58 protein-coding genes and 6 pseudogenes (1 of these 64 only partly in view) are annotated in these 55,569 nt (G+C 59.9%); 27 read left to right on the top strand and 37 right to left on the bottom strand.

Going from position 1 to position 55,569, the window contains the following annotated elements:
* The 4 genes in view from J2Y48_RS23830 to J2Y48_RS23815 are tightly spaced (at most 24 nt apart) and all read left to right on the top strand, a layout consistent with a single transcriptional unit that may run on beyond the window.
* On the top strand, positions 1-689 hold the 3' portion of the coding sequence (locus J2Y48_RS23830; protein WP_310423609.1) for an inositol-3-phosphate synthase. 415 nt of this gene lie to the left of the window's left edge; 689 of the gene's 1,104 nt are visible here — the last part of the coding sequence; the start codon falls outside the window, past its left edge; its stop codon occupies positions 687-689.
* Positions 686-1,285, top strand: a complete 600-nt coding sequence (locus J2Y48_RS23825) for a histidine phosphatase family protein (RefSeq protein ID WP_310423606.1) — start codon at positions 686-688, stop codon at positions 1,283-1,285. Before J2Y48_RS23830 ends, J2Y48_RS23825 begins: the two co-directional genes overlap by 4 nt.
* Positions 1,286-1,309: 24 nt before the next feature.
* The gene (locus tag J2Y48_RS23820; protein ID WP_310423603.1) at positions 1,310-2,068 is read left to right on the top strand and encodes a TIGR04290 family methyltransferase; all 759 of its coding nucleotides are present in this window, start codon (positions 1,310-1,312) and stop codon (positions 2,066-2,068) included.
* On the top strand, positions 2,065-3,054 hold the full coding sequence (locus J2Y48_RS23815; protein ID WP_310423600.1) for a beta-xylosidase: 990 nt from the start codon (positions 2,065-2,067) through the stop codon (positions 3,052-3,054). The genes J2Y48_RS23820 and J2Y48_RS23815 overlap by 4 nt, the downstream gene beginning before the upstream one ends.
* On the opposite strand, the pseudogene J2Y48_RS23810 reads toward J2Y48_RS23815, so the two are convergent.
* The 6 genes and pseudogenes from J2Y48_RS23810 to J2Y48_RS23785 form a co-directional block, all read right to left on the bottom strand.
* Positions 2,982-4,092 (bottom strand): annotated as a pseudogene (locus J2Y48_RS23810) (Coenzyme F420 hydrogenase/dehydrogenase, beta subunit C-terminal domain). The gene J2Y48_RS23815 and the pseudogene J2Y48_RS23810 sit on opposite strands and share 73 nt — an antisense overlap.
* Positions 4,079-5,143, bottom strand: a complete 1,065-nt coding sequence (locus J2Y48_RS23805) for a polysaccharide pyruvyl transferase family protein (RefSeq protein ID WP_310423597.1) — start codon at positions 5,141-5,143, stop codon at positions 4,079-4,081. The pseudogene J2Y48_RS23810 and the gene J2Y48_RS23805 overlap by 14 nt, the downstream one beginning before the upstream one ends.
* Positions 5,144-5,434: 291 nt before the next feature.
* Positions 5,435-6,442, bottom strand: coding sequence for a DUF3618 domain-containing protein (locus J2Y48_RS23800; protein WP_310423594.1), 1,008 nt, complete (start codon positions 6,440-6,442; stop codon positions 5,435-5,437).
* Positions 6,439-6,858, bottom strand: a complete 420-nt coding sequence (locus J2Y48_RS23795) for a phage holin family protein (RefSeq protein WP_310423591.1) — start codon at positions 6,856-6,858, stop codon at positions 6,439-6,441. The genes J2Y48_RS23800 and J2Y48_RS23795 overlap by 4 nt, the downstream gene beginning before the upstream one ends.
* Positions 6,851-7,450, bottom strand: a complete 600-nt coding sequence (locus J2Y48_RS23790; RefSeq protein ID WP_310423589.1) for a nutrient deprivation-induced protein — start codon at positions 7,448-7,450, stop codon at positions 6,851-6,853. Before J2Y48_RS23790 ends, J2Y48_RS23795 begins: the two co-directional genes overlap by 8 nt.
* A 204-nt stretch (positions 7,451-7,654) precedes the next feature.
* Positions 7,655-8,089 (bottom strand): hypothetical protein, encoded by a 435-nt coding sequence (locus J2Y48_RS23785; protein ID WP_310423586.1) that lies wholly within the window; start codon positions 8,087-8,089, stop codon positions 7,655-7,657.
* Positions 8,090-8,655: 566 nt separating this feature from the next.
* Between J2Y48_RS23785 and J2Y48_RS23780 the strand changes: the two genes are divergently transcribed.
* Positions 8,656-9,132 carry a low affinity iron permease family protein gene (locus J2Y48_RS23780; RefSeq protein ID WP_310423582.1) on the top strand — a complete coding sequence of 159 codons (477 nt, stop codon included), beginning with the start codon at positions 8,656-8,658 and terminating at the stop codon, positions 9,130-9,132.
* Positions 9,133-9,634: 502 nt separating this feature from the next.
* On the opposite strand, the gene J2Y48_RS23775 is transcribed toward J2Y48_RS23780, so the two are convergent.
* The 10 genes and pseudogenes from J2Y48_RS23775 to J2Y48_RS23730 all read right to left on the bottom strand — a co-directional run bounded on the left by J2Y48_RS23775 (position 9,635) and on the right by J2Y48_RS23730 (position 17,511).
* The gene (locus tag J2Y48_RS23775) at positions 9,635-9,781 is read right to left on the bottom strand and encodes a hypothetical protein (RefSeq protein ID WP_310423579.1); all 147 of its coding nucleotides are present in this window, start codon (positions 9,779-9,781) and stop codon (positions 9,635-9,637) included.
* 298 nt (positions 9,782-10,079) lie between these two features.
* Complete coding sequence (locus J2Y48_RS23770; RefSeq protein ID WP_310423576.1) at positions 10,080-10,622, bottom strand: DNA-3-methyladenine glycosylase; 543 nt, start codon at positions 10,620-10,622, stop codon at positions 10,080-10,082.
* Complete coding sequence (locus tag J2Y48_RS23765) at positions 10,622-11,896, bottom strand: DUF763 domain-containing protein (RefSeq protein ID WP_310423573.1); 1,275 nt, start codon at positions 11,894-11,896, stop codon at positions 10,622-10,624. The genes J2Y48_RS23770 and J2Y48_RS23765 overlap by 1 nt, the downstream gene beginning before the upstream one ends.
* A gap of 186 nt (positions 11,897-12,082) precedes the next feature.
* Positions 12,083-12,394 (bottom strand): hypothetical protein, encoded by a 312-nt coding sequence (locus J2Y48_RS23760; RefSeq protein WP_310423659.1) that lies wholly within the window; start codon positions 12,392-12,394, stop codon positions 12,083-12,085.
* Between the two features lie 482 nt (positions 12,395-12,876).
* Positions 12,877-13,203: a PRC-barrel domain containing protein gene (locus J2Y48_RS23755; RefSeq protein WP_310423570.1), complete on the bottom strand. Its 327-nt coding sequence runs from the start codon at positions 13,201-13,203 to the stop codon at positions 12,877-12,879.
* Complete coding sequence (locus J2Y48_RS23750) at positions 13,200-13,544, bottom strand: hypothetical protein (RefSeq protein WP_310423567.1); 345 nt, start codon at positions 13,542-13,544, stop codon at positions 13,200-13,202. The genes J2Y48_RS23755 and J2Y48_RS23750 overlap by 4 nt, the downstream gene beginning before the upstream one ends.
* A 1-nt stretch (position 13,545) precedes the next feature.
* A complete protein-coding gene (locus J2Y48_RS23745; RefSeq protein WP_310423564.1) occupies positions 13,546-14,763 on the bottom strand; it encodes an Nramp family divalent metal transporter in 1,218 nt (405 codons plus the stop codon).
* 111 nt (positions 14,764-14,874) lie between these two features.
* Entirely contained in the window at positions 14,875-15,120 is a 246-nt protein-coding gene (locus tag J2Y48_RS23740; protein ID WP_310423562.1) for a DUF6894 family protein, read from the bottom strand.
* Positions 15,121-15,401: 281 nt separating this feature from the next.
* Positions 15,402-16,588: pseudogene (locus tag J2Y48_RS23735) on the bottom strand (DUF892 family protein); the annotation flags it as partial.
* The gene (locus J2Y48_RS23730; RefSeq protein WP_310423559.1) at positions 16,585-17,511 is read right to left on the bottom strand and encodes a hypothetical protein; all 927 of its coding nucleotides are present in this window, start codon (positions 17,509-17,511) and stop codon (positions 16,585-16,587) included. The gene J2Y48_RS23730 and the pseudogene J2Y48_RS23735, both read right to left, overlap by 4 nt.
* Before the next feature lie 43 nt (positions 17,512-17,554).
* On the opposite strand from J2Y48_RS23730, the gene J2Y48_RS23725 reads away from it, so the two are divergent.
* The 3 genes from J2Y48_RS23725 (at position 17,555) to J2Y48_RS25490 (ending at position 20,312) form a co-directional block, all read left to right on the top strand.
* A complete protein-coding gene (locus J2Y48_RS23725; protein WP_310423556.1) occupies positions 17,555-18,082 on the top strand; it encodes a DUF4142 domain-containing protein in 528 nt (175 codons plus the stop codon).
* A 226-nt stretch (positions 18,083-18,308) separates the two neighbouring features.
* On the top strand, positions 18,309-18,485 hold the full coding sequence (locus J2Y48_RS23720; protein ID WP_310423553.1) for a hypothetical protein: 177 nt from the start codon (positions 18,309-18,311) through the stop codon (positions 18,483-18,485).
* Positions 18,486-19,961: 1,476 nt separating this feature from the next.
* Positions 19,962-20,312, top strand: coding sequence for an SOS response-associated peptidase family protein (locus J2Y48_RS25490; protein WP_405030304.1), 351 nt, complete (start codon positions 19,962-19,964; stop codon positions 20,310-20,312).
* Positions 20,313-20,677: 365 nt separating this feature from the next.
* Here J2Y48_RS25490 and J2Y48_RS23715 read toward each other — a convergent pair whose 3' ends face one another.
* Both J2Y48_RS23715 and J2Y48_RS23710 read right to left on the bottom strand, forming a co-directional pair.
* Positions 20,678-21,583, bottom strand: coding sequence for an NAD(P)/FAD-dependent oxidoreductase (locus J2Y48_RS23715; RefSeq protein ID WP_310423657.1), 906 nt, complete (start codon positions 21,581-21,583; stop codon positions 20,678-20,680).
* An 82-nt stretch (positions 21,584-21,665) separates the two neighbouring features.
* Positions 21,666-22,250: an isochorismatase family cysteine hydrolase gene (locus J2Y48_RS23710; protein WP_310423656.1), complete on the bottom strand. Its 585-nt coding sequence runs from the start codon at positions 22,248-22,250 to the stop codon at positions 21,666-21,668.
* A gap of 143 nt (positions 22,251-22,393) precedes the next feature.
* Between J2Y48_RS23710 and J2Y48_RS23705 the strand changes: the two genes are divergently transcribed.
* A complete protein-coding gene (locus tag J2Y48_RS23705) occupies positions 22,394-22,885 on the top strand; it encodes a ferritin-like domain-containing protein (protein WP_310423551.1) in 492 nt (163 codons plus the stop codon).
* Between the two features lie 701 nt (positions 22,886-23,586).
* On the opposite strand, the gene J2Y48_RS23700 is transcribed toward J2Y48_RS23705, so the two are convergent.
* From J2Y48_RS23700 to J2Y48_RS23695, 3 genes are all read right to left on the bottom strand, one after another.
* Positions 23,587-23,859, bottom strand: coding sequence for a hypothetical protein (locus tag J2Y48_RS23700; RefSeq protein ID WP_310423548.1), 273 nt, complete (start codon positions 23,857-23,859; stop codon positions 23,587-23,589).
* Positions 23,860-24,127: 268 nt separating this feature from the next.
* On the bottom strand, positions 24,128-24,382 hold the full coding sequence (locus tag J2Y48_RS25485; RefSeq protein ID WP_405030303.1) for a DUF982 domain-containing protein: 255 nt from the start codon (positions 24,380-24,382) through the stop codon (positions 24,128-24,130).
* Positions 24,383-24,958: 576 nt separating this feature from the next.
* Complete coding sequence (locus J2Y48_RS23695; RefSeq protein WP_310423545.1) at positions 24,959-25,420, bottom strand: Hsp20 family protein; 462 nt, start codon at positions 25,418-25,420, stop codon at positions 24,959-24,961.
* Between the two features lie 415 nt (positions 25,421-25,835).
* Between J2Y48_RS23695 and J2Y48_RS23690 the strand changes: the two genes are divergently transcribed.
* Positions 25,836-26,135 (top strand): DUF982 domain-containing protein, encoded by a 300-nt coding sequence (locus J2Y48_RS23690; RefSeq protein ID WP_310423543.1) that lies wholly within the window; start codon positions 25,836-25,838, stop codon positions 26,133-26,135.
* 194 nt (positions 26,136-26,329) lie between these two features.
* Here the strand turns inward: J2Y48_RS23690 and J2Y48_RS23685 are convergent, their stop codons facing one another.
* Positions 26,330-26,602 (bottom strand): hypothetical protein, encoded by a 273-nt coding sequence (locus J2Y48_RS23685; RefSeq protein WP_310423540.1) that lies wholly within the window; start codon positions 26,600-26,602, stop codon positions 26,330-26,332.
* A gap of 13 nt (positions 26,603-26,615) precedes the next feature.
* Positions 26,616-26,879 carry a PilZ domain-containing protein gene (locus J2Y48_RS23680; RefSeq protein ID WP_310423537.1) on the bottom strand — a complete coding sequence of 88 codons (264 nt, stop codon included), beginning with the start codon at positions 26,877-26,879 and terminating at the stop codon, positions 26,616-26,618.
* Positions 26,880-27,557: 678 nt separating this feature from the next.
* On the opposite strand from J2Y48_RS23680, the pseudogene J2Y48_RS23675 reads away from it, so the two are divergent.
* Positions 27,558-27,840, top strand: a pseudogene (locus tag J2Y48_RS23675) (hypothetical protein); the annotation flags it as partial.
* 289 nt (positions 27,841-28,129) lie between these two features.
* Here the strand turns inward: J2Y48_RS23675 and rpsU are convergent.
* Together rpsU and J2Y48_RS23665 are read right to left on the bottom strand one after the other, a co-directional pair.
* A pseudogene (gene rpsU / locus J2Y48_RS23670) lies at positions 28,130-28,366 on the bottom strand (30S ribosomal protein S21); the annotation flags it as partial.
* A gap of 108 nt (positions 28,367-28,474) precedes the next feature.
* Positions 28,475-28,684: a cold-shock protein gene (locus J2Y48_RS23665; protein WP_310423534.1), complete on the bottom strand. Its 210-nt coding sequence runs from the start codon at positions 28,682-28,684 to the stop codon at positions 28,475-28,477.
* A gap of 454 nt (positions 28,685-29,138) precedes the next feature.
* Between J2Y48_RS23665 and J2Y48_RS23660 the strand changes: the two genes are divergently transcribed.
* A complete protein-coding gene (locus J2Y48_RS23660) occupies positions 29,139-29,756 on the top strand; it encodes a hypothetical protein (RefSeq protein ID WP_310423531.1) in 618 nt (205 codons plus the stop codon).
* Between the two features lie 21 nt (positions 29,757-29,777).
* The gene (locus tag J2Y48_RS23655; RefSeq protein ID WP_310423529.1) at positions 29,778-31,217 is read left to right on the top strand and encodes a DUF1254 domain-containing protein; all 1,440 of its coding nucleotides are present in this window, start codon (positions 29,778-29,780) and stop codon (positions 31,215-31,217) included.
* A 1,044-nt stretch (positions 31,218-32,261) separates the two neighbouring features.
* On the opposite strand, the gene J2Y48_RS23650 is transcribed toward J2Y48_RS23655, so the two are convergent.
* On the bottom strand, positions 32,262-32,528 hold the full coding sequence (locus tag J2Y48_RS23650) for a hypothetical protein (RefSeq protein ID WP_405030308.1): 267 nt from the start codon (positions 32,526-32,528) through the stop codon (positions 32,262-32,264).
* A gap of 649 nt (positions 32,529-33,177) precedes the next feature.
* Between J2Y48_RS23650 and J2Y48_RS23645 the strand changes: the two genes are divergently transcribed.
* Both J2Y48_RS23645 and J2Y48_RS23640 read left to right on the top strand, forming a co-directional pair.
* A complete protein-coding gene (locus tag J2Y48_RS23645; RefSeq protein ID WP_310423525.1) occupies positions 33,178-33,420 on the top strand; it encodes a hypothetical protein in 243 nt (80 codons plus the stop codon).
* 150 nt (positions 33,421-33,570) lie between these two features.
* A complete protein-coding gene (locus J2Y48_RS23640) occupies positions 33,571-33,876 on the top strand; it encodes a hypothetical protein (protein ID WP_310423522.1) in 306 nt (101 codons plus the stop codon).
* A gap of 293 nt (positions 33,877-34,169) precedes the next feature.
* Here J2Y48_RS23640 and J2Y48_RS23635 read toward each other — a convergent pair whose 3' ends face one another.
* The 8 genes and pseudogenes from J2Y48_RS23635 to J2Y48_RS23600 all read right to left on the bottom strand — a co-directional run bounded on the left by J2Y48_RS23635 (position 34,170) and on the right by J2Y48_RS23600 (position 41,556).
* On the bottom strand, positions 34,170-34,427 hold the full coding sequence (locus tag J2Y48_RS23635; protein WP_310423519.1) for a hypothetical protein: 258 nt from the start codon (positions 34,425-34,427) through the stop codon (positions 34,170-34,172).
* 35 nt (positions 34,428-34,462) lie between these two features.
* Positions 34,463-34,639, bottom strand: a pseudogene (locus tag J2Y48_RS23630) (ATP-binding cassette domain-containing protein); the annotation flags it as partial.
* Positions 34,633-35,952, bottom strand: coding sequence for a D-serine ammonia-lyase (locus tag J2Y48_RS23625; protein ID WP_310423516.1), 1,320 nt, complete (start codon positions 35,950-35,952; stop codon positions 34,633-34,635). The pseudogene J2Y48_RS23630 and the gene J2Y48_RS23625, both read right to left, overlap by 7 nt.
* A gap of 118 nt (positions 35,953-36,070) precedes the next feature.
* A complete protein-coding gene (locus J2Y48_RS23620; protein ID WP_310423513.1) occupies positions 36,071-36,829 on the bottom strand; it encodes an amino acid ABC transporter ATP-binding protein in 759 nt (252 codons plus the stop codon).
* Between the two features lie 24 nt (positions 36,830-36,853).
* Positions 36,854-37,978 carry an amino acid ABC transporter permease gene (locus J2Y48_RS23615; RefSeq protein ID WP_310423510.1) on the bottom strand — a complete coding sequence of 375 codons (1,125 nt, stop codon included), beginning with the start codon at positions 37,976-37,978 and terminating at the stop codon, positions 36,854-36,856.
* On the bottom strand, positions 37,975-39,228 hold the full coding sequence (locus J2Y48_RS23610; RefSeq protein WP_310423506.1) for an ABC transporter permease subunit: 1,254 nt from the start codon (positions 39,226-39,228) through the stop codon (positions 37,975-37,977). Before J2Y48_RS23610 ends, J2Y48_RS23615 begins: the two co-directional genes overlap by 4 nt.
* Before the next feature lie 24 nt (positions 39,229-39,252).
* Positions 39,253-40,284 carry a transporter substrate-binding domain-containing protein gene (locus tag J2Y48_RS23605; RefSeq protein WP_310423504.1) on the bottom strand — a complete coding sequence of 344 codons (1,032 nt, stop codon included), beginning with the start codon at positions 40,282-40,284 and terminating at the stop codon, positions 39,253-39,255.
* A gap of 375 nt (positions 40,285-40,659) precedes the next feature.
* Positions 40,660-41,556 carry a LysR substrate-binding domain-containing protein gene (locus J2Y48_RS23600; protein WP_310423500.1) on the bottom strand — a complete coding sequence of 299 codons (897 nt, stop codon included), beginning with the start codon at positions 41,554-41,556 and terminating at the stop codon, positions 40,660-40,662.
* Between the two features lie 131 nt (positions 41,557-41,687).
* On the opposite strand from J2Y48_RS23600, the gene glyA reads away from it, so the two are divergent.
* From glyA to J2Y48_RS23540, 12 genes and pseudogenes are all read left to right on the top strand, one after another.
* Positions 41,688-42,965, top strand: a complete 1,278-nt coding sequence (glyA, locus tag J2Y48_RS23595) for a serine hydroxymethyltransferase (protein WP_310423497.1) — start codon at positions 41,688-41,690, stop codon at positions 42,963-42,965.
* Between the two features lie 113 nt (positions 42,966-43,078).
* Positions 43,079-43,969 carry a bifunctional methylenetetrahydrofolate dehydrogenase/methenyltetrahydrofolate cyclohydrolase FolD gene (gene folD / locus J2Y48_RS23590; RefSeq protein ID WP_310423495.1) on the top strand — a complete coding sequence of 297 codons (891 nt, stop codon included), beginning with the start codon at positions 43,079-43,081 and terminating at the stop codon, positions 43,967-43,969.
* A gap of 24 nt (positions 43,970-43,993) precedes the next feature.
* Complete coding sequence (purU, locus tag J2Y48_RS23585) at positions 43,994-44,887, top strand: formyltetrahydrofolate deformylase (protein ID WP_310423492.1); 894 nt, start codon at positions 43,994-43,996, stop codon at positions 44,885-44,887.
* 72 nt (positions 44,888-44,959) lie between these two features.
* A complete protein-coding gene (locus J2Y48_RS23580; RefSeq protein WP_310423489.1) occupies positions 44,960-46,210 on the top strand; it encodes a D-amino acid dehydrogenase in 1,251 nt (416 codons plus the stop codon).
* Positions 46,211-46,245: 35 nt separating this feature from the next.
* Complete coding sequence (locus tag J2Y48_RS23575) at positions 46,246-46,626, top strand: RidA family protein (RefSeq protein ID WP_310423485.1); 381 nt, start codon at positions 46,246-46,248, stop codon at positions 46,624-46,626.
* Positions 46,627-47,289: 663 nt separating this feature from the next.
* Positions 47,290-48,165 (top strand): Hint domain-containing protein, encoded by an 876-nt coding sequence (locus J2Y48_RS23570; RefSeq protein ID WP_310423482.1) that lies wholly within the window; start codon positions 47,290-47,292, stop codon positions 48,163-48,165.
* Positions 48,166-48,663: 498 nt separating this feature from the next.
* The gene (locus tag J2Y48_RS23565; RefSeq protein WP_310423479.1) at positions 48,664-49,212 is read left to right on the top strand and encodes a hypothetical protein; all 549 of its coding nucleotides are present in this window, start codon (positions 48,664-48,666) and stop codon (positions 49,210-49,212) included.
* 246 nt (positions 49,213-49,458) lie between these two features.
* Complete coding sequence (locus J2Y48_RS23560) at positions 49,459-49,671, top strand: hypothetical protein (protein WP_310423476.1); 213 nt, start codon at positions 49,459-49,461, stop codon at positions 49,669-49,671.
* A gap of 576 nt (positions 49,672-50,247) precedes the next feature.
* Positions 50,248-50,904: pseudogene (locus tag J2Y48_RS23555) on the top strand (ATP-binding cassette domain-containing protein); the annotation flags it as partial.
* A gap of 7 nt (positions 50,905-50,911) precedes the next feature.
* Positions 50,912-51,904: a membrane dipeptidase gene (locus J2Y48_RS23550; RefSeq protein WP_310423473.1), complete on the top strand. Its 993-nt coding sequence runs from the start codon at positions 50,912-50,914 to the stop codon at positions 51,902-51,904.
* 496 nt (positions 51,905-52,400) lie between these two features.
* Positions 52,401-52,781, top strand: a complete 381-nt coding sequence (locus tag J2Y48_RS23545) for a helix-turn-helix domain-containing protein (RefSeq protein ID WP_310423470.1) — start codon at positions 52,401-52,403, stop codon at positions 52,779-52,781.
* Positions 52,778-53,866 carry a GSU2403 family nucleotidyltransferase fold protein gene (locus J2Y48_RS23540; RefSeq protein WP_310423653.1) on the top strand — a complete coding sequence of 363 codons (1,089 nt, stop codon included), beginning with the start codon at positions 52,778-52,780 and terminating at the stop codon, positions 53,864-53,866. Before J2Y48_RS23545 ends, J2Y48_RS23540 begins: the two co-directional genes overlap by 4 nt.
* Positions 53,867-54,019: 153 nt before the next feature.
* Here J2Y48_RS23540 and J2Y48_RS25480 read toward each other — a convergent pair whose 3' ends face one another.
* From J2Y48_RS25480 to J2Y48_RS23530, 3 genes are all read right to left on the bottom strand, one after another.
* Positions 54,020-54,274 (bottom strand): YjhX family toxin, encoded by a 255-nt coding sequence (locus tag J2Y48_RS25480; protein WP_405030302.1) that lies wholly within the window; start codon positions 54,272-54,274, stop codon positions 54,020-54,022.
* Entirely contained in the window at positions 54,258-54,824 is a 567-nt protein-coding gene (locus J2Y48_RS23535; protein ID WP_310423467.1) for a nutrient deprivation-induced protein, read from the bottom strand. Before J2Y48_RS23535 ends, J2Y48_RS25480 begins: the two co-directional genes overlap by 17 nt.
* A 97-nt stretch (positions 54,825-54,921) precedes the next feature.
* Positions 54,922-55,176 (bottom strand): DUF982 domain-containing protein, encoded by a 255-nt coding sequence (locus tag J2Y48_RS23530; RefSeq protein ID WP_310423464.1) that lies wholly within the window; start codon positions 55,174-55,176, stop codon positions 54,922-54,924.
* Between the last annotated feature and the right edge of the window lie 393 nt (positions 55,177-55,569).

The raw sequence follows: 55,569 nt of genomic DNA, 5'->3' as shown, positions 1-55,569 counted from the left end.
GCTCCGAAGAGGCCACACGCTGGTATGCGGAGCAGACGCTTGCGGCGGGTTGCGGCTTCATCAACTGCATTCCGGTGTTCATCGCCTCCAGTCGAGAGTGGCAGCGGCGCTTTGCCGAGAAGGGACTGCCGCTGATCGGCGACGACATCAAGAGTCAGGTCGGCGCGACCATCGTCCACCGGATGCTCGCCACTCTCTTTCGCGAGCGCGGGGTCCGCATCGACCGCACCTACCAGCTGAACTTCGGCGGCAATACCGATTTCCTCAACATGCTGGAGCGGGAGCGCCTCGAATCGAAGAAGGTCTCGAAGACGCAATCGGTGCTGAGCCAGCTCGACGTGCCCCTTCAACCCGGCGACATCCATGTCGGTCCGAGCGATCACGTGCCGTGGCTCGCCGATCGCAAGTTCGCCTATATCCGCGTTGAGGGAACAACCTTCGGCGGCGTGCCGCTCAATGTCGAGCTGAAGCTCGAGGTCTGGGACTCGCCCAACTCCGCCGGTGTCGTCGTCGACGCGATCCGCTGCGCCAGGCTGGCACTGGACCGGGGCATCGGCGGACCGCTGGTGGCACCGGCAAGCTACTTCATGAAGTCGCCGCCCCGGCAGTTCACCGATGCCGAGGCCCGGCGCCTGGTCGAAGCGTTTATTGCCGACGAGGACGGGGCGCTTCGGGGGGCGGCGGAGTGACCACGACCTTCTTCCTCGTCCGCCACGCCGCCCACGACAACGTCGGCCGTTTCCTCGCCGGCCGCGCGGGTGGCGTGGCGCTGAGCGAACCGGGCCGGGCGCAGGCACGCCGCCTCGGCTCCCGCATGGCCCGCGAGGACTTCGCCGCGATCTATACCAGCCCGCGTGAACGCGCCCAGCAGACGGCTTCGGCGATTGCCGCGGCGAACAGCCGGGCTCCGGTGCGGACGGCAGACGAGCTCGACGAGGTCGACTTCGGGCACTGGTCGGGAAAGACCTTCGACGTCCTCGATGGCGATCCTCGCTGGCGGCGGTGGAACAGCCTGCGCAGCGTGGCAAGGACGCCGGGCGGCGAAACGATGCTCGACGTGCAGCAAAGGGCGTTCGCGTTCGTCGAGGCACTCGCGGCCGAACCGGGAGATCGGCGGCTGGTCCTTGTCAGCCATGCCGACGTCATCAAGGCAGTCGTCAGCCATGTGCTCGGCCTGCCAGCCGACGCCTGGCCGCGTTTCGACGTGGCGCCCGCCTCCGTCACCACCGTCGTGGTCGGCGACTGGGGCGCCAAGCTCTTGACGCTCAACGAAATCGTCCCGTGACACAGGCAGGGGAGCGTTGCCGCAATGACCATGACTACCAACGAAGTGCGCCGTCGGATTGGAGAGCTCGGGCCGTGGTTCCACAACATCGAGCTCGGTGGGGTGGCGACCGCCCCCGATCACTTCCTCGGCGACTATCCGCGCGTCAAGTGGCGCAAGTTCGCCGAAGCGCTTCCCCTGGACCTCACCGGTCGGACGGTGCTCGACATTGGCTGCAATGCCGGCTTCTATTCGATCGAGATGAAGCGGCGTGGCGCGGACCGTGTCGTCGGCATCGACTTCGACGACTTCTACCTCGCGCAGGCTCGCTTTGCGGCGGAAATGGCGGGAGCTGACATCGAATTCCGCAGGCTCTCGGTCTACGACATCGCGGCTCTCGGCGAGCGCTTCGACGTGGTCTTGTTCATGGGGGTGCTCTATCATCTACGCCACCCCCTCCTCGCCCTCGACCTCATCCGCGAACACGCGGCCGGCGACCTGCTCGTCTTTCAGTCGATGCAGCGTGGCGCGGCCGAGATAGCGGCCGTCGAGCAGAATTATTCGTTCTGGCGAAGCGATCCCTTCGAGCGGCCGGACTTCCCGCGCCTGCACTTCATCGAGCACCGCTATGCGGACGACCCGACGAACTGGTGGGTCCCGAATGCGGCTTGCGTCGAGGCGATGCTGCGCAGCTCCGGCTTCGAAATCGCCCAGCATCCGGAAAGCGAGGTCTACATCTGCCGCACGGCCGAACGGCCGGAGCATGGCAGGCCGGTCTATCCAGCCAAGGGGAGCCCGTCATGATGGAAGCAGCGATGATCTGGAACGAGCCGAACAACAAGTCCCATTGGGACCCGGAGATCGACCCGGACTGGAGCCTCTTTGCGAAGATGGCGATCCTGGCAGGGGACGGTATCGCCGCTGCCGATCCGTCACTGACGCGGGTGCTCGGCGGCATTTCACCGATCGATCCAGGTTTCATCCGCCGCATGAAGGACTACGGCGTGCTGGATCATGTCGATGCCGTCGCGGTGCACGGCTTTCCGCTCGACTGGAACCTCTGGCAGATCGGCGAGTGGCCGCAGAGGATAGAGGAGATCAGGAGCGTCACCGGCCTGCCGATCTGGGTCAGCGAGGTCGGCGTCTCCAGCTTCGGCGCCGAGGAGGTGCAGCGGTGGGGGCTCGAGCGCACCCTCGCCCTGCTGACGGGAGGGGCCGAGCGCATTCAATGGTACAGCCTCTACGACCTGCCGCGCGCCTGGGAAGCGACCACGCGCCACCGTGAGGCCGAAGGTTCTTCGTACTACCGGCACTTCTATATGGGTCTCTTGCGCGAGGACGGTTCGCCAAAGCCAGCGGTCGAGGAGTTCATGCGGCACACGCCGGAGATCGGGCTGGTGCAGTGGTTCCATTTCGAAGACCCGCGGCTCGACGACGCCGTCGCCTGGATGAAGCGGCTCGGCGTCACCTATCTCAGGACCGGCCTGTCCTGGGCCGACAGTTTTCGGCCGGGCGCACTCGACTGGTTCGATCGGCAGATGGCGGCGCTGGAGGATTTCGACGTCACCGTCACCTTCTGCTTCACGCCCGAACACCGCGGGCTTGCGCCGCACCACACGAGCGCCCCGATCCATCCGGAGGAATTCGCGGAATTCTGCGCGCGGATGACGGCGCGCTACGCGCCGGGCGCCCGCCGCTCTCTGGCCGCAGCTGATGGTTACGGGTCGCGGTCCTCCATGCCGGCCCAGCCGAGCCGATCGAGCAGCCAACCTGGCCAACCGCGCCCATAGGCTAGCCCGTGATAGAGCGAGAGGGCCGCGCTTGCCCAGCCGAGATAGAGGCCCGGCCACCGCACGAGCCGCGCGAGCCAGAACACCCGGTGGCTCCATCGGCCGATTTTCTGGCGCATCGCATAGATCAACTTCCGGCGGGCGGAGAGCCCCTTGTCCCCGGCCTCAACCCTCTTCCTCGGCCGGACCGGTCCGCGAAAACACTGCAGCCGAAACGCCAACCCCTCGCGGCGATGGCGCAGGCCTGCCGCCTGCGTGCGCGCCACGAAATCCGCGTCCACCTTCTCAAGCTCGAGCCTGCCCTCAGCGATCCCAGCCCGCAGCAGCGCGTTCAGTTGACCGGTGCGCACGATCACGACGTTCGTCCCCCGGCCGTCGGAGGAATAGGGCTCCACCCAGGCGTCGCCGAATGAGATGTCGGCGGTCTCGGCGACGACGTCATCGCAGAAATCGCAGGCCCGGTTCTGGAAAAACCCCGCGCCCCAGTCCCCGTCCGCCATGTCCCACCAGTGGCGCTGCCGCCTGCCGCTGTCGGCGAGCATCAGCTCCGCGACATACCAGTTGGCCGGCTGATCCGAACGCTTTAGCCGGTAGTCCACTCCGCGAACCGTTTCCGGCCGCACGCCCATCTGCCAGGCAAAGCTCTCGACGAGGCGCAGGCTCTTCATATGGCCGCAGAAGAGGCCCAGCGTCAGGGCCACGCGCTCGGCCAACAGCGGGTCGACGCGCCGGAACTGCCGTTCGCCCGGAAGCCGTCCTCGGCTACGTGCCCGACATAGCTCGCCTCAAAGCGGCCGATCCGCCGATCCACATGCGAAGCTTCGGCACACCGCTCCTCCGCCAGTTCGTCCTCATTGGGCGCCAGCGGCGAGAACGGGCACAGCCGCTCGAAGTCCTGCGCGGCTGCTTCGCGGAGCTATGCGCGACGCACGCGCCGCAGCCGATGCAGAGGCCGGACGCGACGATGTCTCTCGGGCTGATCGCTCGCCTGACCAGCCGGCTGGGCGGCCCTGGCGCCGGCGGCTCAATGGAGGACACGGTCAAGATACTCCGACGAGGTGCGGCGCAGATCGGCGATCCGCTGCACGACATCCCACTCCGGTGGCTCATCGAGCAGCGCGGAGAATGCACCGGACGGCGTTCCCTCGCTGACGACGCGGTCCTCAGCGCCTATCGCCTCCGCCAGGTCGAGAATCTTGTTCGACCGGTAGCTCGACGGCTCGCAGACGAACGGCCGCCCATTGATGAGCGCGAAGATGCAGCCGTGGAAGAAATTGGTGGCGACCGCCTTCGCGTTCGCCATAAAGGCGGCGAAGTCGTCCGGACCGGCATCGATCCACTGCCCATCGGCCCAGTCGTTGCGATAGCCGATGCTGACGACCCGCACAGGGCGCCTGTCGGCCCAATGCCGCACCGCCCTCCCGAACTGGCGGGTAAATCCGTGCCCGTACAGGGCGAGGTAAGGCCCAACGACCGGCAGTGTCGCCTCGCTTTTGATATGTGGCGCGAACTGGAGGCATGGATCGAGCACGAGTGTCGCCGGCCGGCCGAGCGCTTCATCGACCAGCCGTTTAGAGTTGCGGTCGCGCACGGAAATGCATTCGAAGCGGCGCAGCCTGCCGCACCAGTCGCTGCCGAGCCCTTCCGAGGCATTCAAGTTGCCGAAGCTCGCCGCATAAGAGGCGAGCCGGCCCTCAAGGCCGTCGCCATAGAACAGCCGATAGCCGCCGTACCAGGGGTGACGAAGATTCCACACTTCGTCGCTGCCGACGAGCACCAGGTCGTGGTCCGGAGGAGCGCCGGTCCCATCCAGCGCGAAGGGTTCGCTCAGCGGCAGGACGGAAATCGCCCGCAGGAACTTACGGACCTTGGCGGCATGGCGGTCTACGTCTTGGGAACTGGACAAGACCGGCCGTTGTGGATGCAGGGCACAGCGCCATTCCGTCCGGTCGATACGGGCGGACCTGTGGTTGAGGATGGTGGCCTCCAGTCCTCGCGCCCGCAATCCCTCGACGAGGCAGCGCGCCTGCCAATAGGAGACAGAGTTGATGCAGCGATGAAAGGTCAGGACGCCCACCGTTCGTGTCATCAAGGTTTCCGATCGAGTGCATGGTTCGCCGACCCCAACCAGAGGCACCAACCTTTGTTCCCTACGGCGTGTCTGTCTCGACGAACTGCGAAGGTGTCACCGTCGCGGGTGGGCTGAAGGAATGCAACCGACAGAGTGAGGTCGGGGCGGCTGGCGGGCATGGGCGGTGTCCTCGTTGCCGACCATGGCGTCCGGCACGATCGGAAATCGTTTACCTAGCTGGTGACCGTGGTCTGCCTCAAGCAAGCAATATAGCGCGAGGCATCGACACCATGCCGGGGGCCACTTGCTTTATCGAAGCTCTGCTTCACCATCTCCACCCTTATAGTTGCGGGCTTCCTCGGCAATCCGGTCCCTGGCTGCATCGTGAACGTCGGACGCGACCGCACTCGCGCGATCGTACAGGTCTGCAGCGGTTTTTCCGACCTTGTCCATTGCGCTGCTTGCCTGTTCCGTCACGGCCTCGCGGATCGCATGGGCGGGCTCACCCAGAACTTCGTCTTCCTGCTCGGTGTGGGGAAGCGCCGAACCGATCGCGGCACCGACCGCGAACGCGAGTGCACCGCCGACCAACGGTTGATCCCGGAATTGCGCCGATAGCGCCTGATTGAGCCTGGCGGTCTGATCGCCGATGGCATGGCCGGTTGCCGTTGAACTTTCGCCGACACTTCGTCCTGCGTTGGTGATGGCGCTTTTGACCTTTGCCGCAGAGCCGCTTATCTGCGACCAGGACTGCGACATCCACCCGGATGCTTCATCGAGCAACGCTCCGGCCTCGTCTTGGATTTCCTGGATCTGATTGCCGGCGGCGTCGACAAATCCGCGATAGGCCCTGCCGCTTTCGTCAATAAAGTGGCCTGCCCGGCGACCTGCCTTGTCGGTGAGTGCGCGGAAACGGTTGCCTCGATCGTCGGCAAAGTGGCTGTAACGCTCACCGAATTGATCGTGCACCGGTTCGGTCCGGCGCACGGTACCGACGACCCGCGCAAGGGGATACTCCTCAGCTTCCTCCGCCCTGCTGATCGAAGTCTCGGGCGGCGATCCGGATTTCGCCATCAGCCACGCGAGGCTGATCCCGATCAACGCGGCCGGCAGCGGGTTCGCCTTCAGCGCTAAACCGAGATTGCTGACATACTCGGCGCCTCCGCTGTTTCTGGCGTAGTCGATGATTTCATCGATCATCTGCCCGGGGGACATGCGTTCCTGTATGGCGTGAAGCTTCTCTTCGATGCGCTCACGATCGGCATTGATCTCCGATTGAAGTTCAGCGGCCGTTGGGTGTTCTGAATTGTGGTTCATAGTCCCTTCCCCCTAATGACGTCCGCGTCCTGCCGGAGCGATGTGGCGGTGCGGTCGAGGGTGAGATTGCTGGTGCGCAGAGCCGCGGTTCCGCGGTGGATCATGGCCCATGCGAGGAAGGCTACGACAACCCCCACGATGACGGAGGCGAGTGCATCGGCGTTGGGCTCCGTCACCCCTTGTGAAACCAGGAAGGCGGCCAAGCCGGTTACCGCAGCACTTAAGAGAACGCCGATCGCGCCGATGGCGAAGACGAGACCGATCGCGAGAACTTCCAGCCCGCCGAGCGCCCGGTCCACCTTTTCTGAGGCCTCGGCCTTCGCAAGATCGATTTCCTTGCGAAAGAGCCCCGAAAGGTCCGTGACGAGACCGCCGACGAGTTCGGTAAGAGAGCGTTGATCGCTGTGATTAGCCATTGTAAGAACCCTCCGGATTTTCTGCCCCTTGCCCGGGTGACGTCATTTTGCCGGGTGGCGTCATTCTGAATGGAGCGGACTTTCCCGGCCGCCGTGGCGGCGATGCCATCAGAAAGCGGCTGGTCACGAAACCGGCGAGTGCTGCCATTCCCAAGAACGCCAGCGGCTGTCTTCGACCGAAATCCTCGGCCATATTGGCTACCTCGCGGAGATCGCGATCCTTGATCTCGCCAGCGAAGTTCTGAAGGGAACTGCCGATCCGCTTTGCATAGCGCCCGACCTCCGGTTGATCGCTCTGCTCCATTTCGGCGCCGATCTTCGATATCGCCGTTGCAATTCCGCTGACCTTTGTCGCGGCAAAATTCCTTTCGTCGGCGGCGATCTTGCTTGCTGCCTCCTTGACCTGCTGCGTCTGCTCTTTTGCGACTTGCCCGAGGTCTTGCAGGTCGTCCTTCAGGGACCGAGCAAGATCGCCCGCGCCGCTCTGCGACGGCTGTTGCTGGCGCGGTTCGACGCCTGACTCGCTTTCGGCTGGGCTCGTCGGGAGCCCTCCGGTTGGAACGCTCGTACCGCCTTGGATTGGATCACTCATGATAGACCTCCGATACCGGCATCATGAAATGGTAAACAGCCGATGAAATGGTTTGTTCCGATTGGATCACGCCCTTCGCTGCTCGGACGGAGGCGGCTCCCCCCGCTCACGTGGCAGTATAACGGGGCGGGCTGCTCCGCCGGCGAGCGCAACAACGCCGATTAAGGGGAGGCGCAAGAAAGGCCCCACCCGGTCCGCATCTTCTTACATGCGATGGATAACGCCGCAGACCCGCCGCATCGACTTGCTCGTCAGACTACCCGTACTGCCGGGGGCGGTCGAAGCAGCCTTCTGGCAGTCGGATCTGACCTGCGCCTGCTCCTGCTGGTTCAGGGATTTCCAGTTCTTCTTTATGTCACGTGCGGAACGTGCAGTGGCGCCATTTTCATCTCGGAAAAAGGCCGTTCCGATGTGGCCCGACCAACCGTTTGGCATCTGCATGGCCGCACCGGCTCCGCTGTGGGACATCCCGCCTGCGCCGCTCGTGGTTCCTACGCCGCCGCCTGACCCGGTGGTCGCGCTACCGCTCATTCCCGACGCGCCCGAGCCGGTCGTGGTGCCACCACCGCCGGTTCCCTGGGCGAATGCCGCCGTGCCGATACATAGGGCAACCGCCGTGATCGCCATAATCTTCGTCATCGTAGTTCTCCTTGCGTATGCCGCCTGTTCTGCGGCAGGTCACTAAACCTCCCGCGTAAGGACTGGTTCCAAGGTTTCCCGCAACTGACTATGTTCTCGCCAAAATGTGATCGTCGACGGGCGACGATGCGTTGTCCTAAGCACTGGATGCGTTGGGGGCACGGCGGCAACGTGCCTCCGGCGGTTGATGGGCGCCCCACTAACCCCTCAAATTTCAGGGGTGAGTTTTCTTGGGGTACAATGCCCAGATGACGAGGGGTGCCCCATCGATCGCTTAGGCGTCTGGCGCCATCGCGCCATCACAGCAGGGATTCGCTTGACGCCTTCTACGACAATCGACCGTTTTGGCTATTTCGCAATTCTACGCAGCTTGGAACTACTCGCGATCACGCACGCGGTAGCGTCTGCTGAGTGGCCGTACATGCCGGCAACAAAAAAGGCCGCGGGATGATGCCGTGTCCAAATATCAGAATGCCTGTTAGCCTTTGCAATTGAGGACTGATGTCGACGCGGCGAAACTTTTCGGTAAATGCGAAGTTCTTCCGGCATTACGCAGGAGAACGACGATGCCGGGCCTTCGCCACCTATTCACCGCCTTTGCAAACCGCGTTTCGGATCTTTCCGGAAAGCCGGTAACCTTCATGCTCGCGTTCGCCGGAGTGGTCGCCTGGGCGGTTACCGGGCCGATGTTCGGTTACTCGGAAACCTGGCAGCTGGTGATAAACACCTCCACCACCATCATCACCTTCCTAATGGTGTTCATCCTGCAGAACACACAGAATCGCGACGGCAAGGCCGTGCAGGCAAAGTTGGACGAACTGATCCTCACCAGCAAAGCTGCGGAAAATTGCTTCGTCGGCGTCGAGCGGTTGGAGGAAAAGGAACTCCGCAATCTCAGCGGTGCGCTCGCCGATAGGGCACAGCGGATGGAAACGGGCCAGCCTGTCGAGCCGATCGACATCTCCGAAGCGCTGAAGGACAGGCCAGAGCCGCCGCCTGGAAATCCAAGAAAGCCGAACGGCATGCCGATTGGCGAAGGCTAAAGCTGCCTCGGGTTCAGGGCTCAAGGAGCCGCTTCTGGATCTCCTCTTCAAGCTCCAGGCAGAGTGTAGCGTATTCCTGCGCGAGGTGCGATTTACTGGGATCGACCCGGTAGGCATGGAGGGAGGCGACGCCTCGGCTGAAATCAAATAAGCGCGCAGCTGCGGCCTCTTCAGCATCATTAACCTCCGCCCGCTCATTTTCCCGGCTTCCTTTTTGGTGATCCAGGCACGGGGTGCGCCAAACGGGCGCGGAGTTTCTTGGTTTTCTCCTGCCGTGCAGCGGTCTCGGCTGCGATAATTGCCCACGCGGTACTGTTAATCTCCTTGGGCTTTTGGTCCGCGTATAACTTGTCAGGCGTCATCGCCGTGCCTCCAGTTGAGGGCGTCTGCAAGCCGCCCCTTACTTCAATGAGTTGAACCGAAACTTCCGCCTCCTCGGCTGTGGCCACAAACGCCAAGCGCACGGTTTCGTCGTCTATCTCCTCATCGAAGTTTCTGCCGACTAAACCCAATGCCCGATTGAAGGCAGGCCCGGCCAGCAATTGGTCAGATAGACGGCCGCTTCGTGCGTGCTGCGGACTACTGCAAAGCCGCCGGCCCCCTTCAGGTCGATCGCAACACCCTTCGGCCAATCCAACTTCAGAGGCATGTCGCGCTTTTCCTTCAAGCTCCCGAATTTAAGCGAAAACGCACATGCGCGACCGCTGTTCCGGAACCGGAGACAACAGAAAAGGCCGGGTTTCCCCGACCTACCGTTCTGTGCGCGGGAAGAGGTGCGCGCTCGTCCTGAAACCCACCTCGGTCGCCTTGCCAGGGCGTTCTCGCAGCCTGAGACCGCCTTTATCAAAGTGGCCTAAAGCGGGACGGTTCGGATCGCTGCTCGAAGGAGAAGCGATCTCGATCCGATTGAACGCGAGAAGTAGCCAAAGAGAGCCGACCCTGGGACTTTAAATGGGCTTGCTTAGGTAGCGCGAGCCTTGCACGGCAAATCGCCAAGGTCGCTCAACCGCTTTTGTGATCCCAATCCGAACGCCCCTGGCCACCGGGGTGGGAACTATGGGAAGTGCCAGCGAAAAGGGTGGTTCGTGAATTGGAAGTCCATTCATTTCGCCAGTCACGCTGAGCGCTTTGCAAACATTTCCAGGCCCCGCGCATAGCTTGTATGGGTTATCCGTCCCGCGTCGTGCCATCATCGCATCGACCGCATGCGTTGGCTCGAGCGCGCGAACCAGGACCGCGCTACCCCTCTCGCAGACAAAATTCACGCACCAGTGCAGTCCATAAGACCGATAAACGTAGGCTCGGGCTGCCTCACCAAACATAGGTGCGTTGGCAAGCGTTTGCCCCCGATAGCTGTGAGATGCCTCGTCGTCCTGTCGATAGGCTTCGGTTTCGACGATCACGCCACCGACGCCGTCAACCAGCAGGTGGGCACCAAGAAGATCGGCAGCAACCGCGACCGCGTCTCGCAGGAAGAAGTCCGCATGCATCAGCGTCGATATCCATTTTCGATTTGGTCTTCTGACGCAGAATGTGGTTCCCAGCCGAACACGTTTCGGCCGCCGAACTGACTGGATCGTTGGAATTCTCCGGCCACGATTTCCTTTAGATCGGGGCCCGTCGCGTACCGCTCGAGCCGCCGGCTCTGGTCGTCCAGCCGTTTCAACGCTTGCAGTTCCTCGTCCAGCCCCAGCCTGGCCTTCTGTACGGCAGATTTCATGACGCCGATCGTCTCGTCGTAAACTTTCAGCGGGACAGGAAATGGATGGCGATCTTTCCCCCCATGCGCGAGCGAAAAACGGGCAGGGTCGGAGAAACGATAGGGAGCGCCATGGACGACTTCCGCCACCATCGCCAGTGCCTGCACGGTTCTTGCTCCAACACCCGGCGTTAGCAGAAGATTCTCGAAATCCACCGGACCCCGATCGGCGGCGGCGGCCAGATTGCCATGAAGACGACGCATGTTAACGTCAGCCGGGCGGACGTCATGGTGAGAAGGCATTACAAGATGCGGCAATTCGAACTGCTCTTGCCCCTCTGCAGTGTTGGGCGGTTCTCTCTCCAACAGCGCAAGTTCGCGAACGATTTTGTCCGGTCCCAGCGACGCGAGCAAGTCGAGTTGTCCTTTGCGGGACGGGTTGGCGCGTGCGTCAGCCAAATTGACAATCTGTCCCTGGCTTTTGCCCTCGATGGCAGCATGCGGTGAATCCAGGAAACTGGCCAGTCCTTCGGACAGCCAATGATATCGCCGCGCCTGGCGCTTCTCGCCATTCATTCCTTGTTGGACGACAACCCATTTGCCGTCATTCGCGACAACGAATCCGTGCAAGTAGAGATCGAATCCGTCCTGGACCGCCGCACTATCCACCTTAGCGACGAGCCGGCTGGTGGTGGAAAGCTGAACTCCGTCAAGGCCTACGCGGTCGCCGATCGATATGAGCTCTTGCGGCGTCCTTCGCGATTGAGCACCGCGGCCGCCACAGACATGAATCCCCAGTTCCCCGGAAAGCGGCGATACACCTCGCTTCAGCGCGCCGATGACACTGGTCGTGATACCGGACGAATGCCAGTCCATCCCCATCACCGCACCGAAGGATTGAAACCAGAACGGATTGGCCAGCCTGCGCAGATATTCATCGCGCCCGTAGTGATGGACGATCGCCTGAGTAATGACTGCGCCTATGCGGGTCATTCGGTCCCCAAGCCACCTTGGGACCCTGCCGCCATGCAATGGCAGATCAGCACTGCCCGCTCGTCTCGTCAATTCATCAAACCTGTTGCTGCTCGCCCCGTCCGGCGTCAAAGGGGCGGCATGGCGTTTCGGATGCCTTCATGTCGCCGCCCTATTCCCGTTCTGCCTTTGTTCGTGATTTAAGCCTGGACCATGACGAAGACAATAGGCAAAGCACATGAGTGCGGCGGGGGGTCACTCAGCGGGGTGCGTCGCCGGCTAGAACTCAAAATAGATTGTCACTCCTGACCGGCGATAATAGGGATCACGATAGCCGTAATAGCCGGGATAGCGGTAATAGCCGGGATAGCGGTTGTAACACCTGCGGTAGTAACCGCAGGAACCATAGGCGTAGCGGTGATTCCAGTAACGATCACCATACCAATGACGATGGCTTCGGTGTCTGACCTGCTCGACATCGCCGGTCCGCACTTGCTCTGCATTCGGCACGAGGGTTGGCGCGGCGTTTAGCGGTAAGGCAAAAGATGCAGCCAGCACTCCGGCTGCAAGTGAGGACAATAGCTGCTTCATCATCGACGCATCCTCTTAGGCTTGCATCTTGAACTACCTGGCCTGAACCTCGGATGAACAGCTGGGCGCGCTCGACCGTTGCGGACTTAAAAACGAAACCGCCCGCGCGCTGCGCTGGGCAACGACCGGCTCGACGGTGGTAAGGGTCACAAGGGTATCATGGTGGGTCAGAAACGACGCGATCCGGGCCACGCCGCCCTCGCGCAACGATCTGCTTGGCGGCGCGCAGCGAGGATGCCCGTTTTTGGTCGTCCCCACCGCTTCGCTGAAGTAGCCACGACCGAAACACGCCGCCAAGGCCGGCATTCAGGTCGCCTTTGCGATTTCCTGAAAGTTGACAGTCCGCTGAGGGCCGCAGGGTTTTTCCAGGTCGAATCGGACCACCTTAGATCCTACGAGGCTTTTGTCGCGACCGGGAACAAAAAAACTAGAGTGGCCTGAATCGCGATGGACATTACGGGGGGACTGACATCAAGACCATTCTAGCCGATTGTAGACGAGCGACGAGGCGGCTCCAGTCGCCGCGGGTCACAAAGCAATTTCGGTGAATCTGCGTTAGAAAGATCGAGTTGCTCCCAGGGAACAGCCAGTACTTCACCTGAGCGCAGGCCGACAGCTCCGAGGACGGCGCGCGCGAGTGAAGACGAAGCCAGGCTCTCAAGAAGCGCAAAGCTCCCGAGGTGATATTCGACGATGAGGAGTTCGCCGCTCTGCGCCTCCGCGACGACTTCCTCGATGCGTCCGACCACTGCATTGTCCGGCCCTAACACCCGTACGCCCAGCAAATCCTCGAGAAACAGCTCGCTCATGACAGCCCGCCCGGAATCCAGCGCAGAACGTGTCGACGGAGCCATTGCTGCCAACGCTCCAACGGCAGTTCCGAGCGCTCGACATCGACGGTTATGTCGACACCGACGTCGGCGACGTGGGACCAGACGAGCCGATATCCGCCGCCCCGCTCGCGGGCGAGTGTGCGAAGGCCCACGCCGATCAGTAGCCGCCTGGCCACCGTCGAGGTGCCGAGCTCGACCGCGTCAACCTTCGGCCGCCCGAACTCGTCGAGGCGCAGAACGATGCCGTCGACCCTTCCGACGCGAACCCTTGCCTTGTCGACGAGCTGCTTGTCGAGAACGTCTCGCACCAGGTGCACGTCAGCCTCCCCAAACTTGCAGCGGTACGGTGACGATCGCGAGCACGAAGGTCAGGCCAATGATGAACAGGACGACCGCGTTGCCTATCCAGCCATTGGTATGGTCGCCAACGAACGCCCTATCGTTCATCAGGAACAGAAACGGTATGACGCCGAGAGGAAGGCTTATTGCGGTGACCGCCATGGAAAAGATGGTGACCCGCAGGGGATCGAGACCGGCGGCAATGGGAATGACGGCGATAACGATGGCGACCGTGTAGACGAGGCTGAAGGCGGGATCGGTTTTCGGTTTTGCGTCCTCGGACCAGTTCCAGCCAAACCCCTGGGCGGTGATATAGGCTTGGGCGAGGCTCAGTTCCAGCGCCGCGCCAAAACAGGTGATCAGAAGCGAGAGGGAAAAGATGTAGATGCCCCAGGTGCCGAGGGCCGGGGTCAGGATCATCGCGATCTGTTCGTAGCTTTCGATGTCCTCGATGCCGCGGGGCGGGTAGACCATAGCAGCCAGGACGATGATGGCGACGGAGAGCGCGCCCCCAAACGCCATGCCGAGCGTCGCGGTGATCCTGTTGATTCCAAAATACGATTTGTCCCACTTTTCTTCGATGGCCCCGGACGAATAGAAGAAGAACAGATAGTTGGAGATCGTCGCTCCGAGGATGCTGACTGCGATGAAAGCGTAATGTGATCCGTCCTTGTCGGGAAGAGACGGGAGTGCGCCCCTCGCCACTTCGCGCCACGGCGGCCCCATGACGCACATGGCGACGACGAACGAGAGTGAGATCAGCCCGAGCGCCGATACTCCCTTTTCGATCGTTCCGAATGTGCCGCGCCACAAAAGCAGCCAGGCGGCGAAGGCGACGGGCAACGCCCACCATTGAAAGCTCCACCCGGTCAGAAACTGAAGGCCGAGCGCCACACCGCCGATTTCGGCGGCGAGCACCATCAGATTCACGATGGAAATCACGACGAAGATGAGGATAAAAAGATTGGAGCCGAAGCGGTCCCGGATGCCATCAGCGATCGTATAGTGACTAGCGATGGCGAACCGTCCGGACATCTCCACGAGAACGATCAGACATCCCGTTCCGAGGACAACGGCCCAGATGAGTGCGAAGCCGTAGGCCGCCCCGGCCTGGGCGGAGGTCGCAATCGACCCTGTCTCCAAAAAACCACCGACGCTGGTCACGATTCCAAGCGAAATCTCGAGCAATTTCTTCATGGCATCTCCGACGCGGGATCAATATCGTTCTGGGGTCCGAGATGACGCGCCCGTTTGCGGACCTTGACCGAATGGCTTTGCAGCGGGCGAGATTCACACCAGTCCGAACCCTCAGCGTTTAAGCAGCAGTGCCTGCACCACCTCATGAAAAGAGAGCTTCACCCGCAACGCGTTGTCTTCGTCTCGAACCTCCATGCGCTGGTCAGGAATGGCTTCGCCAGATTTGATTTTGGCTGCCGCCAACTCGCGTACTGCAGCGAGTGCGCTCGTGTGAGCTTGGTGGAGATCGGCGAATTCTCCGCCTTCCTCGTCGAGTATGACACCGTCCGTCGGTCGAATATTGAAAAAATAACGCATCTTCCACCAAATGCGACCAGCTGCCAGGCACTGATCCCTTCAGAAGAGGTTCAGCATCAGGCGGTGGTACTCCTGCTCTGGCTTTCCATAGGCATCATGGGCGAACTGGCAGGATTTCCGGCAGGCGACTTGGGGAAGCAGCGGCCAGCGGGCGGCTCTGGCTTTGGAACCAACCGCGGCAAGTGCAGTTGGATACGCTGCCTTGCGGGGCGATGTGAACCCAGAGATGTGCCAGGTCCGCCGCCCTGTCGCCAAATGCTCCGTCTAGCCTCGCAGTTCTCACGAGCCATCGACATCAACGGCTGCGCGACCTGATCAAGAAGCTGTCCTGCATTCTGCTCCTCGCCCATGGAAAGCGTGAGCAGCTGGGCGACGCGCGGTTGCGACAACTGCAAGGCCAGATTTCGGGCTGTTGTGTATGCCGCGATTTCATAGTGCTCGACGCGGAGTGCTGCGCCGATCAGCGCGATATCCGCAGGGGCGTCCTCTTTTTCCTTGCCTTCGGTCATCACCTCCTCGCCTTCCTCCACCAGGCCAGCCATGGCCCGGCAGGGTTTGGCACGAGCAGGCGCACCGAGGACCTTGAGGCATTCACCAAGGCGTTCAACCTGGACATCAGTCTCTAGATGGGTTTCCAGTAGGGTCACCAGCTGCTGCGAACGTGCAACCTTCGCCATCTTTGGCAGCGCCTTGAGAAGCTGTTTCTCTGCATGCAGCAGGTCTCGAAGCTCATCAACGAGCACCTCCTCGAGTGCCTCGGATCACTCCTCGGGTGCGCTCTTCGAGCGAATGGTGGCCAATTCACCGTTCTTTTTCGAGCCATCGAACGCAGACGCCTCAACAAACTCCCAAGGCTCGCCTTCATTCCAGGGACCACGCATGTCCACTTCACCGTGGTCACCCTCTCCGGTCGAATCGTTGAAGAACTGATCCGCGAGCTTGGATGTCGGAGCAATTTTTCCGATGCTGAGGGGCGGCTTACCCATGCTTTCCAGAGCGAGCGAGAACGACCGCATGTGTGCGATCTCGCGCGTCATGAGAAACTGCAGTGCATCCTTGCTTCCGGTGTCGTGGCAGAAATTGATCAGACGCTCGTAGACGATCTTGCTCGTGCTTCCGCTGCTATGTTGCTGCGCAAATCGGCGTCGAGTTCGCCGGTGATTTTAAGATAGTCGGCTGTCCACGGGTTTCCCAAGGAGTTGAAAAGATTCACACCGCCGCCGCCTTCGGCTTCGTCTCTGATGCTCTTTAACGGCTTGAGATGCATGCGCGCCAGGGTGCCGACAACTTCCAGGTGGCTCAGTTCCTCGGTGCCAATATCCATCAGTAGATCCTTGCGAGCTGGGTCTTCGCGATTAAGCCCCTGGATCGAATACTGCATTGCAGCCGCCAGTTCGCCGTTCGCCCCGCCAAACTGGAGTTTCTCAAAGTTTCTAGCGCAGGGATCGCTGCAACAATTAGTTATCATTGCAAGACGAGTTGCAGGGCAGTGCCTGTCACCAAAATCACGATCCAGATCGCGAACAACGCCATGATTGCGGTTTCTTCTGTCATTTTGACACCCTTCAGAAGGCTAGATCTCCGGCCCAACACCAATGCATTGGTTTGGTTCCGCCGAGGGACGTGCATGACAGCTATCACTGCATAGCGGGGTATGTTTGTCCTACTCTCAGCTGCAACATCACGGCTGAGAAAATTCATCAGCCTTCCCGTGGAACCAGTGGAGCCGCGGCAGGTTGGGTGCCCTGCCGCCAAACTGCGGCACTTACCGAAGGAGAAAAGCGATGAAACTGCGCTCGTCGTATGTCTCGGCGCGGCGGCTTTCGCCCAGAGCGGCGGCGGTGGCGGTTCCGGCGGATCGGGAGCCGGCGGTGGCGCAGCTAGCGGCGGGGCCGTCGCTTCGGGAATGAGTGGAGGCGCATCCAGCGGGTCAGGGAGCATGGGAACCGGTAGCGGCGCAACTGGAATGTCCGGTGGCGGAGCCGGTGCGACCACAATGATGCCTAACGGCTCCGACAGCATCGGAAGCGCATTTTTCAGCGATAAGAATGGCGCCACTGCACGCTCGGCAAGTGAGATCAGAAAAAATTGGCGCTCGCTAAGCGAGCAAGAGCAGGCGCGGGTCAGGTCTGATTGCCAGAGCTTCTCTTCGACGGGCACTGGCAGCACGACCGGCAGCGGTACCGACCAACTGGCCAGCGGAGCCAATGGCAGCACGGGAGGGGTCAGCAACGAGACCACGTCCAGCACCACGCCAGGGACCACAGGTACGACAGGCGGGTCGATGCAGTCGGCGATGTTTGAGCGCGCCGGCGCTGGCAAGCAGCCCTTCCCTTTTATACTGCCCGCAGGCGAGCGCGCCCGACTCTCCCCGAAGCAGTCCTGGAACATTTCTAGATCTTCTTGGTTGGACCGCTCGCAAAGGAGACAGACTATGAAAACGATTACTTTGACGTTCGCGGTGATGATCGTGGCGACCTCTGCCCTAGCGCAATCGACCACCGAGAAAACCGGCATCAACTCTCTGCTGGGAGTGGCGCCGAAGACAGATGACTTTGTGAAAGAAGCGTCCATGAGTGATGTGTTCGAAATCACATCCAGCCAGCTCGCGATCGAGCGGGCCGATGCAGCGACGAAAAGCTTCGCCCAGCAGATGGTGCAGGATCACCAAAAAACGACGAATGAGCTGAAGCAACTGGTCAATGCCGGTAAAGTCGAAGCCACCCCGGCGGACACGATGTCGGACGCTCAGCAAAGCACCTTGAAGAAACTTCAAGGCCTCCAGGGCGACGGTTTTACCAAGCAGTACCAAGAGGACCAGGTTGACGCGCATGAAGACGCCGTCGATCTGTTCAAGCGCTATGCCGAAGGCGGTGAAAATCCGGATCTCAAAGCATGGGCGTCAAATACGCTTCCAGCCCTGCAGCACCATCTGGAGCTGGCTCAAGGGTTGGCGAGGTGAGCCGACCGCGCGGACGTTCCGGGCGGCTAGGAAGCTCTTGACTTGCTGAGAAAGAATGCCCGGCTGCGCCATGGCCCGAAGTACGAGAGGCCGGTTCGGCTCTGCCGCGGATCACTGAACCGCGCGACGCCGCTGGCGGTTGTGAGCGAAGCCCTCGTGCGTATGTGCCCAACTTTCCGGCGCCGTGGTATAATGCTTCATGCGCGCCGGAGAGACGGAGGCGGATATGGTCAGGCGCCACATCCTTCAAGCTGAACGGCACATCGTTCGTCAGAAAGACCTCATCGCACGCCTGTCGGCAAGCGAGCTACCGCTGGAACACGCGGTGGACTTGCTTCGCGTGATGTATGACTGTCTTCAGCAACATCGAAACCACCTGCAGCGGCTTGCCGACAACAGCTAACTTGCGGGGAATTGCGGTGCATGTCACAACTCCGACCTCCTGAGAGGCTACTGTCGCAGTGTGCGTCCTAAGAAGGGCCGCGGCCGGGGGCTTGATGCTACCCCTGTCTTGTCGCGCTAATGGGTTGACCCTGCCAGTCCTCAGAAATTCTAAGCATTCGAAATGGTCGGCCCACACGGTCTTGGGTGCTTTGGACGAGGATAGCTATTTGAGCAACGGCTAATGCGCTCCGGTGCACTGCCGCTTTTTCATGCGGCGTCAAGAGTACCTGATAAATCTGCTGCAACTGCACCACAGTTCGACAACCGAAGCAGCCGAGCTTCTCTACATCTTGAATAAGTTTTTGCGGCTGCATCGCTGGCGGCGGCAAGAAATCGAGGGCCGCCCCCGCGCTTCATAGAGGTGCTTGAACGTCATCCCGGAGAGGAGCGGCTAGACGGGGTCTCGTTTGCCGCTCTGGTGACGTTCAAGCGAGCCACAAACACGCTGCCATTGAAAATGTTCCAACGCCGCGAGTTTCTGTTCAAGGACAGGGCGAAGGGCCTCCGTGATGGCAGCAATTTTTCACGAAGGCCCTTATGCGCAATCTGCTTGCCTGTTGGGCGGGCGACGGCGGGGGAATCCGCCGCCCTTGAAGTGCAAGCGACTGCTAAAACACGGTTTGGGTCGGGATGTTCCGGACGGATCAGAAATTTTTCGTGGCTGTCAAAAGGGGGCCTCCATGAGGTCGCCTTTCATGAAGCCCCCGTGGCGCAACCTGCGTGCATAGCAAGGAAAGGCGGGCAACGGGAAAACGAGGAAACCGCCGCCCGAGTGTGCGATACAGCAATCGCTAAAACATGGTTGCGGTCGAGATGTTCCGGGCGTCGGAAAAAAGGGCCTCGGCTGGCTCCGCTGTTGGAGGTGCAGCGGGGTCACGTCGACTGCCACACCTTCGGCAATCTGGAATAGCCGGACGGCCCGTCGGTCTTTGGCCCGGCAAATGCCGTGGGCCTCACCAGGCTTGTAGCTGAGCGCGATCAAGTGCCGCTGCAGATCCCGCGCGGCCGACTCTTGGTGGGCCTTGGTTGGAACGAGTGAGTAACCTGGACGATATCGGCGATCCTGACTGGAGGATGCCGTCGTGCCTGATGGTTTTGTCGAGCTTTCGCTTCTGGCTATCGCCGTTCTATTCGTGCTTCTCGTGACGTTCGGAATATGACGCCCGCCAAAAGCTTGTAGCCATAACAAATTTGGTTGTGGTGGCCCCTCCGCCACTCCCAAGGGCGCTTGCCCAGCGCCTGCACACGCCGGGCTTTTTAAAAGCGCAGGCCGGTTTTCATAACGATTTAACCAGGGCATCGCAGCGGCTGTGGCGTTGCCCATCCATTTTGTTAATCTCATCTTCTACGCCCCTCGCCTTCTTGGTTTCGCGCGGCCTATTCTTCTTCAGCATCGGCCCGTCCGCTTGTGCGGCTATTCAAAAAGGCGCCAGCCATGATGATGGCTAACGACTACGAACAGCACATTCTCTACGCCGAATACTGCAAGATGATGCAGGACCTGCGCTCGGAATCCCCTCGCACGAGAGCGAACTCGACGGGCAAGAAGTACCCGAAAGCGAAACATCGGTTCACGCCCAGGCGATCGACGTTCCTGGTGATAGCAGGTCTGTGGCGTGACGGTAAAGGAAATCAGCCCCCGTCGTTCGCGCTGCTGACAACGGAACCAGGACCCGATGTCGCCCCCATACATGATCGGCAGGTGGCTGTCCTGAAGCCCGGGCCACTGGCGTCACTGGCCCGACGTGTCCAGCCGGAAGACGAACTTCTGCGTCCTCTACCATAGGGAAGCCTTGACGTCGAACCGGTCCGTCCGGGGCGAACTGACGTTTTCGGAAGCGAGGAAAATCTGCGATTATGCGCTTGGCGATTTCGCGGCAGAAAGCGTTTTAGCTTCCTGCGAACCCGGCCTCGCTCGTCACGTCGATGAGAACCTCGAACAGGATGTAAGGCCAAGGGTTCACAATCGAGAAATGCCTTGTCCACCGCATGACCTCTCCGTCGAACGGGGTCAGAGGGCGTGACGATTTTCGGCAGCCAAAGACAAATCCACCCAGCGGAGGAATGAAAGTGCCAGAGTGAAGAGGCGAGTGCTGATCCTTAACTGTGGCGATTCCTTCCTCATGAGCCGCACCAATTAATCAGCAGAGATCAACGAACCAGGGGGGAGCGTTCACAAATATCGTTGCGGACTGCGGTGGCCGCGACCCCTGCTTGTCCCATAGCCTGGCTGATTTGATCCAGTCCGATTACCACGTCCCCTGCCGCATACAGTCCGGCAACACTGGTTCTCTGGTGAGCGTCCACGACTATGCACCCATCTTCTGACAATTTTGCACCTGCCGCCGATGCCAATTCAGACCTGGCATCAGAGCCGAGCGCCGGATAAACAGACCGAAAGGTACGTGTTCCCGCTGGCGTAACCACATGGACTGCATCCTCTTCAGGTTCGATAGCAGTCAGTGGCCCTAGTTCGAGACGTATGCCCAGTCTGCTCAACTGCTCTAGCTCTCCGCCATGCAGTCCATGTGCACTGTCCAGTGATATCAATGTCACGTCCTTGGTGTAGCTTCGCAAAAACACTGCCTCCCTGAAGGCTCTTGTCCCATTGCCAATAATCCCGACAGCGGCGTCTGTGACTTCGTAGCCATCGCAAACAGGACAGTAACGAAGCAAACCCCGCGCCACCGCGGAATCATGTCGCCCGACCGACATCGGAGGCTTTCTATTCACGGTACCGGTGGCGACAATAACACGTCTTGCGCGGGCAGCTCCGTTCGCAAACGAGATGACGAATGTGTCGCCTATCTTTCGTAGGGCGGTCACCTGCCGATTGGAGATGGTCGCGCCGTACTTTCGGGCCTGCGTCCGCATTCTGGTAAGAAGGTCAACTCCACTTATTCCCTCCGGGAAACCGGGATGATTGCGTGTGAGCGGGATGCTCGCCGCCCGGCTAGTGTCGTCGTCGAAAACTGTGACACTGAGGTGATAGCGAGCCAGATATATTGCTGCAGTCGATCCAGCTGGCCCGCCACCTATGACGGCGCAGTCCAACATTTCGTACGAACTTTCGGGCATGAGCTTCTCCTAGGAAGCGGGCGTTCGGCGCGAGGCACGCGGTGGACTGGAACGGCTGCCCTCAGGGCGTAGCGGAAGAAAGCCATTGTTCGGTTTGCACTACCTCCAATTGAACTGAGAACCGCATTCTCAAGAGCTCTAGGGCGGCATCGTGGGACTCGTTGGTAGTGCTACAAACGGCATCTTTGAGCAGAATTACCTTGTATCCGAGATCGATTGCACCCAGGGCCGCCGCCAGCACGCAAACATCGGTTTCGCCTCCAGTGAGGACCAGAGTACCGATCTCATGATGCAGCAAGGCGCTATGCAACCTTCCGTCGACCCAGGGGGAGTACGTCACTTTGTCGAAGACGCGTGCCGGTGGCACAAGCGCCTTGAGGGTGGGAACAAGATCCAGGAGTTCCGGATTAACGCGGCTCCTCGTCATCATGGGCCACTTTTCATAGTACGCGCGCCACGCCCCCGGCAGTTCGTCAGGTGATGAGGGAGGAATGAAACGGGTGAATACGGTGCGCTCGGGATAGCGAGACGCCACCTCTGCGATTTCGTCAGCCACCTTTGGCATCCAGGCGACCTTCCACGGCGTGTCTTCTGCGAACATGCGCTGCATGTCTATGCAGAGGTGTGCCCATCTTCCCGGTTGCATTTCCACCAGCCTCCCAGATTGACGCAGTCTCTTTCGATGAAACTACGGCGGCCTATCGGAGTTCCTTGAATACGTGATGGGGAACAAGGACACTGTCCTCAGTGTTAGTTCGGCGCATCATTTTTCGGCAACAGGAGGAAGTCATGCCCAGCCAGAAGACACTGGACGATCTGTTCTTGGACACCCTCAAGGACATATATTTTGCAGAGAAACAGATTTTGAAGGCTCTACCCAAAATGGCCCGTGCCGCGCAGTCGGAAGAAGGCAAGGCTGGTTTTCTTCAGCATCGTGACGAGACCCAAGGGCAAGTTGAACGCCTCGAGCAAGTCTTTGAGATGCTGAGCAAGCCCGCGCGCGGCAAGACCTGTGAAGCGATCCAGGGAATATTGGCCGAAGGCGAGGAAATTATTGACGAGTTCAAGGGCTCCCCTGCCCTCGACGCAGGGTTGATCTCATCAGCTCAAGCCGTAGAGCATTATGAAATCGCTCGCTATGGTACGCTGATTGCGTGGGCCAATCAGCTCGGTCTGAAGGATGCAGTACCGCTGCTAAAGCAAAGCCTACAAGAGGAAGAGGCTACTGATAAGAAGCTGACTCAACTCGCGTTGAAAGCGGCCAACGTCAAAGCCGCTTGAGTGGAGGGCCAACGGTTGACGATCGTTGGCCCAGCTACATCTGCAGCAATGGGAACCGCAACATCCGGCGATGGTTATGGCGGGTCGCATGGGATGACCCTCGTATTCCATCGCTGACGTCGCGAGTAGCCCTGCAACGCTACCTCTGGCGAGCCGGTGGCGCTGCATGCGATGTCGCCCAGATCGCCATCGTGGGCGATCCCAGATATGCGCGGTGCTTGTGATCCGGGAGGCCGGGTTGCTCTCGAGGAGCCGAGCTATGAAATAGCCCCGAACGTGATGTTTGCGAAGGGCGCAGATCCCATCACCGTCCCTTGCGACAACCGAATGGACACCTCTCGCCTTCCCGATCTCACGTCTGTTCACGGCTGCCAGCGCGGGCGCTAGGTTCGGCATCGATTGTGGACAGCCCCGATCACGATGCCGATGATGTTCACGGTCGTTTATCTGTCGTCGAAGCACCGGGTCGGGTCTCGGGGCGCGGGTTGTTCCGCGTCATTCACGACTACTACCCCAGATGGTTGATGTGGTGCGTTCTCGCGTCGTCATCGGAAATCAATTTCAGTCCGAACGATGTTCGTGGATCAGGCTCAAGTCAGGCCCACGACCTTGCCTGAGCGCGGGTAAACCAATCGGCCCGCCGTGCCGGCGTCGACTCCTCTCGCGGCGCCGGCATGCCTGCGGGTAGCAGGTGAATCCGGTCAGTCCTCGGTCAAAAGACCCAGCAGTCGCTTTGACAAAACCAGAACATCGCTCGCCGACTCGCGTGCATTAAGCACGGCGACAAGGGTTTCTGCGGTGACTTCGGCGAGCGCTACTTCATAGACAGCGGTGGGATCGAGGCGACTGGGCGCGGCAACGCGCTTGATCTCCCGACGATGATCGAGCGCCTTCTGATAAGCTGCGGCCGAGTCATGGCAGTAGCCGAGTGCGTCATCCGATCCCGGCGTAATCTGAAACCCATATACGTGCATGAAGCCTCCAATGTGCGGACGCAAATATGATCGCCTCGTCTAAATCAGCAACCCATCAAAAATGGTGATCCAATTAGCGCAGGAAAGCCGCCAAGCGAGCGTGGAGGCTGTTGGTGCGCTCCGCTTGGCTAGGCTGGCCTCCGACGCGCAGCCTGCCACGTTTACGCTACCCTACCGAGGCGACCAGACGATGAGGACAAGAAACATGGGTGACAATCGGCCTGTTCAATGCGCTTGATCCGAGCAGCGGCGAATTCAAACACTGCCGCTAGTGCAGTTGAACTAGGACACCTGCCTCCTTGGCAGCGGCGGTGAAAGCGACCCGCATCGCCTCGCCTGCGATTTCTCCCCGAAAAGCGTAGGGTACCAAGGTGACGGCCTGGATGAAAGCCGGCCCCTTACTAACAGGCCAACAGCTCGTCAGAAGCACTGCCGCCTGCAATGTGGTTCGCACCGCGGAGAAGCCGCCCCCGCCCTTAAGGTCGACCGGAACTGTAAAAGCCCACTCACAAGCCGCCGACATGAATGCTACTCCTCGTCTCAATGGTGCCAAATGCATTTCACGTCCAATGTGATCCCGGGGGACATCTGCGCAGAAGAAGGGCCTCCGTGAGGGAGCAATTCCCCATGAAGGCCCGGTGCGCAACCTGCTTGCCCATGCAAGAAAGGCGGGCAATGGATCGGACCACGCCCAGTCTGCAGCGACATTCAAGTCGTCGCTAAAATACGGTTGCAGTGGAAAGGTTCCGGACCATGATAAATTTTTGGCGCGGGACGAAGGTACGACGTGCCAGCGGCAGCGTGCGCAAGCTGGGTGCCCTAGCCGAAGCATGGGTGGGCGGACGTGCCGCAGTGGCTCAAACAGTTCCAAGGGGGTCAGGAGAGAATCACCCATTGGCGGCGACACGTCCGTGTTATCATTCTACGCCCATTTTCAGCACCTGTCTCGCTGCCCCGAGCCGGCTGTGCCGCCGCTGAGCGGCCGCGCATGTAAGGAAATGGGGACTGGGTGGGGCTTTTTCTGTGCCCCACCCTACCCACCCTGTTCAGCTCGCCGGCGCTGGCAAGCAGCCGGAGCGGCCCGGCACAACTCGAGCAGCTAGGCTGCCTTTTCGCCTTCGATCTGATTAGCTGCGGACTTCGCCGCCTCGGTTTCGATGGCAACCCGACGCGGCTTCATCTCTTCAGGGATTTCCCGCTTGAGGTTGATAAGCAGAAGGCCGTTTTCGAGCTTTGCGCCCTCAACGATGACATGGTCAGCCAGTTCAAATCTGCGCGCAAACGGCCTTATCGCCAGCCCCTGATGCAGATACTGGGCATCCTCATCCTCCGATTTCGCGCCATGAACCACAAGCATGTTCGCCTCGTGGGTGATCGTCAGATCTTTCTCAGCAAAACCAGCTACCGCTATGGCGATGCGATACGCATCGTTGCCAAGCTTGACGATGTTATAGGGCGGCCAGTCGTCGGCGTTGAGGCTCGTGTTTCCAAGCAGGTCGAACATGCGGTCAAAGCCAATGCTTGACCGGTAGAAGGGGGAAAAGTCGAGATTTGTTCTCATAGCTACATCCTCCGTTGAGCAACATAGCGAGGGACCGCCAAGAAGCCCGGCGCTCCCTGACAAAGCCGACCCGTTGGGCGTCGGCACGAATGAAATGGGAATTCAAAGGCGTCCCGTCAAGAGGAATAGCAAGGGTGGTTCCAGCCTTTCGGACGAGAGTGGAACTCGATCTTCCTGCTTGGAATTGAAGACGATATCGGAAAACGTTCATCCTGGCTCGAAGGCCGTTCGGCATGCCTGTTGTCACGACGGTCGCCGGCATGGTCGCTCGACCGCCAATTGGTCGCTGGTGGTGGGACCGCGCTAAATCGCGACTCCCGCTGAGTCTATGCCTAGGAACTTGAACTGTCGAAATGCAATTCCAATATCAATCTCCCTTCGGTTCATCCGGTCTGTACGAGAAAGGAGAATGGATATGCGCACTCCGGATTTGACTTGGTCGGTTCCGCTTAATGTTCGCCTTCAAAATGGCATCCATCATATTTTTTCCGGGCCCTACGAAGCTCTCGACTTCCTGGAGAACGAATGGCCGCTGCGTCGTGGCCAAAAGTACGAGAGGGCCCTTCGGCTCTGCCGCGGAGCGCTGAACCTTGCGACGCCGCTCGCGGTTGCGCGCGAAGCCTTTGTTGCCGCCTGCCTTGAAGCAGGATTGCCGGTAACAGCGGCGCCTTTGTCCTCGGCGCCCCCCAACAGCAGGCCGCAGTCGGCGATGTGATGGCCCGTATTGTATCGCAGCTTTCCGGCGCCGTGGCGGTGCTTCATGCGCGCCGGAGAGACTGAGGCGGATATGGTCAGGCGCCACATCCTTGAAGCTGAACGGCACAGCGTTCGTCAGAAAGACCTCGTCGAACGCCCGTCGGCAAGCGGGCTACCCCTTGAAGATTCTGCTTCGCGTCTGTGTGGCTGTCTTCAGCACGTCGAAACCACCTGCAGCGGCTTGTCGACAACACTGACTCGCGAGGAGTTGTGGTGCATGTCACAACGGAGCGGATGGGACTGCCGGGGGCGCTCCTGCTTCAATATGTCTTGATGCTTAAGCTCAAGCACCTCTGCAAGGGCGCTGCCCAACAGATTAATTAACTTCACCGGTCGCGCCCGCTCCTGCTCTGCGAGTCTGATCAACTCACCCAGTGTTTTGGCCATAGTGTCGAGGCGCGAATTTTCGATGTTGTGCGTGCTCATGCCTGCTCCCGCCTCAGCCGCGGACCCTATACTTAACGCCTAAGCTGCTCGCTTTTCGCCAGATCACCTCACATGCGAAGACACGGCCATCCGTAAGCTGCAAACTGAACGTTGGCGGGGCGGCTAGAGAGTTTTCGCTCTGAACCAGAGCGCCTGTATCAGACATATTTCTTATGACACATTCGTAGACCGAGGTTCCGTCATTGAAGACGATCTTCGCCCCAAGAAGGGTTCGTTTCCGCTGGGATAATCGGTGTTCGACCGAAGAAGGGTTCACGACTGGGCTCCAAGACGACCGCTGTCAGCTGCTAAATTCAGGTAACCGACTAATGGTTTACACAGCCGTTTGGGCCCAAGCTTCTGCCCCACCCCCCCAAAGCCTCTGCTTGGGCGCGGACGTAAAACCCCGCCATGCCCGCGAAACCCCGATCGCCGGTATGCTTTTGAGTCAAGGCTACTGTCGCACAGTGTGCTTCCGAATGACTCCGCGGCCGGGGACTTGATGCTATCCCTAGGCCACATTCCACCCGGATTGATGCCGTCTGGCTATTCTTCGGTCTGCACCTGGCTATCGGTCGCCCCGGACGTTTCCCCCTCGGTTGTCGTGCCATCCATCGCCTGTTCTGCCCCGGCTGGGACTAGATTTCGGTCGTGTTTGGTCATCCGTTTATGCTCCCTGCGATCTCTGCCCGCAAAGCGTCTTCTTTTCGGTGATGAGCTGTCGGATGACTTCCGAGACTGACGCGGTCTGCATCGTTCCCCGCATCATGCGGGCTGCTCCGACTTGCTCTAGGAGGCGGGCTTGATCGGGTTTCAAAACAAGGCTTGTCCTCATGTTTCGCTATCCCGTTAGTAAGTTACTACCCCGCCAACATAGGGACCCATTGGGCTACTTTTGAAAAATCCGTTCCCCAAAGGCGCACTTGAGCGCGATCGCGGTTCCCGCGTTTGCAAGGTGAAGAGCAAGAGCTACTGGTATTTCGAATACCCGACACCCGAGGAGCGGCGTTGTGTCGGGCCGGAATCCGATGAAGAGATCACCGCGCGTATCAAAGCCCATCGGGAAGTCAAAGACGACCTCCGTGAGCGCCGCCGGCCGGTCGCCATGCTTCTCCGTAGCGGCGGCATGGCCTCGCCGGATCGGTTCGCGGACGATGCGCGCCGTCCTGATCGGCTCCGTGGCCTTCAGCTGCTATTCGGGACTGCTTGGTATTCGTCTCTCTAATGCCTCCCTTCGCAAGCTTTCGGATGTCACCCTGAAAATCGGGGAGCATGTCGTGAAGGGCGAAGTGTATGCGCCGGATTGACGGCTGTGCCTGGCTTGCTGTGAGATCGAAAAGCGAGAGCTATCGGAGAGGGCGGAAGGATTAATCGTTCCAACGGACCTCCCCGGCCTCGCGAGCCTATGCTGGAATAGGAACGTCGAGCCGGTCGGCCTTCTACCGTAACCGGCCCCGGACGACAATAAGCAGCCGCCGCTCGCCTCATGCGCGGGAGCATCCGGGCAGCTAGCGTGTTCTGCTGGAGCCGCGACTGGACGACCTTCTTCTTTGGCGCTGGCAATAGCCCTTCGCGCACCATTTTCTTTCGGGCCAACTTGCGAGAGCGACGGATGGCCTCTGCCTTTTCGCGTGCACGTTTTTCGGAGGGTTTCTCATAGGCGCCCCGCGCCCGCATTTCCCTGAAGATGCCTTCGCGCTGCATCTTTTTCTTCAATACGCGGAGAGCTTGGTCGACGTTGTTATCCCTGACGAGTACTTGCAAAGGTCCTCCTTATGCGGCGGTGCGCTGCTAAAAAACAGGACTGCTCCCGACCTCGAGACTATTGCCGTCGCCGTGCCGGTACATCCGTGGTCACGGCGGCAACGAAATTTAGACTGCCTGCAGGTTGTCCGCGGAACTCTTGCCCGAACGCTTGTCCTGGACGATGTCGTAACGGATCTTTTGCCCGTCGCTCAGACCCCGCATGCCGGCTCGTTCAACGGCCGAGACATGCACGAAAACGTCCTGGCCGCCGTCATCGGGCTGGATGAAGCCAAAACCCTTGGTGCTGTTGAACCACTTTACGGTTCCTGTACTCATGACAAATCCTTTCAATCGCTGGTGGGGCGCGGCCGCGTTGACCGACCGGTTAACTCGAAAATGAAGGGAAATCTGAAGGAGCTGTGACGGCGCGGACAAAACTCGCTAGCAAGGTTCGATGGCCCCGATATAGCGGGCAAGTGGGGCATAGCAAGAGCGAGACACTGGCTCTCGGCGACGCCCGCAGCCGCTGCGGTGTTCATGCCCGCAAAGCCCAACTTGGATACGATCAAGGCGTTGTCGCGGCATCATGGTCGAAGCAATGAGCTCATGTGGGCGCTTCTCGGTCTAGCTCTGGCGTTTCCTACCCCGAACCTCGCGTAAGAATACGTAGAAGTTGTGCAACCTCACCCTATAAAACCGACTGTAATGGCATCACGTTAGCCCTGCCGTTTGCGGTCAGGACCTGGGCGGTGACGGTCAACACAAAGAGGAGCGCAGTATGAAATTGACGATGATGGGCCTCACCGCACTTTTGTGCGCGATGGCAGCGGTACCAGTGCTTGCGCAGGATGCAATTCGGGCACCGGCTCAGAAGACGATTGGCGGCACGCAAAAGCCGCAAATCGAGCCGTCCCTAATCGTGATGAACGCGGCTGGTGCAAAGCTTGAGGGCAGCAAACTAACCCTTATCGGCGCCGCGCCGAATTCGATTGTCTTCGCGGACCGGCCGGTTCGGGCTGCCGGTCATGCACTCACCGCACATTTGCTCGAGGAATGGGGCGTGGGTTCCGACAGCTTCGCAAAGGACCCGCCCAATGCGACTGTCTCGGTGTTCGCAAAGAATGGCTCCGTCGTGAAAGACGCAGTGGTAACGCTGGACTCGCCCAAGGCCGAGGGCAGCGACATTACCTTTGACGTCGTCGTGCTCGAAGGCGAGATCCCGGCCGATGCAGATGGTCCCGCATCGGTCTTTATCGACATCATCGGAATGCCGTTGACTCCCGGATCGTTTGCCGGCGTTGCCAGGCGCACGGCCTATCGCGGGGCGTTTTATGCCGGTGCCGCCGCAGGTGCCGCTTATGGCTACCGTCCTCCCCTCGCCTATTACCACCCCTACGCGCCCTACTAATCGCAACGCTGGAGATCCACCATGAACATCACTCGCCGCGCCGCAACGATCGGCGGCATCGGCCTTCTGGCCTCCACTGCCGTCTCGCCTGCGAACGCCGTCGACGGCCCTCTCGCCGACCTGGTCACCGGTTCCGATGAATTCTGGACGGCTGTCGACGCCTATATCTACGGCTATCCACTTGTGACCATGGAGATGACCCGCCGTGTCCTCACCAATGTCGAAAAGCCGGAAGGCAGCAAGGCGCCGATGGGTCAACTGATCAAGTTGAGAGAATACCCAAATGCCTCCTTCAAAGACGTAACGGCACCGAACGCTGACACGCTCTACACCACCGCGTTTGTCGATGTCGGCGAGGAACCATGGGTTTTCTCTTTTCCCGACATGGGTGACCGGTATTTCCTTTTTCCAATGCTCGACGGCTGGACGAATGTCTTCCAGGTGCCCGGGTCACGAACCACAGGCGAGCAGGCCCAAACCTTCGCCATCACCGGACCTGGCTGGTCCGGCTCGTTGCCGGATGGTGTGACGGAGTATAAGTCGCCGACTGCAATCGTCTGGCTGCTCGGCCGCATCTACTGCACCGGTACGCCGGAGGACTATGCCGCGGTACATAAGATCCAGGACGCCTGCAAGCTGCAGCCGCTCTCAACCTGGGGCAAGGACTACACGCCGCCCGCTGGGAAGGTCGACCCGTCCCAAGACATGAAGACGGCGGTGCGCGAGCAGGTAAATCGTATGACAGCGGTCGAGTATTTCACGCTGCTCTGTGATCTCATCAAGCGCAATCCGCCTGCGGAAGCCGACGCTGCGGCGCTGGAAAGGTTTGCTGCGATCGGCATTGTTGCGGGTGAGCCCTTCGACAAGTCGAAGTTCGAGCCGGCTTTTGAGAAACGAGTCCCGGAGATCGGCTTCGCTCATATCATGCTGCACTTTAAGATGAGCGACGGCGACGTTCAAAACATCAATGGCTGGGGCTTCACGACGAAGACCGGGCTCTATGGCACGAACTACATCCAGCGGGCTCTTGTTACCGCCATTGGGCTTGGCGCCAACCGGCCACAGGATGCCGTTTATCCAACCTCCCTGAAGGATGGCAAAGGGGTTTTCGCCCGCAGCTATGACGGTTCCAACGACTATGTCTTGACCTTCAAGAAGGGGCAGCTTCCGCCGGTCAAGGGCTTCTGGTCGATCACCATGTATGACGAGAACTATTTCTTCGTCGACAATCCCATCAACCGTTACTCGATCAGTGCGCGCCAGGACCTTAAAGTTAATCCTGACGGCTCCGTCGACATCCTCATCCAAAACAACTCGCCCGGCGCGAACAAGGAGTCGAACTGGCTCCCTGCGCCCAATGGAAAGTTCTACCTGATGATGCGCCTCTATTGGCCCGACGAGAGCGATCCGTCGATCCTCAGCGGTTCCTGGGTAATTCCGCCGGCCAAGCGGATGGACTGAACACCATCTGCATATTTGTCTTCACACGTTGACCACGGATGTACTGGCAGCGGGTGATACGGAAGGTCGGGTTAGCCCGCCTTTTTTGTTGTCATTGTTTCGCTTTGGAAAGGCAACCACTGGGGATGTATCCGCATGGGCCATTGCTCTTGATGGCGTCATCGCCGTTCCCACAGCAATCCGTGCATTCCCACCGGTGAGGATTTCACTTCGGCAGATCTCTCTGATGTTCCCGGACGGGCTCTCTATCCACGGTTGGGATTTGCGAACAGTACGGAATTTGCCGGGAACATTGTTGCTCTCAACCCGATCGGACTGGTTTTCGAGTATGTCCGTAGAGCATTTTCCCCGGCGCACCGTCTCACCTGCAATCATACTTCGGGTTTGACAATTTGGATCGGGTTAGAGCCTTCGCCCCAGGCTCCAGGATCTACGAGATGCAGCCGTCTGCATGCTTCAAAGCCGATCAGACGTGGCTCAACGTTGGGACCAATTGGCGATCACGTCCTACAACGCTCATCAGTATTGGTCCGCGCCGCAGTAGGTAACGCCTCCTCTATGGTGATCAGCCGGCGATGTCGGGATCGATGTGCTTGTACGCCGGCGGGTTGAAGGAAGAGGCAGCAACGGTCATGCGCTCATCGGCGCCGCAACTTCGACTGTCGGCGCGGTCATGGCCGGCTGCTCGCTCACCTGGATAGCCGCCTCGTCGGTGACATTGATCGTCACGGGCGCCCGTAGGCTTCATGGCTGGTCACGGAGGCACTAATCCCGGGATCAATCGGCACGGCAGCGGCCGGCGCAGCGGCGCACAGGACCACGGCCATCCTCGCGAGGCCGGATAGGCAAGACTTCGGAGCATTCGCATGCGGGTTACTTCGGGCTGGTGGACAAACGAAAACCCGCCGCGGTTAGGCGACGGGCTGTGGGTAACTGAGCGTTTGCTCGACCGGAACTCTTGGTGAACGATTCGGGCACCGTTCAGGACACCGCTTGCCAGGGCTGCCCCAAGTGGGCCGGGAAAAGCGGCTGACATCGCTCAGTTCAACGCGAACGATCCGGGTCGGTTTCGTCAAAATTGATGTCCCAATCCTCGTCCGGTTCCGTAGACCCCGGTGGGTTTCGATGAACCGTGGCATCTTCAGAGCCCGTTACGACGGTAGGTTTGGCGCTTGCTACGCCATCGCTTTTTCGATCAGCGCGTGACTCTGCGAATTGGCCCTCGGCATCCTTTTCGGGATCTGCCGTGTCTCTTGTTTTTAGAGCGTCCGAAGGTCGATTGCGCTCAGGATCTCTGTTGTTCTCTCCCACAGCGTCTCGGTCTACGTCGGGATTATCCTTGGCAGGAAGATAACCTCGGGGGCGGTTCTCCTTCGGACCTTCCCAGCGCGGCGACTGATCGGTAGTGCCTGGCGCACCGTCTTTTGGATTGTTCATGCCCATGATTGATCTCCTTCCAGCGGGATCAATCCAGCTGGAGATCGAAAGTTCCTCCAGTGGCAGGTGTCGCAACGTTTTGATCTTTGCGCAGTTCGAAGGCGTCCTGGTACAGCTTGCGGCATCCCTCTGCTTCTGCTGTTCTACTCTCATGTCGTGCGTTCTTCAGGACTGGCATGGTCAACCTTTTTCGGAGACGCAAATGATCTGGAGCAATGCAACATGCCCTGTCACCGACGAGCCGGCTCGGGAGATGGACCCGCGGATCGGCGACAATGTTGAGTTCGTCTGCCGGACCTGCGGTCACTTTCGAGTGACGGGATCCGCGCTGAAGACCATGCGCCATTTTCCCGTGAGCGCCCGACAACGCGCCCTCAGTAGAGCGACTGACAGAGCAGCGCGAGACGGGAGTATGCCGACTCTTACGGCGGCCGATCTGCAATAGCCTCGCCAGGCTCTCGGACGTAAGTTTGGAAGAGAGATGGAGGAGGCTGTTAGCGAGCCATCTTCGGAGATACCGGCGATGAACAAGAGGCCGCTACCGGTGGCTGTTTGTGCAACGTGCGCCCACATCCAGTATGATGCGGACGCGATCGATAAGCCCTGCCGCCGCAAAGATGGATTGATGCGCTGCAACGGTAAGCGGCGAACGAGCAATGACGACTGGCTGGAATGTCCCACCTGCTATGCAACCGGGCGCGATGGTTCCACGGTGTGTCTGGCATGCGGTGGACGCGGCTGGTTTGAAAAACGAAAACAACGCTGATACTCCAGCCACGGGAAACTCGCCGCGGTGAGGCGACGGGTTTGGAACACTTGCCTGCCTACCGGCTTACGGATAGATCTGCCCGACTTCCCTCCGGCGCGCTTACGCCACGCTCTCAAGTCTCGCATCTCGGACCGGCAATCAAAAACCATGAACGACAGCATCCTCGACACTCTGACTGGCATGTACTTCACGCTCGACGCCGCCGACGGCACCTACGGCACTGGCCAGGTTATTCGTCTTGCCACCGATGGCGTGTACCTCGTTCGCTTCGACGGAAACGAGGTGACGCTACCCTTGGAGCTCGTATCCATCGGAGAGATGCTGGAGACCACCGAAGAGGAGTACCGGCTCTGGCGGTTCTTCGACACGATCGAAGAACGAGATAAGTGGATCGAATGGCTAGATGCGCCATCAACACCGAGGGTCATTACACTCGTTAGGCCGACCAAGTAGCTGGCGGCTAGGCTGGAGGCGGGGCCGAACCACACCGACCTCCTCCGCAGCCTCGAGAGAGCGCCGTCTTAATTTGCTCTTTACCCAACGGGCGCTCCGCACTTTGAGGCGCGACGAGTACAGGGTACGCGCTTCCTCCCAGAGCAACTAGCCCGCTCCGGCGGGCTTCCTTTGCAATAGTTGTGTTGGGAGCTTGTTGACGAAAGCCGGCGGAGTTGCTCGATTCCCCCGGCTCTGATCGACGGAAGCACGCGACACGGATTCTCGAAAAATCGCCTGCACCGTTCGGCCGTTTAGAACTCACCATCCACTGTCGTGCCGATTATGTTCGAAAAAACTGGATCGACACGGATAGCAAGCCGATAAAAGGGGAATTGCACCAGATCATCGATAGCTTGCTGATCATCCATTTTTATTGAAATGAAGTAGAAGCACAACGCCAAGGCGTCGAGGCTCGCCGCGTTGAAATGGCAAGGCGGCGTAAGCTCGCCGAGCAAAGAATGAACCGCGAGACAGACCGGCTTTCCTTCCTCCGCCGGATTGCGTGGCAAGCCAGAACCTTACCGGTCCCTAAAGCCTCACCGTCAACCTGACGATCGCTTGGGATCTTCGCCAGCAATTTCAGTATGCCGGCAGCCACAAGCTGATTGAGTGCGGATGTCACTTCGTCGCAAATGATCAGCTTGGGTTCCGCAGCAAGCGCGCGCGATTCCTATGCGCTGCTTCTGCCACCGGAAAGTTCCGTGGGCAACCGGTTCATGTACTCTTAGCCTCGGTCAGGAAATTCTGGAACTGCTCGTCGGGCACGAAAGAGCCACCCGTCGCCCAAAGTATATGTGTAGCGTCACCCAGCTTGTCCTGAATGCCGTGCTGCGCGGTGAATTCCTCCCCGTGCGGGTGGCGTACGATGAACTCTGGCCCGAGGAGCGCCGCTGTGGCGGAGGGCTCGAAACGCCATCCCTCGGTTTCGTGGGCTGCCAGTAGCATTCTAAGCAAATCGTCGTCGGCGACAGTGTAGACCCCTGCCAACATCTCCCGCATGACCGTGGCGACGAAGGCGGACATCCTCGCCACTGCCATTCCATCGGCCTCGGTCTTGTTCGTCAGACCGACGTCATAGACGGACACCAGTTCTTCCGAACCCGACATCATGTGCACGAGCGCGCATGGCGATTGCGCAGGCTCCACGAAGAAGGGGTGCACGTTGTCACCGAATACGGCCTTCGCGCCAAAGGTTACACCGCCCGGAGCACCGCCGATGCCACAAGGAAGGTAAAGAAACAGCGGGTTCTGCTCGTCAACGGTAACGCCCGCCGCCTTAAGCTGCTCGGCCAGCTCAAATGCGGCGACGCTGTACCCAAGGAACAAGTGGCGGGACTTCTCGTCGTCGACAAAGTAAATGGTCGGGTCACCCTCGGCCACGACGCGGGCGTTCTCGACGGCGGTGGTGTAGTCCGCTTCATGCTTGACGACCTCGACACCCATGCGGACGAGGCGGTCCACCTTCCACTGCTTCGCGTCCGACGACATATGGACGGTTGCCTTGAAGCCAAGGGCCCGTGCCGCGATGCCGACACTCAAGCCGAGATTGCCCGTGCTGCCGACAGCGACCGTGTATTTCGAAAAGAACGCTCGTGCTTCGTCGCCGGCGAGCTTTCGGACATCGTCATCCTCTCCAAGCAGCCCGTTCTCACGAGCCAAATTCTCTGCGAAAAGGAAGACCTCATATACGCCTCCCCTCGCCTTGATCGAACCGGCAACGGGCAGGTCGCTATCCGCCTTGATGAACAGACGACCATAGTCGAGCGAATCGTATCCGATGGCATCTCTGAGACCTTGGAGTTCGACGAGGTTCGAACGGATCGCGCCTCCTGTCTCCCGCAGTTCTTCGAAGCATGCCTGCAGGAGTGGCGCGAGCCTTTCCCAGTTCTGTTTGGCTTCGACAACGTCCGCCGGGCTCACCGGCAGGTCAGAACTGTCGATGGCTCCCAATCGATATGACGGATTTACCCACAGCGTGGGCTGCCCGGCGGCGATCTCCTGGCCGAGAGTGGTATCCGGAAGTTTGTAGGTCATTGCGAACTCCTAAATTTCATCACGTCGTGCAACAAAGCGATCGCTGTGACCTAGTCCGGCACGCTGGACGGAGATCCCAGCATGCGGGAATTGTGAAGTCGATTTCCCAAATCCTGGATCAGTGTTTCAGCACGCGAGCCAGGAACGAGCGAGCACGGTCGTTCTGAGGGTTATCGAAGAACGCGTCCGGTTTGGCGATTTCGAGAATCGAACCCTGGTCGATGTAGACGACGCGATCTGCGACTTCGCGAGCGAAACCCATCTCGTGGGTAACAATCATCATCGTCATGCCCTCGGCGGCAAGCTCGCGCATGACGTCCAGAACCTCGCCCACCATTTCCGGGTCGAGTGCGCTGGTCGGCTCGTCAAAGAGCATCAGGTAAGGCTCCATCGCCAAGGACCGCGCGATAGCAACGCGCTGCTGCTGGCCACCGGACAGCTGTCCGGGGTACTTGTGGGCATGATCCTTCAAGCCCACACGCTCCAGGAGCTTGATCGCTGCGGCTTCTGCCTCCGCCGTGGATTTCTTCCGAACGCGGATCGGTGCGATCGTGATGTTCTCGATGACGGTCTTGTGGGGGAACAGGTTGAACTGCTGAAACACCATGCCCACGCCCTTCCTAATCTCCGCCAACTCGCTTTCGCCGCCGAGCCGACGATCTTCTTCGACAGGCATCTGGTAACCGTCCACGACGAGACTTCCGTTCTGGTACATCTCCAGACCGTTCACGCACCGGATCAACGTGGACTTCCCTGAACCGCTGGCCCCAAGGACGACCATGACCTCGCCGCGCGTCACCGTTAGGTCGATATCCTTCAGCACGTGATGTGAGCCGTAGAATTTGTTTATGCTTTTCATTTCAACGATGGTGTTCATCGCTCTGACTCCATGTTTGCCTGCTTAGCGACTGCCAGCGGCCATATGCGCTTCGAGCTTCCGCGCGGCGTACGTAATCATCGATCCGACGAGGAAATAGCTCAGCAGCAGAAATGAATAGACTTCGTAGGTGCGGTCCCCATTTTGCGGGTTCGCGAGTATCATCTGGCCAGCCCGGAGAAAATCGGTCAGGCCAATAATGAACACGAGCGGCGCGGCGTTGAAGATGTCGAGCACGTTCCCGACGAGCGGCGGCACCACAACCCGCAGCGCCTGCGGAAGTACGATCGAGCGGTTGATGTCGAACTCGCTCATGCCAAGGGACCGGGCCGCCTCTGTCTGACCCTTGGGTACCGCCTGAAGTCCGCTCCTGACATATTCAGCCACATAGGCCGAATAGAAGATGGTGAAACCGATCATGCCGCGGGCGACATCGGCGAGGCCCCATCCTGTGGCCAGCACGGGCATGAGAATCCAAATCCAGTAGACGACCAGGATCAGCGGAAGCGACCGCATGGTCTCGATATAGCCCGTGCAGATGAGGCGGACACTGGAGAATCGACTGCGGCGACCGAATGCGAGGAGAATACCGATCGGAAGGGACAGAACAGCCGTCACCAGCGTTAGCAGGACGCTTAGGAGCAATCCACCCCAAAGCCCCACTCCGGGAGGTGCCATCACAGCGAAGACCGCGATGAACCCCGTGACCGCGGCTGGCAAGAGGACATGCCTTGCGAGCGGCAGATAGGAAGTCAACACCCAACCGCATGCGAGGATTGCCATGACCAGGGTGGTCAAGGCAGGGACTTGCCACCCTCCGCCGACGATCAACAGGACCACGGGAACCAAGGCAAGGAAAAGCGCATGGTGTTTGCGGAAACCGAAAACGCATCCCAGACCTGCGCCGAGGAGGCCGCCGATGATCCCGACGGCCGTCCAGGCCCGCCAGGCCTGGTCCGCAGGAAAGATGCCGATCATCAGAACGCGCATGCTCTGCGGAATAACATCCCATTGCGCAGCTGTGAGCGCCCAATGGAGTGCGGAGTATACCAGCCAGAGCGTTCCCGGGATCACTACGATCGAAAGGACCGCGTCGAAGGGTTTGGCGAACAGGTTGTGACGGGACCACTTGAATGCGTAAGCAATCATCGGGACGCTCCCTTTTGGTTCAGGCGTCTATCGGCCCACGAGACGATTGCGCTGATGATCCAGCTCAGCATCAGGTAAGAAATCATGACGATGACGATGCCCTCGAGGCTGTGACCCGTCTGATTGGCTACGGTGCCATAGACGTTAAAGAGGTCCGGGTACCCGATCGCGATACCGAGAGCGGTGTTCTTTGCAAGGCTGATGTACTGATTTCCGAACGACGGAAGGACGACGCGGAACACCTGCGGGAGGATGATGTCATTGACCGTGTTGCGGCGGCTCAGACCGAGCGAACCGGCGGCCTCCCATTGGCCTTTGGGCAGTGCGTCGATCGCACCACGGACGATTTCGGCGATGTAGGAAGCGCTGTTCACGACGATGGCCAACAAAAGCGCGGCCATCTCGGGGCTGAGGCCTGTCCCGCCGCTCGCCTGGAACCTAGTTGCGACCGGGTAATCGATCGAGATCCTTCCTGTCGCGAAAAATAGGCCGATGAGGATCACGATCGCGACCGTACAGGCGCGACGCATTCCCTTAACTGGGTCCAGGATCGCTCCGGCAACCGCAACCCATGTGGCGGTAGCAAGACCGATCGAGACAGCGGAGCCGTCGCCCTCCCAAGAGAGGGCTGGGAGGTATAGACCCTGCTGGCTTACTATGAGACCACCATAAAGCTTAGCGGCAGATGCCAGAGGCGGGAACTGCAGTACGACTGCGAAATACCAGAACACCAGTTGGATCAGCAGCGGCGTGTTCCGCACGAACTCCACGATCCAGAACGATAGGGTTCGCACAACCCAGTTCGTCGAAAGACGGCCGACCCCGAGCAGCGTGCCGAGTATTGTGCTGAAGATGATGGCGAGGACCGCGACCTTTACGGTGTTCAACATGCCCGTGACAAAGGCTGCTCCGTTCGATCTGTCCGAAGTGAAAGTCTCGAATGAGGGCAGGAACCCGTCGATGAACGAAAGGGTCTTCCCTTCGCTGATTTCGAAGCCGGCCGCATTTGCGAGAAAGGCGAAACTGAACTTGATCCCTTTCTGGGCAAGCCCTTCCTTCACCGCATAAGCGAGCAAGGCGACAAGCGCCAACGCCACCGCCACTATTGCCACTTGTGCGGAGTCGTGGCGCAACCGGTTACGGAACCGCCTCGCCTGCTGTTGGTCGCGACCGACGGCACGCGGTGCCCGGTTCGTTTCACTGATGGTCATATCCGGACTCCAAGCGCCGTTGCGGGTTGGAGCGACCACCGTCGCTCCAGCCCATTCTCAGGATCAATTCCAGAGCGGGGAGTAGATCGCGCCACCCTGGGTCCAAAGGGCGTTCGAGGTGCCCTTGCGCTCCAGGTACATCTTGGTGTTGGGGCCGAGGTTCCGGTCGTAGATCTCACCGAAGTTTCCGACGGCCTTGACGGCCTGCGCTACGAAGTCGTCAGAGAGGCCAAAATCCTTGCCGTAGCCGCCGCCCACGCCGAGGAACTTTTGAACGAAGGGATCTTCGCTCTTCATTTTTTCGTCGAGGTTCGCCTGGGTGATTTCGGATTCTTCAGCCTGGAAGAGACCGTAGTGCACCCAGCGCAGGGCGTTCCGCCACTTGGAGTCGTTGGCAACAACGAAGCCGCCGAACGGAGACTTGTCGAGAGTGTCGGGAAGGATCAGATAGTCGGCGGGCTTCGGGGAGTTGCCAGCCCAGGCGGCGAGCGCGGACTTGTCGGTGCTCATTGCGTTGCAACGGCCGGAGTTCAGTGCGGCGAACAGCTTCTCGAGGTTCTCGTAAGTCAGCACCTTGGATGTGGTCCAGCCGCGAGCCTTGAAGGCGTTCGTAAGAACCATTTCGGTGGAGGAACCCTGCGTAGTGCAGATGGTAGCGCCCTCTAGGTCGCTGAATTGCTGTACGCCCGACTCGACCTTCACCATGACGCCATTGCCGTCATAGAAATTGATCGGCAAAAAGTCGATGGAGATGGCGGATTCGCGGGCCGGCTTGATGGTCGTATGGGCAAAGACCACGTCCACCTGGTTCGTGAGGACGGCATCGAAGCGGCTCTTGTCGGTTACGGTGATGAACTTGACCTTCGCCGCGTCGCCGAGAACGGCGGCTGCAACGGCCTTGCAGAAATCGACGTCGAGTCCTTCCATCTCACCCGTGGTGGTGTTTAGATAGCCAAAACCCGGCGCGGTGTTGTCGGTACCGCAGTTCAGAACGTCCCGTTCCTTTACCGTATCCAGCACGGATGCGGACGCATTGGTAGCTGCGAAGGCCAGTCCGGCGAAAACCCCCGCCGTCAGTGCTTTCATCAATTTCATCTCAGTTCCCCTTTCGGATCGCTCTCGCGAGTTGCACGCCTACCGACGGGGGCACTGGTAAAAACTTGACATTGGTGCTGTCAACAGCGGCTCTTGCCGTTCTGAAGCATTTTCCCGCCGCTGGCGGATGTCGCCAAAAGTCGCGCCCGTCGATCGGCAGCAGGACGATAGGGATGCCATTCATTCAAATCTACTTAATTCTCCTTGATTGATACATTAGCAAAAATGTTGATTCGACAGTCTGAGCTCCGGTACGGAGGGGTCAGGACAGCGCACGTTCTGCGCCCGCAGCGGCTCCGCCCGCGCGGTCGCTTGGCATAGAGGAAGCCGGGCCCCAGAACGGCGAACCGGCATGGCCATTCGGCTGCAGATCAGCTAACCCGCACCCTGCTTGTGAGTGATCTGATCGATAAACACCTGCATCGCTGGGCTCCGCTTTTCGGATTTGCGAAATGCCAGGAAGATTTTACGACGAATTTCTGGGACCACCTTGCAGACCCAGACGTCCTCGAGGTCGTGACTGGCTCGTAGCCCCGGCAGCATCGAGATGCCGCAGTTTTGCCTGATCAGAGCGATCGTCACCTCGAACCCCTTACAGCGCGCGACGATATTAGGCTTGAAACCAACCGCCTGACACGCGTCTGCAAGCATGGTGTTGTACGTCTCGGACGCGGTGTCGATAGCCCAGCGCTCGTCGCGCAATTCCTTGAGTTTGACTGTCGGTCTTTCAGCCAGCCTATGGTCCCGGGAGACCATGACGTTGAACACGTCTTCCATCAGAAAGATGGCTTCGATGTTGGGGTCCAGGGCTCCTGTTGGCATATTCAGGTCGTCGATGATGGCAACGTCGGTCTGCCAGCTTCGCAATGCCGCCACGCTCTCCGCAGGCTCCATTTCGTCGAACTGGATGGTCAGATGCGGATGCAACTCGGCTAGCTGGTGCACCACGTTCGGTATCAACGCCGCCGCCACGGATGGGAAGGCGGCGACCCGCAGCTCCCCCGAAATCACGCTCTTCAGTTCCGAGATATCTGCTCGCGCGGACTCGATCTCCGACAGAATGTTCTCGGTTCGCTCCACGAGCTTTTGGCCCGCCAAGGTCATGACGACCCCCCGCCCCCGACGTTCGATCAGCTTAATGCCGACCTCCTCCTCCAGAAGCGCTATCTGTTGCGATACAGCGGAGGGCGAGACATAGAGAGCTTCAGCAACTGCCACCATCGTCTTTCTAATCGAGAGCTCCCTGAGCGCGCGCAAACGTCCAATGTCCATATCATCCTCCGTATCACCGCGCGATTGTTTAGCACATCTTATGATATAAGCAAATATTATTAACTTTTTCTGGATCGTGACGGCAACTACGTTCCCCTCCAACGAAATCAATACCGATATCGGAGAGTAAAATGGAAAACGTGGCGAAGGCCTTTTTCGAAACTCACGTCGAAGAGCGCGATCCGCTCGTCGCAAATGCACTCGCAAGTGAGCGCGCCCGCCAGCAGAACCAGATCGAGCTGATTGCGTCGGAAAACATCGTCAGCCGCGCGGTTCTGGACGCGCTCGGACACGAGATGACGAACAAGACTCTGGAAGGCTATCCGGGGAACCGTTTCCATGGCGGCGGCGCGTTCGTCGACATCGTCGAACAGGCCGCGATCGACCGCGCCAAGGAACTCTTCGGCTGTGGCTACGCCAACGTTCAGCCGCACTCCGGTACCCAGGCAAACCTGGCAGTCTTCTTCCTGCTGTTGAAGCCTGGCGAAAAGGTCCTTTCGCTCGACCTTGCTGCCGGCGGACACCTCTCGCACGGCATGAAGGGCAACCTGTCAGGCCGCTGGTTCGAAGCGCACAACTACAATGTGAACGCGCAGAACGAAGTCATCGATTACGACGACATGGAGCGCATCGCAGAAGAAGTCCGTCCCAAGCTCCTGATCACGGGCGGCTCGGCTTATCCGCGCGAACTCGACTTCGAACGTATGTCGAAGATCGCCAAGAAAGTCGGCGCGTACTTCATGGTGGACATGGCGCATATCGCGGGCTTGGTGGCCGGCGGCGCTCACCCCTCGCCGTTCCCCCATGCCGACATCGTCACCTGCACCACCACCAAGACCCTTCGCGGTCCGCGTGGCGGCCTTATCCTCACGAACAACGAGGAGTGGTTCAAGAAGCTGCAGGCTGCGGTGTTCCCCGGTGTTCAGGGCTCGCTTCACAGCAACGTTCTCGCTGCCAAGGCGATCTGCCTTGGTGAAGCACTTCGCGACGACTTCAAGGTCTATGCCCACCAGGTTAAGGCCAACGCGAAGGCCCTCGCCGAGACCCTAGCAAACCGCGGTATCCGCATCGTATCCGGCGGCACCGATACGCACATCGTGCTGCTCGACCTCTCGAGCAAGGGCCTCAATGGGAAGCAAGTCGAAGATGTGCTGGCCCGCGCCAACATCACCTCGAACAAGAACCCGATCCCGGGTGACAGCCCGCGCCCGGCCGAGTGGGTCGGCATGCGTCTCGGTACCTCCGCGGCCACGACCCGCGGCCTGAAGGAAGAAGACTTCAGGGCGCTGGGCGAGGTCATTGCCGACCTCATCGAGGCGGAGGCCGCCGGAACGGCTGATGACGTCGTGGAAGGTGCCAAGGCTGTAGTCGCCGGCCTCACCGGTCGGTTCCCGGTCTACGGGCACTGAGCTGAACCTCCATCGCCCGGACGCTTGAATATGCCGCGCGGACCAACCTACGCGCGGCATCTTCATACCTGTAGGGCGAGAGGAGAATTCCGATCCATAGGAGAGCCAACGAGATGGGAATGGATAGACTGCAACGAGCTGACGTGATTGACGGAAAAGCTTTCGCCAACGGCATGCTGGAAAAGATCAGGGCTGACGTTGGATCGCTTGCCCAGACCGGTGCTGTCCCCGGCCTCGCCGTCGTACTCGTGGGAGACGACCCGGCAAGCACGGTGTACGTTGCGTCCAAGCACCGCCAGACCGTCGCTGCGGGTATGAAGTCGTTCGAACACAGACTTCCTGCCGAGACCACTCAGGACCATCTGATGGCCCTGATCGACCGCCTCAACCACGACCCGGAAGTCCACGGCATCCTGGTGCAACTGCCATTGCCGCGTCACCTCGACCCCAATGCGGTCATCCAGGCGATCAATCCGGACAAGGACGTCGACGGCTTCCACATTTCGAACGCCGGACGGCTCGCCACGGGCCAGTCCGCGTTGGTTCCTTGCACACCACTTGGCTGCATGATGCTGCTCAAAGATCGTCTGGGCGAAGACCTCGCTGGCTTGAACGCCGTGGTGGTCGGCAAGTCCAACATCGTCGGAAAGCCGATGGCGCAGCTCCTCATGAACGCCAACTGCACCGTAACGATCGCTCATTCCAAGACGCGAAACACCGCGGACCTGTGCCGGGCAGCCGATATCCTCGTTGTCGCCGTCGGCAGGCCGGGGCTGGTCCGCGGAGACTGGATTAAGCCAGGAGCGGTGGTCATCGACGTAGGTATCAACCGCATCGTCGAAGAAGAAGGCAAGCCGCGCATTGTCGGCGACGTCGCGTACGTCGAAGCGGGACATGCCGCTGCCATCACTCCCGTTCCGGGAGGGGTCGGCCCCATGACGATCGCTTGCCTCCTGTCCAACACACTCACGGCCTTCCGCCGTCAGCAGGGCCTTCCCGCTTGATCAAATAGAACAGGAACTCAAGCTATGACCAACAAGCCTCGCTACGCACTGCGCGTCGCCTGCCCATCCATCCGCGGCGTGACCGCCGCCATTGCGTCCTACCTCTCGGAAAATGGGTGCAACATTTCCGACAGCGCCCAGTTCGACGACGGGGATACGGGCCGCTATTTCATGCGTGTCAGCTTCCAATCCGAGGAAGGCCGCTCGCTTGACGACCTTCGTGGCGGCTTCGCGGCAATCGCGGCCAAGTACGAGGCGAACGCCGAATTCTTCGACGAGACCGTGAAGAAGAAGGTGATCCTGATGGTATCGCGCTTCGGCCATTGCCTGAATGACCTTCTTTATCGCTGGCGAATCGGCGCGCTGCCGATCGATATCGTCGGCGTCGTCTCCAACCACATGGATTACCAGCGCGTGGTCGTGAACCACGACATCCCGTTCCATTGGATTAAGGTGACCAAGGAGAACAAACCGGCTGCCGAGGCGGAGCAAATGCAGATCGTGGAGGACAGTGGTGCCGAACTCATCGTTCTGGCGCGCTACATGCAGGTTCTCTCAGACGACATCTGCCGGAAGATGTCCGGTAGGATCATCAACATCCACCACTCGTTCCTCCCCAGCTTTAAAGGCGCAAATCCCTACAAGCAGGCGTTCGAACGCGGCGTGAAGCTCATCGGTGCCACGTCACACTATGTGACCGCGGATCTCGACGAAGGCCCGATCATCGAGCAGGACATCGTGCGCGTGACCCATGCTCAGAGCGCCGAAGATTATGTCAGTCTGGGTCGCGACGTGGAAAGCCAGGTCCTCGCGCGCGCCATCCACGCTCACATCCATGGCCGTGTCTTCATCAACGGAAATAAGACCGTGGTCTTCCCGCCTTCTCCGGGCTCGTATGCCTCGGAACGCATGGGCTGACCTAAACTCAACCACAGGAACTTAAAGCGTCAGGAAGTCTGATCCGGGCTTCCGGTCGAAACAGGGGCGTACATGAAAGTCATAGTTCTCGGTGCCGGAATAATCGGCGTGACGTCGGCCTACCAGCTTGCCAAAGCGGGTCACGAGGTAATCGTCATCGACAGGCAGCAGGCCCCTGCCCTTGAAACCAGCTTTGCCAACGCAGGGGAGGTGTCGTTCGGTTACTGCTCGCCCTGGGCCGCGGCCGGCATTCCCCTGAAGGCGATGAAGTGGCTGTTCATGAAGCACGCTCCGCTGATCCTGCGACCGAAGCTGGATCGGGCGATGCTCTCTTGGCTCGTCAAGATGCTGGCCAACTGCAACGCCAAGCGCTACGCCATCAACAAGAGCCGCATGCTAAGGCTGGCCGACTATAGCCGTGCCTCGATCGCCGCTCTTCGCGAAGAGACCGGCATTGCCTATGACGAGCGCATGCAGGGAACACTGCAGCTTTTTCGGACACAGCAGCAGCTGGATGCGTCCGGGAAGGATGTTGCGGCGCTCGCAGCCGACGGCATTCCCTACGAGGTCCTGGACAGGGATGGCTGCATACGCGCTGAACCCGCCTTGGCGCACGTCAGGGAAAAGATCGTTGGGGGCCTGCTAACTCCCAAGGACGAAACCGGGGACTGCTTCAAATTCGCCGACGCGCTCGCCCGGAAGGCAACCGACCTGGGAGTACGTTTTTCCTATTTGACGGGAATCAATGGTCTCGACGTCGAGGGCGGGCGGGTTCGCGCCGTCATCACCGACAAGGGTCGCGTCCCCGCCGATGTGGTCGTCGTGGCACTGGGTAGTTATTCCCCGCTTCTGATGAAGCCGCTTGGGGTTCGCCTCCCGGTGTACCCGGTGAAAGGATACTCTCTGACGATCCCGATCACGGATGCAGCCCGCGCCCCCGAGTCGACCGTGATGGACGAAACCTACAAGATCGCGATCACGCGGCTTGGCAACCGGATCCGGGTCGGCGGCGTGGCCGAAATCTCGGGATACACCAACGATCTGCATCCGGCGCGGCGGGACACGCTCGAGCACTCCGTCACCGATCTGTTCCCCGGTGGCGACGTCTCTCGCTCCACTTTCTGGTCGGGCCTCAGACCCATGACCCCGGACGGCACGCCGGTAATAGGTGCGACGAAGATCGGCGGCCTCTACCTCAACACTGGCCACGGCACGCTCGGCTGGACGATGAGTTCCGGGTCGGCGCGCGTGATCGCAGATCTGGTCAGCGGCCGCACGCCCGACATCGACGCGACCGACCTGGCGGTCGCCCGTTACTCCTGAAATCACACACGAACTCAGTAGTAGGAGAAAATTGCATGTTGACCGAAATCCAGACCGATGAAGCTCCCGGGGCCGTTGGCCCGTTCTCCCAGGCCATCCGCGTGGGGAACCTGTTGTTCGTATCGGGTGCGCTCCCGATCGATCCGGCGACGGGGGAGTTCAACAGCGACGACCCTGTTGCCCAGGCCGAGCAGTGCCTTCGAAACATCGCGGCAATTGCCCAGGCTGGCAAAACCGATCTCGCCAACACCGTAAAGACCACAGTCCTTCTGAGCGATCTTGGCTGCTTCGCCGAGATCAATAAAGCCTACGCCACGTTCTTCGGAAAACCCTACCCGGCCCGTGCGTGTTACCAGGTCGCCGCCTTGCCCAAGGGTGCCAAGGTAGAGATCGAAGCGGTTATCGCCATCCCGTAACAATTCGACATCTCTTCGATCGGCTGGTCGAAGGCAGACTGCACCGTCGGCCAGCCGCCCTCCATCCGACCGACGCGATCTTGATAAGCAGCGTCGCGCTCAGCGCAGGGACCATCACTCGCGAGGGACGCCATTTGTCCCGCAGGACCAAACGCGCCACCCGGCCGCGGCTGAGCCTTGGTGATGTCGTTCGGCGTGTCGGCGGAACCGATAGCTGTGAATTCTGCTACGTATCTGCGTAGGCAAGTCCGACTGTAATCACTTCCGGATCGGTTGGTGGATGAAGGGGGCAAAAGCAACATGAGGGGCTGCGCGGTGTTGAAGCAGCCTGTCGCGAGCGTCTCGTGCCGATCGGCACGGCCGGGCAAGGTGGGATTGGCGATACAGAGATGGCGGTTGGGGTCGCCACAGATAAGATAGCGCTCCTGCCACTCTTTTTGCGATAACCGGAAAGAACTAATCGCGTAAATAGTGGGAGCGAGCGGCGAGTGCGCTCCAAGCTCACCCTGATCCGCAGTGATGCACGGCAAGCAATCTACCGCTTTGGGCTAGCTTCCTACCTATTTTTTCGACCACTCAGGTGCGATCGGGGTGGTTGAGACGCACACCTTGTTGACGCGATAATCGATGGATGGGGGGGTAAACCGATCTAAGGAGAGCGAGATGTTGCCACCATCGAGATTCAATCGCGCCAGACGCCATTTTATGGGGCTTGCTGCATCAGCTGGCGCCAAGATCGCCACGGTTGGTGGAGTTGCGTCCCTGATCGCCGGGACCGCCTCGGCCCACAAAGGTGGGAACGGGAAAGGACGAGGCAGGGGAAAGGGCCACCGCTGCTTTCTGCGTGGGACGATGATTGCGACGCCAGCGGGGGAACGCGCTGTCGAAGCCCTGCAAGCTGGTGATCTCGTTCGAACCGCGGGCGGTCAGGCGATGCCGATCAGGTGGATCGGCCGGCAATCTTTCGGCGTTCGGAACCGCGAGGTACTGCCTGTCCGCATTTCCCGCCACGCCCTCGACAGCAACACACCCCATACCGATCTTTACGTCTCGCCGCATCATGCCCTGCTGCTCGACGGCGTGCTGATCAGAGCCAAGGATCTCGTCAACGGCACGACCATCGCCACAGCCCTTCCCGATGGGCGGGAGACAGTCGAGTACTACCATATCTTGCTCGACCGCCACGAAGTGATCATGGCCGAGGGTGCTCCCGCTGAGACACTGCTGCTCGAAGATGGCAATCACGAAGCGTTTTCAAATTTTGCCGAAGTCACGCGTCTGTTCGAAGACGGGACGATACCGGCGATGACACCTGTTGCACCCATTGTTCGTTACCGCGGACGGGATCATCTCAAGGCGCTTCTTCGGCTTGCGGTTCATCCAGCGCATGACGATCCGTTGGACGAAGTACACAGACGGCTTGGACCCAAGCAGAAGAAGTCCTCAGTGGCTGAGGGAACATTTGTTGCTACCAGACGTTTTTATGTCGGGCCCAAGCCATTCATCCCCCTCAAAGCCTCTGCTTGGGCGCGGACGTGAAGCCCGCCATGCCGGCGATATCCCCCCTCGCCGGCATGCTGCCTTCCGTTCGGCGATAGCCAGCAGCGAAAGCTTCGACAAATCAGGCACATGGATACGACCGTGCAGACCTGCAGCGGCGCCTGACCGCGCTTGGCTACAACCCCGGCGAGACCGACGGCATTTCCGGGCCGAAAGAGCGGTGCGCCTGTTGCCAGATCGCCGAAGTGTTGCCCGTCGACCGGGTCGCCGTACCGAAGTCACTGGCGCGGCTGCGCGAGAGGGAAGTCGGGTCCGCGGTATCTGGCAATCCCGCCGCCGCGGCGTCGGCGCGGACATCATGTTGGGCGGCACAGTGTGTCGTCAACAGTCTTGGTGACAAGAGCGCCGACGAAGGCACCGATCTTGTCCAAACTGCACTTACCTACACCCTTGGAGCAAACGTCGAGAATTTGACGCTGACGGGTGCGGCGAAGATCAACGGCACCGGCAATAGCCTGGCTAACGTCCTCGTCGGCAATGCCGCCGACAACGTGCTCGACGGAAGGCCGGCGCCGACAGGATGCAGGGGCCAAGGGCAACGACACCTATATCGTCGACAACCTGGCCGATGCCATAGTGGAGAAGGCGAACGAAGTCGTCGATCTCGTCAAGGCATCCGTCAACGCCACCCTTTCGGTCAATGTCGAAAACCCGACGTTGACAGGAACGGGCAACATCAACGGCACCGGCAATACCCTTGCCAACGTCATCAAGGGGACCTCCGGCATCAACACGCTGAAGGGCGAAGCCGGCAACGACCTGCTTTTTGGCGGCGTCGGGGCCGACAAGCTCTATGGCGGGTCGGGGGCCGATACCTTCGTCGACGCCAGCACGAAGGTCGGCGGCGACCAGGCCTTCACCCTCATCGGCGCGGAGACCTTCCACAAGACGGCCGGCGAACTGCGTTACGAGATCAAGTCCGGCGACACATTCATTAAGGGCGACGTGAATGGCGATGGAAAGGCCGACTTCTCGATCATGCTCGATCTCAGCCTTGCCATGAGCAAGACGGACTTCATCCTGTAAAGGGAAGGTGCCGTCGGTCCGGGCGGGCAGCAACCGGCGGAGCTTGCCGGATTGCTGCTTGCTCTGGCCTCTTGGTACTTCGAGCCACCACGCGCCGCGGCAAAGGTGGGTTGATCACCACCACCCGATCAGTTCCGATGCCACGTAACGTGATCGAGATTACAGAGTTGTAAGTTTTCCCGGCGGCGAAGGAGCTTATGATATTTGCTGCCGTAGCATGCGGCAATCCTAGACAAGGAGAGCGTCATGTTCAGGATTGTGTTGGCAGCTTGTATGATCCTCAGTGCAGGCCAAACCTTCGCCGCGACCCAATACTATGTGCAGCACAAGGCCGGTGGAAAGTGCAATATCTCGGAGCATAAGCCGGACGGCAAGGCTGAGATGCAGGTAGGCCAAGCCTTCAAGACGAAGGCGGACGCCGAACATGCGATGAAATCGGCACACGAGTGTGGGTCCTAAGCTTAGTAGAGCGGCGTTCACCACCGAGCGCCGCTCAACCTTTGGCGTCTTGCTACCACCATCCATTTTTATTCGTGCTGCTCGTGACGGTCGGCCTCGCCGGCGTGCTGTGTTGTGATTTGTCATCTCATTCCCTTTAGATATACTACGGATGCGGCACTTGGTTTGCGTGTCGCTCTGCAGGTCCAGCTCCTGGGCAACTGGACGCGTGACCGAGATGGGACGATCCGCCGTATCGGCGGCACGGTGTCGCCGATACGGCTGCGGAAGGCGCGGGGGTCCCTACTCGACGACGAAGTTGCGGCCGGAGACCTTCCCACCGAGAGCGAGCCGCTGCAGATAAAGAAAGCGCGCCGCGGGCTCAGGCGATGTAGGAGACGGAGAAACCGGCTGCAGATTTACCATTTCTACGAACTCACGACGTAATCCCTGATCCGCCCTGCAGGGTACGGGTGCGACGGTTGTGTTATCGCGCTGTCGGACGGGTCTGGTCCTCGCCTTGATTCCCGTCGCCTGAGGCGCCCTCACGCCTCGGCCACCCGGTCGGCTACGGCCAGACGATCTTCGGCAGGTCCTGGTTCCGGCAAGTCGACGCTTGGCCGCTGCGTCATGCGTCTCGCGGACGCCGACCATGGCACGATCCACATCGATGGCGTCGACATCCGTGCCCTGAGTACGCGGCATCTCAAGCCGTTTCGCAAGTGCATCCAGATGGTCTTCCAGGACCCGTTCGCATCGCTCAATCCGCAGCGAACCGTTGGCAACATCATCACGGACGGTCCGATCGCCCATGGGGCGGACCCGCGCAAGGCGACGGCGCGCGCCGCAGAGCTTCTTGAACTGGTAGGCCTTAACGCCGGCGCGCTTCATCGCTATCCGCGCGAGTTTTCCGGTGGTCAGCGCCAGCGCATCGACCTCGCGCGCGCCTTGGCGCTCGATCCGAAAGTGATCGTCGCCGACGAGCCCGTTTCGGCCCTCGACGTGTCGGTGCAGGCGCAGGTGTTAAGGCTGATAGCCGACTTGAAGGATCGCCTGTCACTGTCGCTCATCTTCATCACCCACGACCTCCGCGTCGCCGCGCAGATCTGCGATCGGGTCGCAGTGATGCAGCACGGCAAGATGGTCGAGGTTGGCGAAACGGCTTCCGTCTTTTCAAGTCCGCGATCGGAGTACACCAGGGCGCTGCTTGCGGCGGTTCCTGGCAAACAACTTAAAACGCACAGCTACGAGTAAAAACATAATGCACACAACAGCGACACAACATCTAGCCGCCAACTCGGTCATCTGGGACGCCCATGCCTGCATGCCGATCCGGCCCAACCAGGACTTGTCGTCTCTCGAACGGTATCGGCAAATCGGGGCAAGCTTCGTCTCGATCAATGTCCGGATGGACTTCAATCCGTTGTCCCACATCATGCGCGTCATCGCAGGCTACAGGGACTGGCTGGCGCGAAACAGTGACCGTTTTGTTCTGGCGCGATCGGTCGACGATGTCCTGCAGGCGCGCCATGCGGGCAAACTCGCCGTGGCCTTCGACCTCGAGGGATCGGTCATGCTAGAAAACGACCTCGCCATGTTGGCGTTGTTTCGAGACCTGGGCGTTCGCCAGATTCATCTCGCTTACAATCGCAACAATTCGATCGCCGGGGGCTGCCACGACGTTGAGCGCGGCTTGACGGAGCTTGGCCGAGCCGTGGTTGCCGAAATCAACGCAGTCGGCATGCTGATGGACTGCTCCCATTCCTCAAAGACGACGTCGATGGACATCATGGAGTTTTCCACCAAACCCGTGATTTTCTCGCATGCGAATGTGAGAGCGTTGAAAGACCATCCCCGCAATATCGATTACGAGCAAATCGAGGCTTGCGCTCGCACAGGCGGCGTGATCGGGCTCTCTGGTATCGGAATCTTCCTTGGGGACGACGATATTCGCGTTGAGACCCTGCTGCGCCATGTCGATTATCTCGCCGAGCGCGTCGGCTGCAGCCATATCGGCTTCGGTCTTGACTTCTCGTTCTTGAGCGGCTCCGGAGAGCTGCCGCCCGGAGAGAAAATGGAACAGTGGTGGCCTGCCTCATATGGCTATGACTTCAAGAACATGAGCACCATGCCTCCCGAGCGGCTCCCCGATATTGCCGAGGCGATGGACCGGGCCGGATACTCTGGCGAGGACATCAAGGCCATTTTGGGCGGAAACTTTGTCCGCGTCGCCCGCCAGACTTGGACGTGTTGAGTTCAACCACGTAGAGGCGTGCCAGAACGCGTTGCGCAGGCTCAGCCAAACGTGACCAGGCGTGGCGCCCGGGCCCTTCAGCGTGATGTCGCGTTAAAGTTCGGCGCCGCGAAATGCCGGCGTGTGGCTGTCGCGGCCGGTGTTGATCCGGCGAGCTGGGTGCCGCACGAGACCACCCGGTCACGAACGGATCTATCTGGCGGAGGAAGGTGAGAGAACGCGCCTGCGCGAGGCCCTGAGCTGCCGCGCACGCTCCGTATGCCCCACGTGATCGCCTGCGTGCCTAAGTTTGGACGTCGTGCACGTGTGCGGGCGAGGCGGGAAACAAAAAATCCGAAGCATCCTTCATCAAAGCGGAAACGTCATTCGCACCGCAAAGCCACTTCTACGCTGCTCAAAATAGGCGGCCATCAAGCTTTTGCACGGCCATTTCAACAATCGGCAAACCAAGGCCGGTCCCCTCACCCGCACGTACGCCACGAATGAAACGGCCCATATGATGCTTCACCTCGGCAAGCTTCAAGCCGAGGCCAGCATCGACTACATCGATTTCGCTGGCGGCATGGCGAGGCTGTTTCGCGCCAAAACGTTTTTGGAATTGCTCGATTACGGAATACCGGGGCCCGAGAACCGCGCTCTCGACGCGGTCGTTCGCCGTCTCCGTCAGAAGTTCACACAGGCCGGCCTGGAGCCACCAATCAACGGCTTTCGCAGCCTCCTTGGCTCGACAAGCCGAAGCTCGACCAACTGCGCGAGCACCGCTGGTGGCTTCAACTTTGCGATCGCGTGGTACGACGGTCCCCTCCCTTCCCAATTCCCTCGAGCTGTTATACCTTTTTTCAAAACAGGTATAACGACAGGGATTCGCCCATGCTGAAGCAAATCGATCTCATGTATCAGACGATGCTCGCGGAACTGGGCCAACGCTCGCTCGACGCGGCATGGACAGCCGACTTCCCTCCGGAGGGCCGCTTCACGCCCGTCACGGTGAAGCAAAAGAGATACTGGTATTTCGATATTCCCGATGGGCAAGGCGGCAGGACACGTCGCTATGTCGGTCCTGGAGACGATCCCGAGATCGCGAAACGCGTCGAGGAATTCCAGATTCAGAAGGATGATCTCCGCGCCCGCCGTCGCATCGTGACCACACTCACCCGCGAAGGCGGCATGGTCTCGCCAGATCGGATGTCAGGCGACATCATCGAGGCACTGGCGGCCGGAGGCCTGTTTCGCCTTCGCGGCGTTCTGATAGGCACGACCGCATTCCAGACCTATGCAGGGATCCTATCGGTCCGCCTCCCCGGTCCCACCATCATGACTGGTGACGCGGACATCGCGCAGGACTTCGCGATCAGCCATGAAGTCGAAGACAGCCTACCGCCGATCCTTGAGCTCCTGCGCTCCGTCGATTCCACCTTTCGACCAATCCCACATCGATCGGGACAGGCGGCCTCCTCGAGCTTCCAGAACAAGGACGGCTACAAAGTCGAGTTCCTAACCTCAAACCGCGGCTCTGACGACTACATGGATCAGCCTGCCAAGATGCCGGCGCTGGGAGGCGCGAGCGCGGATCCTCTACGATTCCTCGATTTTCTCATTCGCGACCCGATCAGAACTGTTGTGCTGCACAAGTCCGGTGTCCCTGTGACTGTCCCTGCCCCGGAGCGATATGCCGTTCACAAGCTCATCGTGGCCTCTCGCCGCCACAACGACGGTCAGAGCGCGATAAAGAGGGACAAGGATGTCAAACAGGCCGGGATCCTATTCGAAGCCCTCCTCCAGACCCGCCGAAGCTCTGACCTGGCGCTCGCGTACAATGAGGCATGGGAACGCGGTGAAGCGTGGAAGGAAGGTATCCGGACAGGTGCCGCCATGCTAACAGACGATGCCAAGGACCGTCTTACGGACTGTCTCAGGACCGGTTGGAAGGAAATAGGGGAAGAGGTAACCCTGCCGTTTTGATTGAGCCCTCCTCCATTGTACGTTGTTGCATCTTGAGGGGGCGACTACATGCAGTTTATCAGAAACTGGGTTCTTACGATCTTCTTTGCGGGGATTGGCGCACTGGCAGGTTTCAGAGCTTTTTTGCCAGCACAATCTGGAGCGCGGCCTTGTCTAGCGATAGGTGTGCCCATCGTCAAACGATACGGCAGCGGCGAGGTCTAAATGGCTTGTCACACCCGGCGGCCCGCAGGGGCCGCCGCCAATCGATCGGATCATCCTTTTGGCGCGCAAGGCCAGAAACTCACGCAATTCCACACCGTCCATAAACCAGCCCTCGCGAGTGACAAAGTCAGCATCAACAGGTCTATTTCGAGCATCTTTTTCCAACACCACTCTGCCACCGCGTGACTCAATGTCCCATTCCAATACAATTGCTGCAGAAGCACTTTGTCCAAGAACAAGTGGAATGCGATCCTGGCAGCCAAATCCGCCTGCACCCAACGAATGGAGCGGACTTTCCCGTTCGCCGTGGCGGCGATGCCATCAGAAAGCGGCTGGTCACGAAACCGAAATCCTCGGCCATATTGGCTACCTCGCGGAGATCGCGATCCTTGATCTCGCCAGCGAAGTTCTGAAGGGAACTGCCGATCCGCTTTGCATAGCGCCCGACCTCCGGTTGATCGCTCTGCTCCATTTCGGCGCCGATCTTCGATATCGCCGTTGCAATTCCGCTGACCTTTGTCGCGGCAAAATTCCTTTCGTCGGCGGCGATCTTGCTTGCTGCCTCCTTGACCTGCTGCGTCTGCTCTTTTGCGACTTGCCCGAGGTCTTGCAGGTCGTCCTTCAGGGACCGAGCAAGATCACCCGCGCCGCTCTGCGACGGCTGTTGCTGGCGCGGTTCGACGCCTGACTCGCTTTCGGCTGGGCTCGTCGGGAGCCCTCCGGTTGGAACGCTCGAACCGCCTTGGAGAACCACGCGGTGCTGTAAATCTCCTTGGGCTTTTGATCCGTGGATAGCCTGTTAGCCGTCATCACCGACCTCCAGTTGAGGTGTCTGCGAGTCACCCACTGCATCAATGCAGTTGAACCGAAACTTCCGCCTCCTCGGCTGCGGCCACAAACGCCAAGCGCACCGTCTCGTCGTCTATTTCCTCATCGAAGTTCTTGCGGACTAAATCCAATGCCCGATTGAAGGCGGGCCCTTTCACGATCGGCCAGCAATTGGTCAGATAGACGGCCGCTTCGTGCGTGCTGCGGACTACTGCAAAGCCGCCGGCCCCCTTCAGGTCGATCGCAACACCCTTCGGCCAATCCAACTTCAGAGGCATGTCGCGCTTTCCTTCAAGCTCCCGAATTTTAGCGAGAACGCACATGCGCGACCGCTGTTCCGGAACCGGAGACAACAGAAAAGGCCGCGTTTCCCCGACCTACCGTGCTAGTGCGCGGGAAGAGGTGCCGCGCTCGTTCTGAGTGATCCTGAACCAATTATGCCTCGTATTACCCGCAGCCAGGCGCAGCGATTCATGCGGGCGGCCAGGAAGAGCGTCGCCAAACAAGATGATGGTTGATTATTCCCGGTCGACCCATGCTAGATAGCGCGCTTCTTCGTCGTGGGCTTCCCGTTCGACCGAGCTATGGCTGCGAATGTATCTGACGGCGAAGCCCTGCACTCCCCAGTCTTGATACTGCCGGACATGGGTAAGTTCATGCACCCAGCCGAC

It is taken from the genome of Mycoplana sp. BE70, from assembly GCF_031455855.1.
In the GTDB taxonomy this organism is placed as follows: Bacteria; Pseudomonadota; Alphaproteobacteria; order Rhizobiales; family Rhizobiaceae; genus Mycoplana.
Note: the sequence above shows the minus strand (reverse complement) of the source record. Positions and strands in the feature narration are given on the sequence as shown.

Coding starts and splice junctions, on each gene's coding strand:
- J2Y48_RS23755 (WP_310423570.1), bottom strand. CDS start 13,203: ATGAGCGAGCTGTTTCTCGAGGATTTGCTGGGCGTACGGGTGTTAGGG.
- J2Y48_RS23685 (WP_310423540.1), bottom strand. CDS start 26,602: ATGAGCACGCACAACATCGAAAATTCGCGCCTCGACACTATGGCCAAA.
- J2Y48_RS23690 (WP_310423543.1), top strand. CDS start 25,836: ATGCGCACTCCGGATTTGACTTGGTCGGTTCCGCTTAATGTTCGCCTT.
- J2Y48_RS23805 (WP_310423597.1), bottom strand. CDS start 5,143: ATGACACGAACGGTGGGCGTCCTGACCTTTCATCGCTGCATCAACTCT.
- J2Y48_RS23660 (WP_310423531.1), top strand. CDS start 29,139: ATGATGGGCCTCACCGCACTTTTGTGCGCGATGGCAGCGGTACCAGTG.
- J2Y48_RS23575 (WP_310423485.1), top strand. CDS start 46,246: ATGTTGACCGAAATCCAGACCGATGAAGCTCCCGGGGCCGTTGGCCCG.
- J2Y48_RS23565 (WP_310423479.1), top strand. CDS start 48,664: ATGCCGCCGACAACGTGCTCGACGGAAGGCCGGCGCCGACAGGATGCA.
- J2Y48_RS23605 (WP_310423504.1), bottom strand. CDS start 40,284: ATGAAATTGATGAAAGCACTGACGGCGGGGGTTTTCGCCGGACTGGCC.
- J2Y48_RS23705 (WP_310423551.1), top strand. CDS start 22,394: ATGCCCAGCCAGAAGACACTGGACGATCTGTTCTTGGACACCCTCAAG.
- J2Y48_RS23780 (WP_310423582.1), top strand. CDS start 8,656: ATGCCGGGCCTTCGCCACCTATTCACCGCCTTTGCAAACCGCGTTTCG.
- J2Y48_RS23645 (WP_310423525.1), top strand. CDS start 33,178: ATGAACAAGAGGCCGCTACCGGTGGCTGTTTGTGCAACGTGCGCCCAC.
- J2Y48_RS23800 (WP_310423594.1), bottom strand. CDS start 6,442: ATGAACCACAATTCAGAACACCCAACGGCCGCTGAACTTCAATCGGAG.
- J2Y48_RS23715 (WP_310423657.1), bottom strand. CDS start 21,583: ATGTTGGACTGCGCCGTCATAGGTGGCGGGCCAGCTGGATCGACTGCA.
- folD (WP_310423495.1), top strand. CDS start 43,079: ATGGGAATGGATAGACTGCAACGAGCTGACGTGATTGACGGAAAAGCT.
- J2Y48_RS23775 (WP_310423579.1), bottom strand. CDS start 9,781: ATGCCTCTGAAGTTGGATTGGCCGAAGGGTGTTGCGATCGACCTGAAG.
- J2Y48_RS23615 (WP_310423510.1), bottom strand. CDS start 37,978: ATGATTGCTTACGCATTCAAGTGGTCCCGTCACAACCTGTTCGCCAAA.
- purU (WP_310423492.1), top strand. CDS start 43,994: ATGACCAACAAGCCTCGCTACGCACTGCGCGTCGCCTGCCCATCCATC.
- J2Y48_RS23625 (WP_310423516.1), bottom strand. CDS start 35,952: ATGACCTACAAACTTCCGGATACCACTCTCGGCCAGGAGATCGCCGCC.
- J2Y48_RS23700 (WP_310423548.1), bottom strand. CDS start 23,859: ATGCACGTATATGGGTTTCAGATTACGCCGGGATCGGATGACGCACTC.
- glyA (WP_310423497.1), top strand. CDS start 41,688: ATGGAAAACGTGGCGAAGGCCTTTTTCGAAACTCACGTCGAAGAGCGC.
- J2Y48_RS25485 (WP_405030303.1), bottom strand. CDS start 24,382: ATGTCGGCGGCTTGTGAGTGGGCTTTTACAGTTCCGGTCGACCTTAAG.
- J2Y48_RS23790 (WP_310423589.1), bottom strand. CDS start 7,450: ATGAGTGATCCAATCCAAGGCGGTACGAGCGTTCCAACCGGAGGGCTC.
- J2Y48_RS23695 (WP_310423545.1), bottom strand. CDS start 25,420: ATGAGAACAAATCTCGACTTTTCCCCCTTCTACCGGTCAAGCATTGGC.
- J2Y48_RS23545 (WP_310423470.1), top strand. CDS start 52,401: ATGATGCTTCACCTCGGCAAGCTTCAAGCCGAGGCCAGCATCGACTAC.
- J2Y48_RS23760 (WP_310423659.1), bottom strand. CDS start 12,394: ATGAAGCAGCTATTGTCCTCACTTGCAGCCGGAGTGCTGGCTGCATCT.
- J2Y48_RS23580 (WP_310423489.1), top strand. CDS start 44,960: ATGAAAGTCATAGTTCTCGGTGCCGGAATAATCGGCGTGACGTCGGCC.
- J2Y48_RS23570 (WP_310423482.1), top strand. CDS start 47,290: ATGTTGCCACCATCGAGATTCAATCGCGCCAGACGCCATTTTATGGGG.
- J2Y48_RS23770 (WP_310423576.1), bottom strand. CDS start 10,622: ATGCATGCGGACTTCTTCCTGCGAGACGCGGTCGCGGTTGCTGCCGAT.
- J2Y48_RS23600 (WP_310423500.1), bottom strand. CDS start 41,556: ATGGACATTGGACGTTTGCGCGCGCTCAGGGAGCTCTCGATTAGAAAG.
- J2Y48_RS23710 (WP_310423656.1), bottom strand. CDS start 22,250: ATGCAACCGGGAAGATGGGCACACCTCTGCATAGACATGCAGCGCATG.
- J2Y48_RS23815 (WP_310423600.1), top strand. CDS start 2,065: ATGATGGAAGCAGCGATGATCTGGAACGAGCCGAACAACAAGTCCCAT.
- J2Y48_RS23720 (WP_310423553.1), top strand. CDS start 18,309: ATGGTCAGGCGCCACATCCTTCAAGCTGAACGGCACATCGTTCGTCAG.
- J2Y48_RS23655 (WP_310423529.1), top strand. CDS start 29,778: ATGAACATCACTCGCCGCGCCGCAACGATCGGCGGCATCGGCCTTCTG.
- J2Y48_RS23745 (WP_310423564.1), bottom strand. CDS start 14,763: ATGAAGAAATTGCTCGAGATTTCGCTTGGAATCGTGACCAGCGTCGGT.
- J2Y48_RS23725 (WP_310423556.1), top strand. CDS start 17,555: ATGAAAACGATTACTTTGACGTTCGCGGTGATGATCGTGGCGACCTCT.
- J2Y48_RS23730 (WP_310423559.1), bottom strand. CDS start 17,511: ATGTTCCAGGACTGCTTCGGGGAGAGTCGGGCGCGCTCGCCTGCGGGC.
- J2Y48_RS23550 (WP_310423473.1), top strand. CDS start 50,912: ATGCACACAACAGCGACACAACATCTAGCCGCCAACTCGGTCATCTGG.
- J2Y48_RS23740 (WP_310423562.1), bottom strand. CDS start 15,120: ATGCGTTATTTTTTCAATATTCGACCGACGGACGGTGTCATACTCGAC.
- J2Y48_RS23530 (WP_310423464.1), bottom strand. CDS start 55,176: ATGCCTCTGAAGTTGGATTGGCCGAAGGGTGTTGCGATCGACCTGAAG.
- J2Y48_RS23665 (WP_310423534.1), bottom strand. CDS start 28,684: ATGAGTACAGGAACCGTAAAGTGGTTCAACAGCACCAAGGGTTTTGGC.
- J2Y48_RS23560 (WP_310423476.1), top strand. CDS start 49,459: ATGTTCAGGATTGTGTTGGCAGCTTGTATGATCCTCAGTGCAGGCCAA.
- J2Y48_RS23620 (WP_310423513.1), bottom strand. CDS start 36,829: ATGAACACCATCGTTGAAATGAAAAGCATAAACAAATTCTACGGCTCA.
- J2Y48_RS23785 (WP_310423586.1), bottom strand. CDS start 8,089: ATGACGAAGATTATGGCGATCACGGCGGTTGCCCTATGTATCGGCACG.
- J2Y48_RS23820 (WP_310423603.1), top strand. CDS start 1,310: ATGACCATGACTACCAACGAAGTGCGCCGTCGGATTGGAGAGCTCGGG.
- J2Y48_RS25490 (WP_405030304.1), top strand. CDS start 19,962: ATGATGATGGCTAACGACTACGAACAGCACATTCTCTACGCCGAATAC.
- J2Y48_RS23795 (WP_310423591.1), bottom strand. CDS start 6,858: ATGGCTAATCACAGCGATCAACGCTCTCTTACCGAACTCGTCGGCGGT.
- J2Y48_RS23640 (WP_310423522.1), top strand. CDS start 33,571: ATGAACGACAGCATCCTCGACACTCTGACTGGCATGTACTTCACGCTC.